The 56,569-nt window shown below is 70.4% G+C and carries 49 protein-coding genes and 1 tRNA gene (1 of these 50 cut by a window edge); 26 read left to right on the top strand and 24 right to left on the bottom strand.

What is annotated here, in order from left to right; translation table 11 throughout:
- Positions 1-442 carry the 5' portion of a DUF1236 domain-containing protein gene (locus A33M_RS01435; protein ID WP_008382646.1) on the bottom strand. The gene continues 152 nt to the left of window position 1, outside the view, so only the first 442 of its 594 coding nucleotides appear in the window; it begins with the start codon at positions 440-442; its stop codon lies off the left edge, out of view.
- 413 nt (positions 443-855) lie between these two features.
- Positions 856-1,782 (bottom strand): ketopantoate reductase family protein, encoded by a 927-nt coding sequence (locus A33M_RS01430; protein ID WP_008382645.1) that lies wholly within the window; start codon positions 1,780-1,782, stop codon positions 856-858.
- A gap of 384 nt (positions 1,783-2,166) precedes the next feature.
- On the opposite strand from A33M_RS01430, the gene A33M_RS01425 reads away from it, so the two are divergent.
- Both A33M_RS01425 and A33M_RS01420 read left to right on the top strand, forming a co-directional pair.
- A complete protein-coding gene (locus A33M_RS01425) occupies positions 2,167-2,592 on the top strand; it encodes an Hsp20 family protein (protein ID WP_040618837.1) in 426 nt (141 codons plus the stop codon).
- Between the two features lie 92 nt (positions 2,593-2,684).
- The gene (locus A33M_RS01420; RefSeq protein ID WP_008382643.1) at positions 2,685-2,951 is read left to right on the top strand and encodes a DUF1150 family protein; all 267 of its coding nucleotides are present in this window, start codon (positions 2,685-2,687) and stop codon (positions 2,949-2,951) included.
- 174 nt (positions 2,952-3,125) lie between these two features.
- Here the strand turns inward: A33M_RS01420 and A33M_RS01415 are convergent, their stop codons facing one another.
- Together A33M_RS01415 and ptsN are read right to left on the bottom strand one after the other, a co-directional pair.
- Entirely contained in the window at positions 3,126-3,662 is a 537-nt protein-coding gene (locus A33M_RS01415) for a GNAT family N-acetyltransferase (protein WP_202801754.1), read from the bottom strand.
- A 49-nt stretch (positions 3,663-3,711) separates the two neighbouring features.
- Positions 3,712-4,170, bottom strand: a complete 459-nt coding sequence (gene ptsN / locus A33M_RS01410; RefSeq protein ID WP_040618836.1) for a PTS IIA-like nitrogen regulatory protein PtsN — start codon at positions 4,168-4,170, stop codon at positions 3,712-3,714.
- Positions 4,171-4,396: 226 nt separating this feature from the next.
- Here ptsN and A33M_RS01405 point away from each other — a divergent pair, with 226 nt between their 5' ends.
- On the top strand, positions 4,397-5,296 hold the full coding sequence (locus tag A33M_RS01405; protein WP_202801753.1) for a polysaccharide deacetylase family protein: 900 nt from the start codon (positions 4,397-4,399) through the stop codon (positions 5,294-5,296).
- A gap of 434 nt (positions 5,297-5,730) precedes the next feature.
- Here A33M_RS01405 and A33M_RS01400 read toward each other — a convergent pair whose 3' ends face one another.
- Positions 5,731-6,462 (bottom strand): CBS domain-containing protein, encoded by a 732-nt coding sequence (locus A33M_RS01400; RefSeq protein WP_008382637.1) that lies wholly within the window; start codon positions 6,460-6,462, stop codon positions 5,731-5,733.
- A 339-nt stretch (positions 6,463-6,801) separates the two neighbouring features.
- On the opposite strand from A33M_RS01400, the gene rquA (A33M_RS01395) reads away from it, so the two are divergent.
- Together rquA (A33M_RS01395) and rquA (A33M_RS01390) are read left to right on the top strand one after the other, a co-directional pair.
- Positions 6,802-7,539: a rhodoquinone biosynthesis methyltransferase RquA gene (gene rquA, locus A33M_RS01395; RefSeq protein WP_008382636.1), complete on the top strand. Its 738-nt coding sequence runs from the start codon at positions 6,802-6,804 to the stop codon at positions 7,537-7,539.
- A gap of 203 nt (positions 7,540-7,742) precedes the next feature.
- The gene (rquA, locus tag A33M_RS01390) at positions 7,743-8,438 is read left to right on the top strand and encodes a rhodoquinone biosynthesis methyltransferase RquA (RefSeq protein WP_008382635.1); all 696 of its coding nucleotides are present in this window, start codon (positions 7,743-7,745) and stop codon (positions 8,436-8,438) included.
- A 117-nt stretch (positions 8,439-8,555) separates the two neighbouring features.
- Here the strand turns inward: rquA (A33M_RS01390) and A33M_RS01385 are convergent, their stop codons facing one another.
- Complete coding sequence (locus A33M_RS01385) at positions 8,556-10,370, bottom strand: gamma-glutamyltransferase family protein (RefSeq protein WP_040618834.1); 1,815 nt, start codon at positions 10,368-10,370, stop codon at positions 8,556-8,558.
- A 435-nt stretch (positions 10,371-10,805) separates the two neighbouring features.
- Between A33M_RS01385 and A33M_RS01380 the strand changes: the two genes are divergently transcribed.
- The 6 genes from A33M_RS01380 (at position 10,806) to A33M_RS01355 (ending at position 16,254) form a co-directional block, all read left to right on the top strand.
- A complete protein-coding gene (locus A33M_RS01380) occupies positions 10,806-12,887 on the top strand; it encodes a carbon starvation CstA family protein (protein ID WP_008382632.1) in 2,082 nt (693 codons plus the stop codon).
- Positions 12,880-13,143: a YbdD/YjiX family protein gene (locus A33M_RS01375; RefSeq protein WP_008382631.1), complete on the top strand. Its 264-nt coding sequence runs from the start codon at positions 12,880-12,882 to the stop codon at positions 13,141-13,143. The genes A33M_RS01380 and A33M_RS01375 overlap by 8 nt, the downstream gene beginning before the upstream one ends.
- Positions 13,144-13,371: 228 nt before the next feature.
- Positions 13,372-13,737 carry a type II toxin-antitoxin system RelE/ParE family toxin gene (locus tag A33M_RS01370; protein ID WP_008382630.1) on the top strand — a complete coding sequence of 122 codons (366 nt, stop codon included), beginning with the start codon at positions 13,372-13,374 and terminating at the stop codon, positions 13,735-13,737.
- A gap of 36 nt (positions 13,738-13,773) precedes the next feature.
- A complete protein-coding gene (locus tag A33M_RS01365) occupies positions 13,774-14,130 on the top strand; it encodes an XRE family transcriptional regulator (protein ID WP_008382629.1) in 357 nt (118 codons plus the stop codon).
- A gap of 208 nt (positions 14,131-14,338) precedes the next feature.
- Positions 14,339-15,760: a metalloprotease TldD gene (gene tldD / locus A33M_RS01360; RefSeq protein WP_008382628.1), complete on the top strand. Its 1,422-nt coding sequence runs from the start codon at positions 14,339-14,341 to the stop codon at positions 15,758-15,760.
- 104 nt (positions 15,761-15,864) lie between these two features.
- Positions 15,865-16,254 carry a DUF4431 domain-containing protein gene (locus A33M_RS01355; RefSeq protein ID WP_008382627.1) on the top strand — a complete coding sequence of 130 codons (390 nt, stop codon included), beginning with the start codon at positions 15,865-15,867 and terminating at the stop codon, positions 16,252-16,254.
- A 135-nt stretch (positions 16,255-16,389) separates the two neighbouring features.
- Here A33M_RS01355 and A33M_RS01350 read toward each other — a convergent pair whose 3' ends face one another.
- Complete coding sequence (locus tag A33M_RS01350; protein WP_008382625.1) at positions 16,390-16,620, bottom strand: hypothetical protein; 231 nt, start codon at positions 16,618-16,620, stop codon at positions 16,390-16,392.
- A gap of 234 nt (positions 16,621-16,854) precedes the next feature.
- On the opposite strand from A33M_RS01350, the gene A33M_RS01345 reads away from it, so the two are divergent.
- The gene (locus A33M_RS01345; RefSeq protein WP_040618833.1) at positions 16,855-17,769 is read left to right on the top strand and encodes a DMT family transporter; all 915 of its coding nucleotides are present in this window, start codon (positions 16,855-16,857) and stop codon (positions 17,767-17,769) included.
- A gap of 75 nt (positions 17,770-17,844) precedes the next feature.
- On the opposite strand, the gene A33M_RS01340 is transcribed toward A33M_RS01345, so the two are convergent.
- The 5 genes from A33M_RS01340 to A33M_RS01320 form a co-directional block, all read right to left on the bottom strand.
- The gene (locus A33M_RS01340) at positions 17,845-18,723 is read right to left on the bottom strand and encodes a 3-hydroxybutyryl-CoA dehydrogenase (protein WP_008382623.1); all 879 of its coding nucleotides are present in this window, start codon (positions 18,721-18,723) and stop codon (positions 17,845-17,847) included.
- A 148-nt stretch (positions 18,724-18,871) separates the two neighbouring features.
- Positions 18,872-19,819, bottom strand: a complete 948-nt coding sequence (locus A33M_RS01335; RefSeq protein WP_008382622.1) for an electron transfer flavoprotein subunit alpha/FixB family protein — start codon at positions 19,817-19,819, stop codon at positions 18,872-18,874.
- A gap of 1 nt (position 19,820) precedes the next feature.
- Complete coding sequence (locus A33M_RS01330; RefSeq protein WP_008382621.1) at positions 19,821-20,570, bottom strand: electron transfer flavoprotein subunit beta/FixA family protein; 750 nt, start codon at positions 20,568-20,570, stop codon at positions 19,821-19,823.
- 167 nt (positions 20,571-20,737) lie between these two features.
- Entirely contained in the window at positions 20,738-21,337 is a 600-nt protein-coding gene (locus A33M_RS01325) for a cob(I)yrinic acid a,c-diamide adenosyltransferase (RefSeq protein ID WP_008382620.1), read from the bottom strand.
- Positions 21,338-21,505: 168 nt separating this feature from the next.
- Positions 21,506-21,700, bottom strand: coding sequence for a twin transmembrane helix small protein (locus A33M_RS01320; protein ID WP_008382619.1), 195 nt, complete (start codon positions 21,698-21,700; stop codon positions 21,506-21,508).
- Positions 21,701-22,053: 353 nt separating this feature from the next.
- On the opposite strand from A33M_RS01320, the gene A33M_RS01315 reads away from it, so the two are divergent.
- On the top strand, positions 22,054-25,206 hold the full coding sequence (locus tag A33M_RS01315) for a bifunctional diguanylate cyclase/phosphodiesterase (protein ID WP_008382618.1): 3,153 nt from the start codon (positions 22,054-22,056) through the stop codon (positions 25,204-25,206).
- Positions 25,207-25,296: 90 nt separating this feature from the next.
- Here the strand turns inward: A33M_RS01315 and A33M_RS01310 are convergent, their stop codons facing one another.
- Both A33M_RS01310 and A33M_RS01305 read right to left on the bottom strand, forming a co-directional pair.
- A complete protein-coding gene (locus A33M_RS01310) occupies positions 25,297-25,506 on the bottom strand; it encodes a hypothetical protein (RefSeq protein WP_008382616.1) in 210 nt (69 codons plus the stop codon).
- Between the two features lie 277 nt (positions 25,507-25,783).
- A complete protein-coding gene (locus A33M_RS01305) occupies positions 25,784-27,454 on the bottom strand; it encodes an acyl-CoA dehydrogenase family protein (RefSeq protein WP_008382613.1) in 1,671 nt (556 codons plus the stop codon).
- A 208-nt stretch (positions 27,455-27,662) separates the two neighbouring features.
- Between A33M_RS01305 and A33M_RS01300 the strand changes: the two genes are divergently transcribed.
- From A33M_RS01300 to A33M_RS01285, 3 genes are all read left to right on the top strand, one after another.
- Positions 27,663-28,682 carry a YihY/virulence factor BrkB family protein gene (locus tag A33M_RS01300; RefSeq protein WP_008382612.1) on the top strand — a complete coding sequence of 340 codons (1,020 nt, stop codon included), beginning with the start codon at positions 27,663-27,665 and terminating at the stop codon, positions 28,680-28,682.
- A gap of 539 nt (positions 28,683-29,221) precedes the next feature.
- A complete protein-coding gene (locus A33M_RS24535) occupies positions 29,222-31,819 on the top strand; it encodes a cell wall hydrolase (RefSeq protein WP_008382611.1) in 2,598 nt (865 codons plus the stop codon).
- 287 nt (positions 31,820-32,106) lie between these two features.
- The gene (locus A33M_RS01285) at positions 32,107-33,888 is read left to right on the top strand and encodes a B12-binding domain-containing radical SAM protein (protein ID WP_008382610.1); all 1,782 of its coding nucleotides are present in this window, start codon (positions 32,107-32,109) and stop codon (positions 33,886-33,888) included.
- 44 nt (positions 33,889-33,932) lie between these two features.
- On the opposite strand, the gene A33M_RS01280 is transcribed toward A33M_RS01285, so the two are convergent.
- Complete coding sequence (locus A33M_RS01280) at positions 33,933-34,841, bottom strand: LysR family transcriptional regulator (protein WP_008382609.1); 909 nt, start codon at positions 34,839-34,841, stop codon at positions 33,933-33,935.
- Positions 34,842-35,419: 578 nt separating this feature from the next.
- On the opposite strand from A33M_RS01280, the gene A33M_RS01275 reads away from it, so the two are divergent.
- From A33M_RS01275 to A33M_RS01265, 3 genes are all read left to right on the top strand, one after another.
- Positions 35,420-36,682 (top strand): MFS transporter, encoded by a 1,263-nt coding sequence (locus A33M_RS01275; protein WP_008382606.1) that lies wholly within the window; start codon positions 35,420-35,422, stop codon positions 36,680-36,682.
- 101 nt (positions 36,683-36,783) lie between these two features.
- Positions 36,784-37,773, top strand: a complete 990-nt coding sequence (gene acuI / locus A33M_RS01270; protein ID WP_008382604.1) for an acrylyl-CoA reductase (NADPH) — start codon at positions 36,784-36,786, stop codon at positions 37,771-37,773.
- 105 nt (positions 37,774-37,878) lie between these two features.
- Positions 37,879-38,418, top strand: coding sequence for a hypothetical protein (locus A33M_RS01265; RefSeq protein WP_008382603.1), 540 nt, complete (start codon positions 37,879-37,881; stop codon positions 38,416-38,418).
- A 51-nt stretch (positions 38,419-38,469) separates the two neighbouring features.
- Here the strand turns inward: A33M_RS01265 and A33M_RS01260 are convergent, their stop codons facing one another.
- The 5 genes from A33M_RS01260 to A33M_RS01240 all read right to left on the bottom strand — a co-directional run bounded on the left by A33M_RS01260 (position 38,470) and on the right by A33M_RS01240 (position 42,055).
- Complete coding sequence (locus A33M_RS01260; RefSeq protein WP_008382602.1) at positions 38,470-38,976, bottom strand: tyrosine phosphatase family protein; 507 nt, start codon at positions 38,974-38,976, stop codon at positions 38,470-38,472.
- Positions 38,977-39,076: 100 nt separating this feature from the next.
- Entirely contained in the window at positions 39,077-39,646 is a 570-nt protein-coding gene (locus A33M_RS01255; RefSeq protein ID WP_052026803.1) for a YfbR-like 5'-deoxynucleotidase, read from the bottom strand.
- 98 nt (positions 39,647-39,744) lie between these two features.
- Positions 39,745-40,413: a DNA-3-methyladenine glycosylase I gene (locus A33M_RS01250; RefSeq protein WP_008382600.1), complete on the bottom strand. Its 669-nt coding sequence runs from the start codon at positions 40,411-40,413 to the stop codon at positions 39,745-39,747.
- Positions 40,410-41,282 carry a CAF17-like 4Fe-4S cluster assembly/insertion protein YgfZ gene (ygfZ, locus tag A33M_RS01245; protein WP_008382599.1) on the bottom strand — a complete coding sequence of 291 codons (873 nt, stop codon included), beginning with the start codon at positions 41,280-41,282 and terminating at the stop codon, positions 40,410-40,412. Before ygfZ ends, A33M_RS01250 begins: the two co-directional genes overlap by 4 nt.
- Before the next feature lie 77 nt (positions 41,283-41,359).
- Positions 41,360-42,055, bottom strand: a complete 696-nt coding sequence (locus A33M_RS01240) for a 2-phosphosulfolactate phosphatase (protein ID WP_008382598.1) — start codon at positions 42,053-42,055, stop codon at positions 41,360-41,362.
- A gap of 196 nt (positions 42,056-42,251) precedes the next feature.
- On the opposite strand from A33M_RS01240, the gene A33M_RS01235 reads away from it, so the two are divergent.
- A complete protein-coding gene (locus tag A33M_RS01235; protein WP_008382596.1) occupies positions 42,252-43,283 on the top strand; it encodes a bile acid:sodium symporter family protein in 1,032 nt (343 codons plus the stop codon).
- Between the two features lie 27 nt (positions 43,284-43,310).
- Here the strand turns inward: A33M_RS01235 and A33M_RS01230 are convergent, their stop codons facing one another.
- Both A33M_RS01230 and A33M_RS01225 read right to left on the bottom strand, forming a co-directional pair.
- Positions 43,311-44,579, bottom strand: a complete 1,269-nt coding sequence (locus A33M_RS01230; protein WP_008382594.1) for a cation:proton antiporter — start codon at positions 44,577-44,579, stop codon at positions 43,311-43,313.
- Positions 44,580-44,810: 231 nt separating this feature from the next.
- Positions 44,811-45,575, bottom strand: a complete 765-nt coding sequence (locus tag A33M_RS01225) for a Crp/Fnr family transcriptional regulator (RefSeq protein ID WP_008382593.1) — start codon at positions 45,573-45,575, stop codon at positions 44,811-44,813.
- A gap of 278 nt (positions 45,576-45,853) precedes the next feature.
- Here A33M_RS01225 and A33M_RS01220 point away from each other — a divergent pair, with 278 nt between their 5' ends.
- Positions 45,854-48,448 carry an HWE histidine kinase domain-containing protein gene (locus A33M_RS01220; protein WP_008382591.1) on the top strand — a complete coding sequence of 865 codons (2,595 nt, stop codon included), beginning with the start codon at positions 45,854-45,856 and terminating at the stop codon, positions 48,446-48,448.
- Here A33M_RS01220 and A33M_RS01215 read toward each other — a convergent pair.
- Both A33M_RS01215 and A33M_RS01210 read right to left on the bottom strand, forming a co-directional pair.
- Positions 48,426-49,868 carry an FAD-binding oxidoreductase gene (locus A33M_RS01215; protein ID WP_008382590.1) on the bottom strand — a complete coding sequence of 481 codons (1,443 nt, stop codon included), beginning with the start codon at positions 49,866-49,868 and terminating at the stop codon, positions 48,426-48,428. The genes A33M_RS01220 and A33M_RS01215 overlap by 23 nt on opposite strands.
- A 113-nt stretch (positions 49,869-49,981) precedes the next feature.
- On the bottom strand, positions 49,982-50,998 hold the full coding sequence (locus A33M_RS01210; protein ID WP_040618831.1) for an L-threonylcarbamoyladenylate synthase: 1,017 nt from the start codon (positions 50,996-50,998) through the stop codon (positions 49,982-49,984).
- A 135-nt stretch (positions 50,999-51,133) separates the two neighbouring features.
- Between A33M_RS01210 and A33M_RS01205 the strand changes: the two genes are divergently transcribed.
- The 5 genes from A33M_RS01205 (at position 51,134) to A33M_RS01185 (ending at position 56,453) form a co-directional block, all read left to right on the top strand.
- Positions 51,134-51,210: transfer RNA gene (locus tag A33M_RS01205), tRNA-Pro, on the top strand.
- A gap of 59 nt (positions 51,211-51,269) precedes the next feature.
- Entirely contained in the window at positions 51,270-52,763 is a 1,494-nt protein-coding gene (locus A33M_RS21995) for a glycosyltransferase family 4 protein (protein WP_008382588.1), read from the top strand.
- Positions 52,764-52,931: 168 nt separating this feature from the next.
- On the top strand, positions 52,932-53,495 hold the full coding sequence (locus tag A33M_RS01195) for an NADPH-dependent FMN reductase (RefSeq protein ID WP_008382586.1): 564 nt from the start codon (positions 52,932-52,934) through the stop codon (positions 53,493-53,495).
- A gap of 163 nt (positions 53,496-53,658) precedes the next feature.
- A complete protein-coding gene (locus A33M_RS01190) occupies positions 53,659-56,076 on the top strand; it encodes an ATP-binding protein (RefSeq protein WP_008382585.1) in 2,418 nt (805 codons plus the stop codon).
- On the top strand, positions 56,073-56,453 hold the full coding sequence (locus A33M_RS01185) for a response regulator (protein ID WP_008382584.1): 381 nt from the start codon (positions 56,073-56,075) through the stop codon (positions 56,451-56,453). Before A33M_RS01190 ends, A33M_RS01185 begins: the two co-directional genes overlap by 4 nt.
- The last annotated feature ends 116 nt before the right edge of the window (positions 56,454-56,569 follow it).

Below are 56,569 nucleotides of genomic sequence, written 5' to 3'. Positions count from 1 at the left end.
AGATCTGTCGCGGCACCGTCGCGCCGATCGCCACCGTGAAGGGCACGCTGGCGGCCCGGACCTCCGGCCGCGCGATCACGTAGTCGCGAATCGCTTTGCGCTGCTCGGGCGCGAGCGAGATGCGGTCGGAGGCGGTGGCGGAGATCGCCTCGTTGCGGCCGACGGTGATCGGGTCGGGCGCCGCGCCGATCCGGGCGGACGGCGGCTTCTGCGTGCGGCCGGCCTCGCTCGTCCCTTCCTGCTGGCCGAAGCGCGGGCCGGTGGCGTCGGTGGTCGACTGCTGCGCGTCGAACTGCCCGAACACCATCCAGGCGAGCAGGCCCACGCCGACCACCACCGCGGCGACCGCGCCGCCCATCATCAATCGCCGCGTGCCCTGGCGATCCTCCGCCGGGCGGTCCTGCCTCGGAGGCTCCGCCCCGCCGCCGCGCGAGGTGTCCATGACGGTTCTCCGCTCGCCGTTTTTCCCGTGACGGCAACGCGGTGGCGCGGCAGAGGTTGCCGCCGAAAGCCGAGGCGTCGGCGGTCGAATGCCCGGGGTCGGCGACGAGACACAGGAACGAAGCCGCGCACGCCCGCATTGGCGAGCAGGGGGCCGGAACGCCGAGCCGTCCGTGCCCCCGAGGCGGTCCGGCCGAACGAACGCCTCCGCCTCCGCCGGCCGCCGCGCGCCTCTCCCTCGCGCCACCGGCCTCGTTCGCGAGGAGCCGCGGACGAGCCGATGGAGACCGCGAGCGGAGAGGCGATGCGGGGGGCACTCGTGCGGCACTCGTGCCGGGCATCGTACCTTCGGTTTCTCGCCGCCGCAGCCTTCCGGCCCGGACCTCCGAGCCGCGATCCGAGGGGGCGAGCCCCTCAGGCGAGGCGGCCGGCGGTGTGCAGGATCAGCACGTCGCGGATCGCCTTGTTGAGCGGCGTCGGCACGCCGACCGCGGCGCCGAGATCGACCACCCCGCCCGACAGCCACGGCAGCTCGAGCCGCCGCCCCGCCGCGAGGTCGTGATACATCGAGGCGACCATTTCCGCGGGCAGCGTGTCGACGAAGGCGAGCCGGTCGGCGGCGAAATCCTCGGCGATCGACACGCCGCTCGCGCGCGCCACCGCCACCACCTCCTCCATCACGCCGAGCAGCAGCGCGCGGGTGTGCGGATTGGTGCGCACCGGCCCGATGGTGCAGCGGGTGGCGCAGGTGGTCGCCGAAAGGCCGACCAGGAAGACGAACTTCTGCCAGATCTCGCGGGTGATGTCGGGGCTGATCTCGGCGGCGACCCCGCCGGCCTTGCAGGCCTCGAGAAAGGCCTCGGCGCGCGGCGACACCCGCCCGTCGAACTCGCCGAAGGCGAGCCGCTGCATCTGCCCGACCTGGGTGATGGTCCCGGGCCGCGGCACCGCCGCGGAAATTTGCGCGATCGCCCCCATCACGGGCGCCTCGCCGAGGATCGGCCGCAGCATGTCGTCCTTCTGCACGCCGTTCTGCAGCGACAGCACCGCCGTGTCCGGCCCGACGATCGGCAGGATCGCGCGGGCGGCGGCTTCCGTGTCCCACAGCTTGACGGTGAACAGCACGACGTCGACCGGCCCGCCGATCGAGGCCGGGTCGTCGGTCGCGGTCACCCGCGGCAGCGCGAACGACTCGATCGTGCTCTCGACCGTGAGCCCGTTCGCCTTCATGGCGTCGAGATGCGCGCCGCGGGCGACGAACACGACGTCGGCGCCGCCCTTGGCGAGCCTCGCCCCGTAATAGCCCCCGAGCCCGCCGGCTCCCATCACCGCGATCCGCATGCGCTTCTCTCCGACTTTCCGACGCTTCCGACACCGGCACGACCGTCACGACGCGGCGGTCGAAAATGCCTCTACTCCACCGCCCGGCCGGGCGACAGGGGGCGTGCCGCTCGCCGCGCATGCGGCGGCGCGGTCGCGAGCCCTCGGGCCTGCCGCCGCCGGCGCCGGGAGGCGTCCGGCAGCGGCGCCGCCGAGCGGCGCGAAACCCTTGGCCGCAACCGCTAATCCGCCGCAGGCAGGGGGCGGCCCGGCGTTCTTGAACGCTTAAAACTTTTGCCCATATCTTGGAGGTCCGGGCCGCGGTGGGCCGATCGTACCACCGGCCCGGGCTGGAGCGCCGCAAGGGCTCCAAAACCCCCAAAGTCGCTGACCAAGGACTTTGACATGACGCGTGTGTCCTCGCTTTCCAGCCCCTTCCTGCTCGGATTCGACGAGATCGAGCGGGCGCTCGACCGGGTCACCAAGGCCGCGGACGGCTATCCGCCGTACAATATCGAGCGGATCGGCGGGGCGGAGGGTCAGGCCGAACGGCTGCGCATCACGCTCGCCGTCGCCGGCTTCACCCGCGAGCAGCTGGACGTCACGGTGGAGGAGAACCAGCTCTTCATCCGCGGCCGCCAGCAAGAGGACAAGGCACGCCAGTATCTGCATCGCGGCATCGCCGCACGGCAGTTCCAGCGCACGTTCCTGCTGGCTGACGGGATGGAGGTATTGGGCGCCGACCTGAAGAACGGACTGCTGTCGGTCGACCTCGCACGCCCGGAACCCGAGCGCGTGGTCCGGTCGATCGCCATCTCCGAGCAGGAGTGACCCGCAGGAGTGATCCGAAAGGCACGCTGCTCGTCCGTCCGAGGGTCCCGCAAAGGACTCGGCACAGCAACAAGAACGAGGAGTCGAGGGCCATGACCAACGAAGCCACCACCACCCGCAACCCCGGCATCTCTCTCGAGGCGCTGGCCCATCTCGGCGACGGCCGCATCGCCTATGTGAAGGCGATCCGCTCCGAGGATCTGCCGTCCCTGTTTCCGCAAGCGCCCCAGGTGGCGCCGGGCATGCAGCTGTTCGCCCTGCACGCCGCCGACGGCACGCCGATCATGATCACCGACAGCCGCGAGGCGGCGGTCGCCAATGCCTGGAGCCAGGAGCTCGAGGCGGTCAGCGTGCACTGACCGACCGGTCGGCCGACCGGTCGGCGGGGCGGGCGACCCCCGGCCCCGTCGACCGACCCGTCCATCGCCGGGCCGCCCGATGGGACGATCCCACCACCACCGTGCCCGGCCCGTGCGCCGGGCATCGTGCTTTTTTATTTCCCGAAACGCTCGCCGCGGCGGGTCCCCGTCGGATCACCGGCACGGCAGATCGCGCCGCATGAAGACGCGGGAGCCCTCGTCGAGCCCCCGCGCGACGTGCTGCGCGCGAATCTCGCGCAGCGACGGCGACAGATCGGCATCCTCCAGCGCGGCGAAGCCGAGCCGGCGATAATAGGGGGCGTTCCACGGCACGTCCCGAAAGGTCGACAGCAGCAGCGCCGACCAGCCCCGCTCGCCCGCGAGCGCGGCGACCCGCGCGATCAACGCGGCGCCGATGCGACGCCCGGCATGGGCGGGCAGCACGTCGATCTCCTCGATATAGGCCCCGGCATCGACCGGCCGCACCATCACGAAGCCGATCGCGGTGTCGGCGTCCCGATCGGTCGCGACCAGCAGTCGTCCGGCCGCGATCCGATCGGCCAGCACCGCCGCGGCGGTCGCCGCGTGCCCGGCGACGGCGGCGAACGGGGTGGCGAGGAAGCGGGTCGCGGCCAGCCTCTCGATCTCCCGGAGCCGGTCGATCTCGGCGGCGACACCCTGGCGAATCGGCACGGCGGGGGGATGGCTCACGTCGACCGGCCGGCGAGGCCGCCGGTCGTGGCGCGCGCGACGGCCGACCTCATGCCATCGGCGGCGGCAGCGCCAGCACCGCATAGAGCGCCTCGCGGTCGTGCGAGTCGCGCAGCATGCGGGTGATCTCCGGCTCGCGCAGCATGCGGGCGATGCGGGCGAGCGCCTTCAGATGGTCGGCGCCGGCGCTCTCGGGGGCGAGCAGCAGGAAGACGAGGTCGACCGGCTGGCCGTCGAGCGCCTCGAAGTCGATCGGCCGGTCGAGCCTGGCGAACAGGCCGAACAGCTTGTCGAGCTTGGGCAGCTTGCCGTGCGGGATGGCGATGCCGCTGCCGATCGCGGTCGAGCCGAGCCGCTCGCGCTGCATCAACACCTCGAGGATCTCGCGCTCGGTGCGGCCGGTCAGCTCGGCGGCCCGCTCGGCGAGCTCCTGCAGCGCCTGCTTCTTGGTGTTGACCTTGAGCGCCGGAATGACCGCTTGCGGCGCAATCAGATCATTCAACGGCATGGATCGGTCCGATACGGGGGAAAGGGGGCTCGGCGCTCGCCCTGGGGCGCCATGGCGGCGCGGACGATAAGGAGCCCTCCCGGGCACGTCAATAGCCCCGCCCCCCGCGCGAAAACGGCGCCGTTCGCCCCACCAGGGGGCGCCTCTGCCCTGCGGCCGGCGTGCGTTGACTTTGCCGGACCGGAGCGGAACGGTGAGACGCGGACAACAGAGAAGAGGGTCGAGAATGACATCTCCCATGCTGCCACGCGAGCGATGCGACTATTCCGCGATCGTCGATCGTCCCGCGCTGAAGCTGCCCGGAGGCGCCCGCATCGTCGTCTGGTCCATCGTCAATTACGAGGTCTGGGACATCTCCCGCCCGATGCCCCGCCAGGCCCTGCCGGCCCCGACCGGGGTGCAGCTGCTGCCCGACGTGCCGCACTGGAGCTGGCACGAATACGGCATGCGGGTCGGGGCGTGGCGATTCTTCTCGCTCTACGAGCGGCTCGGCATCCGCCCGACGCTCGCCGCCAACGGACGCCTGTGCGAGGCCTATCCGCGGGTCGCCGAGGAGGCGAAGCGGCTCGGCTGGGAGTTCATGGGCCACGCCTACGATCAGATGCCCATGCACAAGTGGGAAAACCAGGCCGAGATGATCGCCCGCACCCAGGAGGTGCTCGGCCGCTTCGCCGGCAAGCCGCCGGTCGGCTGGCTCGGCCCGGGCCTCACCGAGACGCTGGAGACGCCCGACCTCCTGAAGGCGGCCGGCGTGAAGTACATCGCCGACTGGGTGCACGACGACGAGCCGACCACCATCCGCACCACCCACGGGCCGCTGGTGACGCTGCCCTACACCGTGGAGCTCAACGACATCACGCTGATGGCGATCCAGCACCACGAGAGCAAGCAGTTCCTCGAGCGCGCGATCGACCAGTTCGACCGGCTTTACGAGGAGGGCAAGGACCGCGCGAAATTCATGGCGATCGCGATCCATCCCTACATCAGCGGGCAGCCGCACCGGATCAAGTATCTCGAGCAGATCTACGCGTACGTGAACCGGTTCGAGGGGGTGCTGCACTGGAACGGCGAGCAGATCCTCGACTGGTACGAAGGCCTGCAGGCTCCCGCCGCCGCCGCCGAGTGAGTCCTGCGGCAGGAAACTACGACCTCATCCCGAGGGTCGCCGAAGGCGACGTCTCGAAGGATGAGGCCCGCACCGTGGCCTCGTCCTTCGAGACGCACTCCTGCGGAGTGCTCCTTCAGGACGAGGTCGGACTCTGTCGCCGTGGTATGAGTGCCGCTGCAAACGACGCCCGGCCTCGCAGCGAGATCGTGAACCTTCGCCCCGGCCTGCGCGGCCGGGGCTTTTCTCTTCCCGTCCGGCCATCCGGCATGCATTCCGGCAACGCAGCCATGCGCCGCGCGAGCGGCGCCTAGTCGCCACACTGCGCCGCGCGAGCGGCGCCTAGTCGCCACACTGCGCCGCGCGAGCGGCGCCTGGTCGCCACACTGCGCCGCGCGAGCGGGCCCTTCCGATACAGGACTGCGCGATGAAACAGAGCCCGGGCGAGCCCGCGGTCACGACCCGCTGCGCGGCCCGTGCTCGGTGTTGTCGCTGATGACGAGGCCGGACATCGGCTCGATCCACGACAGGTGGCTCACCACGTCCTTCACGCCGGGCACGTTCTCGGCGCACACCTTCATCGCCGCCGCCTGCTTCGATTCGGTGATGCTGCCCCACAGCTCCACCACGCCGTCCTTGACCACCACGTCGACCAGGGCGACCGGCGCCCATGGCTGGCCGGCCAGCTCGTCGAGCACACGCTGGCGGATGTCGGCGTCGCTGGCCGCCGCCGGCGGCATGTCCCGGCTGACGCTGGCGAGCGCGTGCAGAAGATTCGCGCGGCTGACGATGCCGACCACCTCGCGGCCGCGCACCACCGGCACCCGCTTGACCCGCCGCCGCTCCATGATCGAGACGATCGCGTCGAGCGTGGTGTCCTCGGTCACGGTGACCGGGTCGCGCGTCATCACCTCCTCCACCTTGCGCCCGTGCGAGCGCACATAATCCTTGGCGAGGCTGTTCGGGCCGATCAGGATCTCGAGCCAGCGCGGCCGCTTGCGGCAGGTTCCGGTCTCGGCGCGGCGCAGGAAGTCGCCTTCGGTGACGATGCCCACCAAGTCGCCCTCGCCGTCCACCACCGGCAGGCCGCTGATGCGGTTGTCGAGCATTTGTCGAACCGCCTCCTCGACGGTCGCCTCGGGGCGGATCGACACGACCCGGCTCGTCATCACATCGCAGGCTTTCATCGCAGGTCCTCCTCTCCGTCCGGATCCCGGCTGCTTCGGCGCGACGGAGGCGAGGCGCCCGAGCGGCGGAGCCCTGCCCGCGCCACCGGCGCCGGCCTCTCCCATCGACACGCCCCCATGAATACTCCCCCTCTAATCAAGTGGGGACGAATTGTGACGGGCGCGCCTCTCGCGGAGGAATATTCCCCCGATTTCCGCTGGCCGGGCGGCCGATCCGGACGGTACGATCGTCGATATTGCGCGACAACGGGACCGTGAAGCGAGGATGTCGCGCCGCGATCGCGTGTGCTATGCGACATGGCTTCGATGGCCCGGCCGGGCGTACCAGGAGAGCACGACATGGATAGAGCGGTTGCGGCGTCGAACGGTCCACGGGGCGAGCTCGGCGAGCTCGGGCTCGGGGCGCCGCCGGTGCCGAGCTATCTCGATGTCCACTACTGGTGGGCCTATGTGCACCCGAACGCCATCAAGGTGTTCGAGCGGCAATGGCTCGCCAACCTGATTCTCTGGGGCAATTACGGCCGGCTGCGCGACGCCGCGCTCGACGCGCTGGGCGACCGGCTGCCCGGCCGCACGCTGCAGATCGCCTGCGCCTATGGCGACCTGACACCGCACCTCGCCGACCGGGTCGCGGCCGGCGACGGCAGCCTCGACATCGTCGACGTGCTGCCGGTGCAGCTCGCCAATCTGCGCCGCAAGCTCGCGCCGGACGCTCCGGCCCGCCTGCTCGAGATGGATTCGGCGGCGCTCGAGCTGCCGGACGACACGTACGACCGCGTCGTGCTGTTCTTCCTGCTGCACGAGCAGCCGACCGAGTGGCGTCGCCGCACCATCGCCGAGGCCTTGCGGGTGGTGAAGCCCGGCGGCCGCGTGGTCATCGTCGACTATGCGCGCCCGCGCTGGTGGAACCCGCTGCGCTGGACTTTTCAGCCGCTGCTGGCCGTGCTCGAACCGTTCGCGCTCGATCTGTGGCGCGACGACATCACCACCTGGATCCCGGAGACCACGAGCGCCCGCCCGGTGGCGCGCGGCTCGTATTTCGGCGGCCTTTATCAAAAGCTCGTTCTCGCCTGTTGAGCGGCGATCCGCCATTTTTGCCCGTCGGCCCTGCGGGAACCGACTCTTGCTTTTTATCAAGGTGTTGCGTCGGGGCGGATGCGATGGTCGAGGTGAGGGGACAGGATTTTCTGGGGGACTCCCCGCCCGTTTCGAGGTTACCGAAGATGCCGACTGCTGCAGTACGTACGCCGGCCCCGGCGCGAACCGAGGCCGGTTCGCCGGTGGATAGCGCCAAGGCCCCCACCCTCTCGATTCCGCGTTATCTCCAGCGGCATTATTGGTGGGCCTACATCCACCCGAACGCGATCCGCTTTTTCGATCACGACCCGATCATCAACTTCATCCTGTGGGGCAATTACGCGAAGCTGCGCAATGCCGCGCTCGACGAGCTGGGCGAGACGCTGCCGGGCCAGACGCTGCAGGTGGCGTGCGCCTATGGCGACCTGACGCCGCATCTCGCCGAGCGGGCCGCCGCCGGCGGTGGCCGGCTCGACGTGATCGACATCGTGCCGGCGCAGCTGCGCAACACCCGCCGCAAGCTGAAGGCCGACGCGCCGGTGCGCCTCCTCAACATGGACGCCTCCGACCTCAATTTGGCCGACGAGAGCTACGACCGGGCGATCGTCTATCTGCTGTTCCACGAGCAGCCGGACGAGTATCGCGAGCGCACGCTCGCCGAGATCTTCCGGGTGGTGAAGCCGGGCGGCACGGTGGTGATCATCGACTTCGCGCAGCCCGAGTGGTGGCACCCGTGGCGCTACTGGTTCAAGCCGCTGCTCGCCGTGCTCGAGCCGTTCGCGCTCGACCTGTGGAAGAAGCCACTGACCAGCTGGATGCCGGCCCCGTGGTCCGAGCGCGAATGGCCGCGCCGGCAGTATTTCGGCGGCTACTTCCAGAAGCTCGTGATCACGCGCTGACGCGCGCCGCCGACACGACCGGCGCCGAAACACAACGGCGCCGACGCGACGGGCATCGAGACGTCCCGGCGGCCGAGCCGCCGAGACGATCAGAGAACACCGAAATTTTGCCGCGGGTCACCGACCGGCGGCGTAGCCCTGCATGCCGCGCGGATTGGCCGCGGCGCGCCGCCGCACGCCGTCGCGCGAAGCCGCAGTGAGCCGCCCCTCCGACCACGCACCGCCGACCTCCACCACGTGGCCGCGCTTCTCCAGCTCGGCACGGGTCGCCTCCGGCAAGCGCTCCTCGACGACGAGAACGCCGGGACGCGCGGTGCGCGGCCAGAACGACCCCGGAAAATGCTCGCTGTGCCAGGCCGGAGCGTCGATCGCCTCCTGCAAATTCAGGCCGGCATGGACGTGCCGCAGGAAGAGCTGGGTCGACCACTGGTCCTGCTGGTCGCCGCCCGGCGTGCCCCAGGCGAGATAGGGCTCGCCGTCGCGCAGCGCCATGGTCGGCGACAGCGTCGTGCGCGGCCGCTTGCCCGGCGCCAGCGCCGCCGGGTGCCCTTCCTCCAGCCAGAACATTTGCGCCCGCGTTCCCAGGCAAAAGCCGAGGTCCGGGATGGTCGGCGACGACTGCAGCCAGCCGCCCGACGGCGTCGCCGAGACCATGTTGCCGTCGCGGTCGACGATGTCGAAATGCACGGTGTCGCCACGCACCTCGCCGGGCACGGGATCACTCCCCCGCGTGCCGATCCGCCCGACCGTCGGCTCGCCGGCGCCCGCCGTGCCGCCCGCACGCGCCTGCCGCACCTTCACCGCCGCGCCGAACCCGTCGATCGTGCCGGGCCGCTGCTCGAGCGAGGCCTCGGCGCCGACCAGCTTGCGGCGCGCGTCGTTGTAGGCGTCCGACAGCAGCACGTCGGTCGGCACCTTCGCGACCTCCGGATCGCCGTAAAACGCCTCCCGGTCGGCATAAGCGAGCTTTGCGCACTCGACCTGGAGATGGACGAAGTCGGGCCCCGCCGGATCGAGACCATCGAGCGAGAAGCCCTTCAGGAGCGCGAGCTGCTGCAGCATCACCGGGCCTTGTGACCAAAAACCCGCCTTGCACACCGTGTAGCGGCCGTAGTCGTAGGTGACCGGCGCCTCGATGCGGGCCCGGAAGGTCGCCATGTCGTGGCCGGACAAGAGGCCGCGATGGCGCTCGCCGGAGGTGTCCATCACCTTGGTGGTGCGGCAGAAGCGATCGATCGCCGCGGCCACGAAGCCCTGCGACCAGATCTTTTTCGCCCGCGCGATCTCGGCGTCGCGGCCGCCGCCGCCCGCCTCGGCCTCCTTCAGGAGCCGGCCATAGGTGTCGGCGAGCACCGGATTGGCGAACAGCGTGCCGGTCGCCGGCACCTCGTTGCCCGGCAGCCACAGCGCCGCCGAGGTCGGCCAGTGCTGACGAAACAGCGGCGCCACCGAGGCGATGGTCGCGTTTGCCCGCTCGACCAGCGGATGGCCGTTGCGGGCGTAGGAGATCGCCGGCTCCAGCACGTCGCGAAGCCGCATCGTGCCGTACTGCCCGAGCAGCATCATGTAGGCCTCGAAGGTGCCCGGCACGCAGGCCGCCAGGAGCCCGGTGCCCGGCACCATGTCGAGGCCGATCCCGCGATAATAGGCGATGGTCGCCGCCGACGGCGCCGGGCCCTGCCCGCAGATCACCTCGGTCTTGCCGCGCCGCACGTCGTGCAGAAGGATCGGCACGTCGCCGCCCGGCCCGTTGAGATGCGGCTCGACCACCTGCAGCACGAAGGCGGTGGCGACCGCCGCGTCGAAGGCGTTGCCGCCCTTCTCGAGCGTCGCCATGCCGACCGCGGTGGCGATCCAGTGGGTCGAGGCGACGACCCCGAAGGTGCCCTCGATCTCGGGCCGGGTGGTGAAGGGACGGGGGTGCGTGCTCATGGCCGGTTCCGGGCATTTCGGGGGAATGGCGGCACGGCCGGAGGCGGTACCGCGCGACGGCGCGCACTTGACCACAGCTGCGCCGCCCCGCCAATGGCCCGCCCCGAGCGGCCCACGAGGGCCGCCGATGGCGCGCCGGCCGGGCCCGGGTCGGGCTACCACGAAACGGGAGGAAACCGGGGTTTCACGAACACAACCTCGTGATCCTCAGCCGGTGAGAAAAGCTATTCCGATCCCTCCGAATCGTTGCATCATTGCACGATACAACCCTGACAATATTCTTTTCCGCGAATAATTTAGTAAGGATTCGTCCGACTTCAGGCCGGTTGTCTTTCTTGATAGGCAGCCCGGTCGATCTTTTGTTGCGTTTCTTCACACCGACGGTTGCGGACCGATCCGCGCTCGGGCATCCCGTCCGAGGCCAGGAGGACATCCATGACGACACTCGTGCGCAGCAACCCCAGAGGGCACTGGGCCCTGTGGGCTCTGATCGTGGTGCTCGGCACCGTCTCGCTCGGGATCGTCGCGTTGCACCGGGGCGAGAGCATCAACGCCGCCTGGCTGGTGGTCGCCGCGGTCTGCACCTATCTCGTCGCCTACCGCTTCTACGCGCAGTTCATCGCCGACCGCGTGCTCGGCGTCGAGCCCGAGCGCAAAACCCCGGCGCACCGTCACAATGACGGGCTCGATTACGTGCCGACCAACAAGTACGTGCTGTTCGGCCACCATTTCGCGGCGATCGCCGGCGCGGGCCCCTTGGTCGGCCCGGTGCTGGCGGCACAGATGGGGTATCTCCCCGGCACGCTGTGGATCCTCGCGGGCGTCGTCTTTGCCGGCGCCGTGCAGGACATGACCGTCCTGTTCTTCTCGACGCGGCGTGACGGCCGCTCGCTCGGCGACATCATCCGCGCCGAGATGGGTCCGGTCGCCGGCGGCATCGCGCTGGTCGGCGTGCTGCTCATCATGATCATCCTGCTCGCCGTGCTGGCGCTGGTGGTCGTGAAGGCGCTGGTCGGCAGCCCGTGGGGCACCTTCGCCGTCGTCTGCACCATCCCGATCGCGATGCTGATGGGCATTTACACGCGATTCATCCGGGTCGGGCGGATCGCCGAGATGTCGATCATCGGCTTCGTCCTCCTGATGGCCGCGCTACTGTTCGGCCGCACGGTGTCGCAGACGCCCGAGCTCGCCCAGTGGTTCACCTGGAACGGCAAGCAGCTGGCGATCGCGATCATCGGCTACGGCTTCGTCGCCTCGGTGCTGCCGGTGTGGCTGCTGCTCGCGCCGCGCGACTATCTCTCGACCTTCCTGAAGGTCGGCACCATCTGCCTGCTCGCGATCGGCATCCTGATCGTCCAGCCGGACCTGAAAATGCCGGCGATCACCAAGTTCGTCGACGGCACCGGGCCGGTGTGGGCCGGCAGCCTCTTCCCGTTCCTGTTCATCACCATCGCCTGCGGCTCGGTGTCGGGCTTCCACGCGCTGATCTCGTCGGGCACCACCCCGAAGATGATCGAGAACGAGAGCCAGATCCGGCTGATCGGCTATGGCGGCATGCTGATGGAGTCGTTCGTCGCCATCATGGCGCTGATCGCCGCCACCGTGATCGAGCCCGGCGTCTATTTCGCGATGAACAGCCCGGCCGGCCTGATCGGCACCTCGGTCGAGCAGGCCTCGCAGGTGATCGGCACCTGGGGCTTCGTGGTGACGCCCGACATGCTGACCCAGATGGCCTCCGACGTCGGCGAGCACACCGTGCTGTCGCGCGCCGGCGGCGCCCCGACGCTCGCGGTCGGCATGGCCCACATCCTGTCCGGCCTGATCGGCGGCAAGGCCTTGATGGGCCTGTGGTACCACTTCGCGATCCTGTTCGAGGCGCTGTTCATCCTCACCACCGTCGATGCCGGCACGCGGGTGGCGCGCTTCATGATCCAGGACATGGTCGGCAGCGTGATCACGCCGTTCCGCAACACCGAGAGCTGGGTCAACAACCTGATCGGCTCGGCGCTCGCGGTGATGTGCTGGGGCTACTTCCTGTACCAGGGCGTGATCGATCCGCTCGGCGGCATCAACACGCTGTGGCCGCTGTTCGGCATCTCCAACCAGATGCTGGCGGCGATCGCGCTGACCATGTGCACGGTCGTGCTGTTCAAGATGAAGCGCGAGCGCTACGCCTGGGTCACCATGGTGCCGACCGCGTGGCTGCTGATCTGCACGCTCACCGCCGGATTGGAGAAGATCTTCCATCCGAACCCGAAGATCGGCTTCCTGGCGCACGCCCAGATGTTCGGCGACGCGCTGGCGCAGAACAAGATCCTGGCGCCGGCCAAGACCCTCGAGGAGATGAGCCGGGTGGTGTTCAACGACTATGTGGACATGGCGCTCGCCGCCGCCTTCGTCGCGGTGGTGCTGGCCATGCTGGTGTTCGGCATCGCCTCGATCCGCAAGGCGCTCGGCACCATCCGCATCACCGCCACCGAGGTCGGCGACCTCGGCGGGAGGACGGTCCGTGCCTGAGGCCGGCCGGCAGCTCGATCGCAACGACCCCGCCGGCGCGAGCGCGCCGGCGGCCGAGCAGGGCACGCTCGGCATCATGGGGTGGGCGGTGCGCACCGCCCGCCTGATGGTCGGCGTGCCCGACTACGACACCTATGTCGCGCACCGCCGGGAAACCCATCCCGGCGAGCCGATCATGACCTACGAAGAATTCTTCCGCGAGCGCCAGGACGCCCGCTACGGGTTCGGCAAGGGCGGCCGCTTCCGCTGCTGCTGACCACTCGTGGTCCCACTGGTGGTTCCGCTCGCGGGCCCACTCGTGGGCTCACGCTCGGGCTCACGCGCGACGAGGAGAGACCTGGCGGCCCCGGCGACGGGGCCGTTTTTTTTCGTGCGGAGAGCGCAGCGTCCATTCGCACGCGGCTTCGAGACATCGCACGGCTTGCGCGCCTCTCTCGCCTGCCCGAGCATCGCGCATTGACGCGATATAGCTCCGAGGCTATACATGGCATGGACGGTCGTCTTCGACGATGTCTTCGATCGCGAATTCGAGACGCTGGCCGATGGTGTCCAGGATGCGCTGCTGGCTTCGGCCAAGTTGCTCGCGGAGTACGGTCCGCGGCTCGGGCGGCCGCATGTGGACACCCTGGCGGGCTCGACCTACGCGAACATGAAGGAGCTCCGCTTCGAAGCGGACGGCGGCGTCTGGCGGATCGCTTTCGCGTTCGACCCCCGACGCCATGCGATCCTTCTCGTCGCCGGCGACAAAGCGGGGGTCGGTGGCAGGCGTTTCTATCGAGCCCTGATCGCCAAGGCCGACCGGCGTTATGCCGCCCATCTCGCGCGGCTCGCCGGAACCGGACGAGGATGAGCCGGGACACAGGGAACTCGGAAAGGGATTCGGACCATGGCCCGCACGCTCGACGATGTTCTCGCCTCGCTACCCAAAACCCGGCAGCGGCGGGTCGACTCCCGCTTCCGCGAACTGAAGGACGAGGTCGAGAGCTTGCAGGAGCTGCGGCGCGTCACCGGCAAGGTGCAGGCGGACATCGCCGCCGCACTCGAGATCACCCAGCCCTCGGTGTCGAAGATCGAAAAGCAGACCGACATGTATCTGTCGACGCTGCGGAGCTTCGTCGAAGCGATCGGCGGCGAGCTGGAGCTGGTGGTCCGGCTTCCGTCCCGCCCGCCGATCCGGCTGCGGTCGCTCGGCGAGATCGCCCCGACGGCTCGGACGACAGCCGCCCCTCGGACCAAGAGGTAGAGAGACGATTGCAGGAGGGCGCAGCACCCCGCATCGGCACGCCTTTGCGTCCTGCCCTCGCGCCGAGTGCCTTCGCCGGTTCTTCGGCCGTTCGGGTATCATGGCGAGGTCCTCACTCCGGCCCCACCCGCGGCCGCCGATCCCCCTCGCGGGCACGGCCGAGAGCCACTATGTTCGACGCACACCCGCACGCAACGAAAGAGCCGCCATGCCCGCCACGACCTCCCTCATCGACCGTGCCGGTCTCGACCGCGCGACCATCGGCACCTTGATCGGCCGCGGGCTCGACGGCGCCGACGACGGCGAGCTCTATCTCGAGTACCGGCAGTCCGAGATGCTCCTGTTCGACAACGGGCGGCTCAAGCAGGCGACCTACGACACCAACCAGGGCTTCGGGCTGCGCGCCGTGAAGGACGAGGCGGTCGGCTACGCCCATTCGTCCGACCTCTCGGAACAGGCGATCGCGCGCGCGGCCGATGCGGTGCGCGCCGTCAAGGGCGGCTATTCCGGCACGCTGGCGGGCGCCCCCGCCCGCACCAATGTCCGCCTCTACACCGACCAGAACCCGCTCGCCGGCCTCGCCTTCGGCGACAAGGTGAAGCTTCTCGAGGCGATCGACGCCTACACGCGCGCAAAAGACCCGCGGGTGCGCCAGGTCACCGCCAGTCTCGCCGCCTCCTGGCAGGTGGTCGAGATCGTCCGGCCGGACGGCGCGAGCTTCCGCGACATCCGTCCGCTGGTGCGCGTCAATGTGTCCGTCGTGGTCGGCGAGGGCGACCGCCAGGAGACCGGCAGCCACGGCTATGGCGGTCGCTCGACGGTCGAGCAGTTCGTCGCGGTCGAGGCGTGGCAGGGCGCGGCCGAGGACGCGGTGCGGCAGGCGCTGGTCAATCTCGAATCGGTGCCGGCGCCGGCCGGCGAGATGGACGTCGTGCTCGGCCCCGGCTGGCCCGGCGTGATGCTGCACGAGGCGGTCGGCCACGGCCTAGAGGGCGACTTCAACCGCAAGAAGACCTCCGCCTTCGCCGGGCTGATGGGCCAGAAGGTCGCCGCCGACGGCGTCACCGTGGTCGACGACGGCACGCTCGGCGCGCGCCGCGGCTCGATCACGATCGACGACGAGGGCACGCCGTCGAACCGCACCGTGCTGATCGAGAACGGCGTCCTGGTCGGCTACATGCAGGACCGGCAGAACGCCCGGCTGATGGGGATGAGCCCGACCGGCAACGGGCGGCGCGAAAGCTATGCCCACGTGCCGATGCCGCGGATGACCAACACCTGCATGCTGGCCGGCACCCGCGAGCCGGAGGAGATCGTGTCCTCGGTGAAGAAGGGGCTCTATCTCGTCAGCTTCGGCGGCGGGCAGGTCGACATCACCTCGGGCAAGTACGTCTTCCAGTGCACCGAGGCCTATCTCGTCGAGGACGGAAAAGTCGGCGCGCCGGTGAAGGGGGCGATGCTGATCGGCAACGGGCCGACCGACCTCCACCGGATCTCGATGATCGGCAACGACCTCGCGCTCGATCAGGGGGTCGGCACCTGCGGCAAGAACGGCCAGGGCGTGCCGGTCGGGGTGGGCCAGCCGACGCTGCGGATGGACCGCATCACCGTCGGCGGGACCGGCGCCTGACGCCGGCGGCGCTGCTGCCGCCGGGGGCGACCTTGCGGGATATTGGCGACCTCTGCACGTGTTGGTATCATAGTCGCGGAACACGAGACAGCGGAGGCAACGCCATGCGCGCGACGCAGCTACTTCCCCTCGCCGCCGTCCTGTCTCTCGCTGCCGCGCATCCCGCGCGCGCCGCCGACTGCCTCGACTCGCAAAGTGCCGCGCGGATCGCGGGCAAGCTCGTCAACGAGATGTTCCACGATGCGGCCGGGCGGCCGGAGCGCGCCTGGATCCTGGTGCTGGACGAGCCGGCCTGCCTGACCGGCCCGGACGAGTTCGACCGGGTCGAGAAGGCCGAGACTTTGCACGTCGCCCCGGCCGAGCAGGATCTGGCGCCGCGCTTCGAGCGGCTGATGGGCAAGATCGTGGTGGTCGAGGGCACGCCGTTCGGCGCCCACACCGCGCATCACCACGCGCCGATCGTGATGATGGTGTCGTCGATCGCGCCGCGCTGAGGCCGGGCGGCCGTCCGAACGGCGACGGAGTCGGGCCTCGTCCAGAGGAGCACTCCGCAGGAGTGCGTCTCGAAGGACGAGGTCATCGTTTCGCTCTGTTGGTATTCTTCGCCTCGCACCGCTGGCCTGCGAGGATCACACCCTCACGTCGACCAGCTTTCCGCGGCCGTCGGTCGGCACCCGGCTCTCGGGGGGCGGCTCGGCGCCGCCGCTCTCCACCGCCCGCTCGATCACGTCGGTGAGGGTGCGGTCCTCGTAGGAGGCGGCCGCCTGCGGCAACTGCGCCTGCAGGCGCTGGGCCGTGTCCGACTGGGCGCGACGCACCGCGTCGAGCCAGGCCACCGTCAGTCCGGTCGTAAGCTCCATGGCGGATCTCCGCGCTGGTGCAGCCGTCTCTCCGATTTCGCGGCCGCAATGCTCGAGACTTCCCTGACGAAACGCGCCGCCGCGGCGTTCGGCCACCGTTTCCTCCGCCGTCTTGCGCGCAAGGTGAATCCTTCGTCACCATCGCCCGGCGCGGCCCGGCGGAATACGCACCGCCCGCCAGAACCGTGCGTCACGCCCGGCGACGCGCCGCCGCAAACCCCGTATGAAGAGCCGATGCGCGCAACTCCCCTGACCATGTCGCCGCTCGACTGGGTGATGCTGATCGCCCTGTCGACGCTGTGGGGCGGCTCCTACTTCTTCGCCAAGATCGCCGTCGCCGAGGTGCCGCCGCTGACCATCGCGTTGGTGCGGGTGGCGATCGCCGCGCCGATCCTGCTCGCCTTGTGCGGCGCGACGGTGCGGCGCGGCCTGCCGCGCCACTGGCTGGCGTTCCTGGTGATGGGCCTGCTCAGCAACGCCGCGCCCTATGCGCTGATCGCCTGGAGCCAAACCCGCATCGGCAGCGGCATCGCGGCGATCCTCAACACCACGACGCCGCTGTTCGCGATCGTGCTCGCCCACCTGTTCACCCACGACGACCGCATCACCCCGGCCCGCACCGTCGGCCTGCTGCTCGGCATCGCCGGCGTCGCGGTGATGGTCGGCCCGACCGCGGTCGAGGGGCTCGGCGGCGAGATTTTGGCGGAGACGGCGTGCCTCGCGGCGTCGGCCTGCTACGCGCTCGGCGCCGTCTACACGCGCCGCTACCGCACGATCGCGCCGGACGGCATCGCCGGCGGGCAGACGCTGGCGGCGAGCCTGCTGCTCGCCGGCCCGGCGCTGCTGATCGACCGGCCGTGGACGCTGCCGGTGCCGTCGCTCGGCGCCACTGCGGCGGTGCTCGCGCTCGGCGCGGTGTCCACCGCGCTCGCTTATGTGATGTATTTCCGCATCCTGGCGCGGGCCGGCGCCACCAACGCGCTCTTGGTGACCTTCCTCGCGCCGGTGAGCGCGGTGCTGCTCGGCGCCGTGCTGCTCGGCGAGCGGCTCGAATCCTACCAGATCGCCGGAATGCTCGGCATCGCCGCCGGGCTGGTCGCGATCGACGGCCGGCTGGTCCGGCGTCTCTTCAGAGGCGGCACGCGCTGAGCGGCCGCGCCCGCGGGCTCGCCCGAGAGGGATCGCAGGGACGGCACGCAGGCGCCGTCCGTCGACAGCGCGAAATCAGCGGGTCGGGATCGGCTTCTCGCCGCGATAGTCGTAAAAGCCGCGCTGGGTTTTCCGCCCGAGCCAACCGGCCTCGACGTATTTCACCAATAGCGGGCACGGCCGGTACTTGGTGTCGGCGAGCCCCTCGTGCAGCACCTGCATCACCGACAGGCAGGTGTCGAGGCCGATGAAGTCGGCGAGCTGCAGCGGGCCCATCGGATGGTTGGCGCCGAGCCGCATCGCGGTGTCGATCGCCTCGACGGTGCCGACCCCCTCGTACAGCGTGTAGATCGCCTCGTTGATCATCGGCATCAGCACGCGGTTGACGATGAAGGCCGGAAAGTCCTCCGAGGTCGCCACCGTCTTGCCGAGCCGGTTGCAGAAATTGCGCGCCGAATCGAACGTGGTGTCGTCGGTGGCGATGCCGCGGATCAGCTCGACCAGCTCCATCAGCGGCACCGGATTCATGAAATGAATCCCGATGAAGCGCTCGGGCCGGTCGGTGGCGGCGGCGAGCCGCGTGATCGAGATCGAGGAGGTGTTGGAGCCGATCAGCGCGTCCGGCCGCAGCATCGGGCAGAGCTGGACGTAGATCTTGCGCTTGACGTCCTCCTTCTCGGTGGCCGCCTCGATCACCAGGTCGCAGTCGCCGAAGCCGTCATAGGCGGTCGCCGGGACGATGCGGGAGAGCGCGGCCTGGCGCTGGTCCTCGGAGATGCGGTTGCGCCGCACCTGCCGGGCCATGTTGCCGTTGATGGTGGCGAGCCCCGCCTTGATCCGGTCCTCGGTGACGTCGTTGAGCACGACGTCGAAACCCGACAGCGCGCAGACATGGGCGATGCCGCTGCCCATCTGCCCGGCCCCGATCACGCCGACCTTGTTGATGCTCGTCATGTGTCCCATCCGAGGGCGTCGCCCCGGCGTCCCCGCACGCCGCGCGCGGGGAGCCGGAGACCGGCCCGATTCTTATATCGCCAGTCTCGTTCCCCCGCCACGGCCGTGACGGGTCGTCGCCGATGCCGGCCGGCCGGTCGACACGCCGCTACTTGCCGGCCTTGGCGAGCTCGTCGGTCAGCTCCGGCAACACCTTGAAGATGTCGCCGACCAGGCCGTAGTCGGCGACCTGGAAGATCGGTGCCTCCTCGTCCTTGTTGATGGCGACGATCACCTTGGAGTCCTTCATTCCGGCGAGATGCTGGATCGCTCCCGAGATGCCGCAGGCGACGTAGAGCTCGGGCGCCACCACCTTGCCGGTCTGGCCGACCTGCCAGTCGTTGGGGGCGTAGCCGGCATCGACCGCCGCACGCGAGGCACCGACCGCGGCGCCGAGCTTGTCGGCCACCGGCTCGATGTACTTGGCGAAATTCTCGCGGCTCTGCACCGCCCGGCCGCCCGACACGACGATCCGCGCCGAGGTCAGCTCGGGCCGCTCGGAGACGGCGAGCTCCTCGCCGACGAAGCGCGACAGGCCGGGATCGGCGGCAGCCGTCACCGGCTCGATCGGCGCAGCCGCTCCGCCCTCGCCGGTCGCCTGGAACGACGAGATGCGCACGGTGATCACCTTCTTGGCGTCGCGCGACTTCACCGTCTGGACGGCGCTGCCGGCATAGATCAGCCGCTGGAAGGTGTCGGGCGCGACCACCTCGATGATCTCCGAGATCTGCATGACGTCGAGCAGCGCGGCGACCCGCGGCATGACGTTCTTGCCGGTGGTGGTGGCCGGCGCGACCAGCGCGTCGTAGCCGGGCGCGAGCGCGACCAGCAGCGCCGCGGTCGGCTCGGCGAGGAGATGCTGATAGATCGGCTCCTCGGTGACCAAGACCTTGGCGACGCCGTCGAGCTTCGCCGCGGTGGCGGCGGCGGTCCCCGCATGGGTGCCGGCGACCAGCACGTGAACCTCCGCACCGAGCGCGCGCGCGGCGGTCAAGGCCTTGGCGGTGGCGTCCTTGAGGACCCCGTCGACGTGTTCCGCAACCAGAAGGGTCGCCATCTCACAGCACTCCGGCTTCGTCTTTCAGCTTCGCGACCAGCTCGGCGACCGAGCCCACCTTGACGCCCGCCTTGCGCGTCGCCGGCTCGACGGTCTTCAGCACCTCGAGGCGCGGCGCGATCTCGACCCCGTAATCGGCCGGGCTCTTCTCGGCGATCGGCTTCTTCTTGGCCTTCATGATGTTGGGCAGCGAGGCGTAGCGCGGCTCGTTGAGGCGCAGGTCGGTGGTGACGATCGCCGGGCCCTTCAGCGCGACGGTCTGGAAGCCGCCGTCGACCTCGCGGGTGACCACTTCCCCCTCGTCCGACATCTCGAGCTTGGAGGCGAAGGTGCCCTGCGGCCAGCCGAGCAATGCCGCCAGCATCTGGCCGGTCTGGTTGCAGTCGTCGTCGATCGCCTGCTTGCCCATGATGACCAGGCCGGGCTTCTCCTCGTCGACGACTTTCGCCAGGATCTTGGCGACCGCCAGCGGCTCGACCACGCCGTCGGCCTTCACCAGGAGGCCGCGGTCGGCCCCCATGGCGAGCGCGGTGCGGATGGTCTCGGCGGCCTGCGCCGGACCGATCGACACGGCGACGATCTCGGTCGCCTTGCCGGCTTCCTTGAGACGAATGGCCTCCTCGACGGCGATCTCGTCGAAGGGATTCATCGACATCTTGACGTTGGCGAGCTCGACTCCGGAGCCGTCCGACTTGACGCGGACTTTGACGTTGTAGTCGACCACCCGCTTGACGGTGACAAGAACCTTCATGGTGTTCACTCCCCACGGCAGCGCGGCAAACTATGGCCCGGTACCGGCACTGTCAACGCGAGCGGAACTGCAGTGCAGCACGAAAGGAAGGCACCCGCTCCGGGTCGTGCGGCCGCGCCGGGGCGCGGCGGCACAGTCGAGAACAGTCGAGAATAGTCGAGCGAAGATCAGCGGTTCTGGCCGGGCGCCCACAACACGTCGCCGCCGCCCCGCGCATTGGCCCAGCGTGCCGCGACGAACAGAAAGTCCGACAACCGGTTGACGTATTGCAGCGCCACGGAGGACACCTCCTCGTCCGGCTGCTCGGCCAGCTCCGCCATCAGCCGCTCGGCCCGCCGGCACACCGTGCGGGCGAGGTGGAGATGGGCGGCGGCCGCCGTCCCGCCCGGCAGCACGAACGAGCGCAGCGGCGAGAGGTCGGCGTTCAGCGTGTCGATCTCCCGCTCCAGGCGCTCGACCTGGGCGGGCGTCAAGGTCAGCCGGGCGCCGTCCGGCCCCTTGCCCTTGGCGGTCGCCGGCACGCACAGCTCGGCGCCGAGGTCGAACAGGTCGTTCTGGATGCGCGCCAGCATGGCGTCGAGGTCGCCGGTGTCCTCCTCGCCGGCCGGGCCGGTGTGCAGGCGGGCGAGGCCGAGCGCCGCATTGGTCTCGTCGACCGTGCCGTAGGCGGCGATGCGGCGATCGTGCTTCTTGCGGCGCTCGCCGGTGCCGAGCGCGGTGGTGCCGTCGTCGCCGGAGCGGGTGTAGATGCGGGTGAGAACGACCATGAGCCTTCCGGATTTTTCGGGGGTTTTGCCGACACCGAGATTAATGCCTGGAAGGATCGCCGCAAGCGGGCGTGTCGGCGCGAAACGTCGGATCCGGCCGATCGGCCTGCGGCCCGCCGGAAAGCGGCCCGACCCGGCCCGGCCCGCCTGCTCCCGGCGCCTCCGGCGTCAGCCGCCCATCGCCCAAATGGTCAGCATGATGACCACGATGGCGAGGAGTTGCAGGATCACCCGCCAGCGCATCAGCGTCTGCGAGCGCGACGGCGGCCCGCCGCGCAGCATGTTGGCGAGGCCGAGCACGAGCACCACGGCGACGGCAGCGATCGCCAAGGGAACGACATACACGCCGAGCGTCTGAGCCATGCACTTCCTTATCATCGGTGGCAGCCGCCTGTCAGCCCGCCACCACCGGCCGCCGCCGCGAGCGGCCGGCGGCCACCACCGACGGCCGCGGCGGTGAACGGCGCCGCCCGCCGGAGTGCGCACCGAAAGGGTATCGCGCCCCTCCCCGGCCGCCCGGCATGCTCGTCCCGAGCCGGGGATCATTGCGCGAAAAAATCCCGCAAGCCATTCGATCGATGCAAGTTTCGCGTGTTCGTTCGAAGCGCGCGAACACCTCGTAAAGCCTAATACGCATTTACGAGAGCGCAGCTGCCGAAATTAAGGAGACCGTGACCGTGGTGCCCCGATGGTACTCCAATGGGAGTGGCTCGGGCATGACCAACGAGAGATCACGGCCGGCCGGCCTGTTCGCAGGCATCCGCATCCGGCTGCTCGGCTTGATCCTGGTGGCCCTGACGCCGTTGATCGGCACCCTCGCGGCGGCGCTGCTGCACGAGCGCGGCGAAGCGATCGACAGCGCCGGGCGGCGGGTCGAGACGCTCGCGCGGCGCACCGCCGGGCGCTATCGGGAGATCGTGGTCGAGGCCCGCACGGTGCTCGAGATGGCGGCGCTCGCCCCCGAGGTGACCGGCGGCTCGCCGCAGACGTGCGCCCGCTTCCTCGACCGCGCCGGCGAGAACCGCCCATGGGCCGACGGCTTCTGGGTGATCGACCCGTCCGGCCGGGTGGTGTGCACCACCACCCCCGGCGGCCTCGACGTCGACCTGTCGGACCGCCCCTACGTCACCCGCGCGATCGCCGAGCACCGCTTCGTGGTCAGCGATTTCCTCGTCAACCGGGTGACCGGCGTGCCGGTGAACGTCGCCGTGCTGCCGCTGCTCGGTCCCGAGGACACCGTCACCGGGCTGGTCGCCGTCACCCTGAAGATGAGCTGGTTCAATCGGCTGGTCGAGGACCTCGGGGCCGACGGCAAGGTCACCTTCTGGCTGACCGACGCCGCCGGCATCCTGATGGCCCGCTTTCCCGAGCGCGCCGAGCGCATCGGCCGGTTCAACGGCGACAGCGAGCTGCTGCAGGAGATGCTGCGGCGGACCGATGGCTGGGCCGACACCGCGACGCTCGACGGGCCGCGCCGCATCTACGGCTTCGTCCAGATCCCGGAGACCGGTGCCCGGGTGGCGGTCGGCCTCGACCGGGCGGAGGTGCTGGCGCCGGTCGAGACGCGGATCGTGCGCGGCATGCTGGTGATCGCCGCGGCGCTGTTCTTGGCGGTCGTCACCGGCATCGCGATGGCGCGGCGGATCGTGTGGCCGCTGGAGGTGCTCACCGCCGGCGCCGAGGCGGCGCGGCGCTCGCGCGCCGTCTCGCTGCCGCGGGTCGAGGGGTACGCCGAGATCGAGTCCTTGTCGCGCTCGCTCGATGCCCTGCTCGACGAGCGCGGGAAGCGCGAGGAGGCGCTGTCGGCCGCCCGCGCCGCCGCCGAAAAGGCCACCGCCGAGGCCCATGTCGCCCACGCCCGCCTGCTCGACGCCCTGGAGACGGTGCCGGTCGGGCTCGCCTTCTTCGACGCCGAGGACCGCTTCGTCCTGTGGAACCGGCGCTACGACGAGATCTACGAGGGAAGCCCGGAGGCGGTGTTTCCGGGCTACACCTTCGAGGAGCGGCTGCGCGCCCGGGTGAAGGCCGACCTTATCCCGTCCGCGCGCGGGCGCGAGGAGGAGTGGATCGCCGAGCGTCTCGCGCGCTTCCACGCCGAGGCGAGCCACCACGAGCAGCAGCTCGCCGACGGCCGCTGGGTGCGCATCGAGGAGCGCCGCACCGCCGACGGCGGCTCGATGGGCATCCGGGTCGACATCACCGAATCGAAGCGGCGGGAGGAGTCGTTCCGGCTGCTGTTCGACGCCAACCCGGTGCCGATGTGGGTGTTCGACCGCGAGACCCTGCGCTTCCTCGCCATCAACGACGCCGCGGTCGAGCATTACGGCTACGACCGCGAGACGTTCCTGACGATGAGCGTGCTCGACATCCGCGACCCGGTCGACCACCAGGAGGCGAGCAAGGTGGCGCGCTCCGACGAGCCCGCCCGCGGCGACCGCGTGTGGCGCCACCGCCGGGCCGACGGCAACGAGGTGCTGATCACCGCCTATACCCGGCTGCTCGACTATCAGGGCCACCCGGCCAAGCTCGCCGCGCTGATCGACATCACCGAGAAGTGGCACGACGAGGCGCGCATCCGCCACCTCGCCCATTACGACGCGCTCACCGACCTCGCCAACCGCACGCTGTTCCGCGCCCGGCTGCAGCGGGCGCTCGACCGCTCGCGCGACCCGGACGAGGGGACCGCGCTGATCTGCATCGACCTCGACGGCTTCAAGGACGTCAACGACACGCTCGGCCACCCGATCGGCGACCAGCTCCTCAAGCTGGTGGCCCGCCGGGTGAGCGGCTGCGTGCGCGAGGAGGACACCCCGGCCCGGCTCGGCGGCGACGAGTTCGCGGTGATCCAGGACGGCATCCGCTCGCGCGAGGACGCGAGCGCGCTCGCCAGCCGCCTGGTCGCCGTCATCAGCGCCCCCTACATGGTCGAGGGGCACGAGATCACGGTGACGCCGAGCGTCGGCATCGCCACCACCTTCGACGGCTCGTGCGACCTCGACGACCTGCTCAACCACGCCGACATGGCGCTTTATCGCGCGAAATCACGCGGACGCAGCGGCCACTGCTTCTTCGCCCCCGAGATGGACGCCGAGCTGAAGGCGCGCCACGCGCTGGAGACGCATCTGCGGGCGGCGTTCGAGCGGCGCGACTTCGCCGTGCACTACCAGCCCTGGGTCGACCTCGCCGACGACAGCGTGTCGGGCTTCGAGGCGCTGCTGCGCTGGCACCATCCCGAGCACGGGCCGGTGTCGCCGGCCGAGTTCGTGCCGCTCGCCGAAAAGATCGGGCTGATCGTGCCGCTCGGCGAATGGGTGCTGATGCAGGCCTGCGCCGACGCGGTGACCTGGCCGGAGCGGGTGAAGATCGCCATCAACCTGTCGCCCGTGCAGTTCCGCACCGGCGACATCGTCGAGACGGTGCGCGCGGCGCTGGCGACGAGCGGGCTTTCGGCGGCACGGCTGGAGCTCGAGATCACCGAGACCGTGCTGCTCGAGGACAACGCCTCCAACCTCGCCACGCTGCACGCGCTGCGCGACCTCGGCGTCAAGGTCGCGATGGACGATTTCGGGACCGGCTATTCCTCGCTCGGCTATCTGCGCCGCTTCCCGTTCGACAAGATCAAGATCGACCGCTCGTTCGTCAGCGAGCTGCCGGGCAGCCACGACTGCCTCACCATCACCCGCGGCATCACCGAGCTCGCCGCCGGCCTGCGCATGACGACCATCGCCGAGGGCATCGAGACGCCCGGCCAGCGCGAGGTGCTGCGCTCGCTCGGCTGCGACGAAGGCCAGGGCTTCCTGTTCGGGCGGGCGGTGCCGGCGAGCGAGGTGGCCGCCATTCTCGCGGCGACGGAATCGGCCGCGGCGTGACGGCCCGGCCTGCTTGCCGGGCCGGGACGCCGGCAACCCGAGCCCGGGAACCGACGATCCTGTGAGCCGGCGAGCCGGCGCGGCCGGCCGCTACAGCGTCACCTGCTCGTGGCCGCATTCCTTGCACTTGTAGCGCACGCGGGTCTCGCCCTTCTCGGCCGAGACGCGGTTCTTGGCGCCGCACTTGCCGCACGTGGCCTCGATCCGGGTCGCCCCGTGCTTGATGGTGACGCTCTTGCGCTCCAGCGCCTCCCGGACCAGGCGCTCGGCTTCCTCGCGCATTTCCTGCTTCGACGCCATCTCGTCCCTTCTTCGTGCTGGTTCCCGGCCGCGGTTGTCCCGCGGCCCCCACCGATGAGGGCGCGCTCTTAGCACGAGTCGGTGGCGGAAGCGCGACCCGGATTTCTGCGCCCGGCACGCCGCAGCCCCCCGGCCGGCGCCGGCCGGAGCGGCGGCGCCCCCTCTCCCCGTGGCGCGAAAAAGCTCGTACCGACGGCGGGAGACCACGGCCTCGTCCGTCGAGCCCACTCCTTCGGAGTGCCCCTCCGGACGAGGTCGAACGCGGGCGCCTTCGGCATCAGTTCCGCTTGTCGAGCAGCCGGCGGGCGATGACTTGCGCCTGGATCTCGGCCGCCCCCTCGAAGATGTTGAGGATGCGGGCGTCGCAGAGCAGCCGCGAGACGCGGTATTCGAGCGCAAAACCGTTGCCGCCGTGGATCTGCACGGCGTTGTCGGCCGACGCCCAGGCGACGCGGGCGGCCAAGAGCTTCGCCATGCCGGCCTCGAGGTCGCAGCGCTTGCCGGCGTCCTTCTCCTTGGCGGCGAAATAGGTGATCTGGCGGGCGATCATGATCTCGGCCGCCATCATCGCGATCTTGTCGGCGACGCGCGGGAAGACGACGATCGGCTGGCCGAACTGCACCCGCGTCTCGGCGTAGGCGAGCGCCTCCTCCATCGCCGCCTGGGCGACACCGATCGCGCGCGCGGCGGTCTGGATGCGGGCCGCCTCGAAGGTTTGCATCAGCTGCTTGAAGCCCTGCCCCTCGACGCCGCCGAGAAGGTTTGCCGCCGGCACCTCGAAATCGTCGAAGGCGATCTCGTACTCCTTCATGCCACGATAGCCGAGCACCTCGATCTCGGTGCCGGACATGCCGTTCGCCGGGAACGGGTTGGCGTCGTCGCCCCGCGGCTTCTCGGCGAGCAGCATCGAGAGGCCCTGATAGCCGGCGTCCTTGGGGTTGGTGCGCACGAGCAGCGTCATCAGGTCGGCACGCACCGGATGGGTGATCCAGGTCTTGTTGCCGGAGACCTTGTAGACGTCGCCCTCGCGCACCGCGCGGGTGCGCAGCGAGGCGAGGTCGGAGCCGGTGTTGGGCTCGGTGAACACCGCCGTCGGCAGGATCTCGCCCGAGGCGATCTTGGGCAGCCAGTGGCTCTTCTGCTCGTCGGTGCCGCCGCCCAGAATCAGCTCGGCGGCGATCTCCGAGCGGGTGCCGAGCGACCCGACCCCGATATATCCGCGCGAAAGCTCCTCGGAGACGACGCACATCGACTCCTTGCCGAGCCCCATGCCGCCGTACTCCTCCGGCAGCGTCAGGCCGAACACGCCGAGCTCGGCCATCTGGCGGATGGTCTCCATCGGGATGTAGCTGTTCGCCCGGTGCCAGCCGTGCGCGTGCGGCACCACCTCCTGGTCGGCGAACTTGCGCATCTCGTCGCGGATCTGCTCGTAGGTGTCCTCGAGGCCGCAATCGCCGACGGTGGCGCCATGGTGCTCGCGCATCAGCGCGACGAGGCGCGCGCGGTTCTCCGGCGTGTTGCCGCAGCCCGCCAGCGCGTCGAGCGAGGGCGACAGCTTCTTCAGCACCTCGGCGGTGTCGAGGCCGAGATCGGCGGGCCGGACGAACTCGTTCTGGCTCATCGGGATGCCGCCGGCCACCTGGGCGAGGTACTCGCCGAGGCCGATGCGCACCACCAAATCCTCGATCTCGCCGAGCTTGCCGGCCTCGGTCATGCGGGCGGTGTAGGCGGCGAGCTGTCGCACCGCCTCGGCATAGGTGGCGAGCCAGGCGAGGCCGTGGGTGGCACGCTGCTCGCGGTCCTGCCCGCGCGCGCCCGAGCCGCCGCCGAGCCGGCCGCGGACCGATTCGATCGCGCTCGCCAGCACGACGTCGAGCGCGTCGGCAGCGGTTTGGGCGAGGGTTTCGAGACGAGGCGCGGAATCCGAGCGGGGGGCGGCCAAGGACATGCGAATCTCCGAGAAAACACAGTGACATCCGGCACGCCGCGAGGTCTCGCCCCACGCCGCCCGGATGATCCAAAATCGACCTGACGTCCCATGATTGCATCTTTTCGCATCTGCGTGGAGAGGGAAATCTCGCTTGCCGAACGGCACCGCACGGCCCAATTGGAGCCGGTGAGACCCCCCGCCGAGGCGAGAAACGGGTTCCCGCTCCATGCCGCACCGCCTCGCCTTCGCCGCCCGGGTCGCCGCCGACGCCTTCCTCGCCTTCAACCGCGACGACGGCTGGGCGGTCGCCAGCCACATCGCGCTGTCGGCGCTGATGTCGCTGTTTCCGTTCCTGATCTTCGTCACCGCGCTGACCGGCTTCCTGGGCACCAAGGATTTGTCCGACCAGGTGGCGCTCTTGCTGCTCGAGGCGTGGCCGCGCGAGGTGTCGGGGCCGATCTCGAGCGAGATCGAGAGCGTCCTCACCACCGCGCACGGTGGCATCCTGACGATCGGCGCGGCGCTCGCGGTGTACTTCTCGTCGAGCGGCGTCGAGAGCCTGCGGATCGGCCTCAACCGCTCCTACGAGGTGGTCGAGAGCCGGCCGTGGTGGATGCTGCGCATCGAGTCGATCGGCTACGTGCTGCTCGGCGCGATCGGCATGATCGCGCTCGCCTTCTTCATCGTGCTGGCGCCTTTGACCTACAACGCGCTGGTGGTGTGGTTTCCCGAGCTGCGGCAGTTCGCCTTCTCGCTCACCCTCGCCCGCTTCACCATCGCCACCATCGTGCTGGTGGTCGCGCTGGTGATGATCCACAAATGGCTGCCGGCCGGCCGGCGGCGGCTGCGCGACGTGCTGCCGGGCGCGGCGGCGACGCTCGCCCTGTGGATCGTGCTCGGCGTCGCCTTCGGCCGCTATCTCGCGAGCTTCGCCAGCGCCTATGTGACCATGTATGCCGGGCTCGCCTCGGCGATGATCGCGCTCGTCTTCCTGTACTGGACCGCGGCGATGTTCCTGTTCGGCGCCTCGCTCAACCAGGCGATCATCAAGCGGCGCAAGGCGGAAGCCGAGAGGATCGCCCGGGCCGAGCGAGCCACCCGCGAGGCGGCCGAGCGGGAGGCCCGCACGCACGAGGCCGCATCCGCGACGGAGCCCGCGAGGACGCCGGCGACGGCCGAATCCGGCGGCCCTGCGACCCACGGTGGAGCCCTGCGCGACCCCTCCGGCGGCCGGGCGGAATCCTGATCGTCATCTGGACGAGTACGTAACGCACATCTCGGCATGCGCCGAGAAGTGCCTCTGCCACGGGCGTTTCCCGTCGCCGGGCACACGCGGCGCGATGGCCCGACGCGCCACTCGCCCGCGCCGCCAAGATGCCGCCTTGTTTCTGGTTAGTGATCTGCGCCATCGACTTGCTACCGATCACACGGGGGTGTGGGGGTGCCAGGGCGCGATGGCGGCGACGGGCCGAGCGATCGGTCGCGTCGCGCCATCCGCGACCGGGCAGCGGGGTTCCTGGACGGGGTTCCTGGACGGGATCCCCGGACGGGGCTTCCAGCAAGCAGCAACGCCATTTCGAACCGACGTCGCGTACGCGCGGCGGCACCGAACGCGCGTCGAGCGCGAGCGCCTCGACGTGCGCGGCTCGTCTCGTTCAGTCGACGTTAACCGTGCCGTCGCAGCATGGTTGACCTGTTGCAAAGGCGCCCACCGACATACGACCGGTCTTTTCGGAAAACCCGAACGGACGCGGGACGGAGGGCGCGGGGGAGGGGGACGGCTCAGTGGGATCGCGGCTGCGGTCATTGCGCGAGAAGGCGCTGGCGGCGACGGCTCCGTTCGGCTTCGCCATGCTCACCTTCACCGTCATTCCGGTGCCGATCGGCTACCAGGATCTCGCCTCGCTGATCGCCGAGCGCTCGTCGGTCGGCGATCATTGGCGCGAGCCCGGGCCGCGCTCGCCGTCGGCGCTCGGCCTGCTGCACACCGCGACCTTCACCTTCCCGACCCCGGTCGGCACCGACATTCCCGAGCCCACCGGCTTCAAGCTGGCGAGCCTCGACGTCGCGAGCCTCGACATCGGCGAGACCACCGGCTCGACCGCCACGCGGGCGCTGTTCGACCTGTCGACGCGGGCGCCCGAGCTCGACCGCGACCTCGTCAACCGCACCCGCAAGGGCAACCGGCTGGTGCCGCGCGCCGTCGCCGAGGCGCGCGCAAAGCAGGCGCTGGAGGCCGAGCGCGCGCTCGCCGAGGAGATGACCGCGCCGCAGGGGCAGGCGCCGGTCGGCCCCGACACGGCTGCCGCCGAGACACCGGCCGCCGAGACACCGGCCGCCGAGACACCGGCCGCAAAAGCCCCGGCCACCGGCGAAGCGCCCGCCCAGATGGCGGCGCTCGCGCCGGCACCGGCGCCGGCCCCCGAAGCGGCCGCCCCGGCCGTCGCCCCGGCCGTCGCCCCGGCCGTCGCCCCGGCCGTCGCCCCGGCCGTCGCCCCCATGGCCGCACCGGAGACACCGCCACAGGCGGCAGTCGCTCCGGCCGCGAGCGCCACCGCCGAATCTCCGGCCGCCCAGTCGCCGGCCGCCCGATCTCCGGCCACCGTGCCGCAAAAGGCCGAGCGGCAGATCGGCTGGCCGCGCGTGCTGCCCGAGCAGCAAGCCGCCGCCGCCGAGGCGGCCCGGCAGGCCGCCGAGGCCGCGACCCCGGCGCCCGCGAAAAAGGCCGAGATCACCGTGCCGGCGCCGCCGCCGGAAGCATTCTCCATGGGCTCGATGGCCTGGCTCGGCGCGCCGGAGCCGAGCGCCCCGCCGGTGCCGACGAGCCTGTCGCCCGAGCCGACCGCCACCAACGCGCCGTCGCTCGCCAACATTCCGCCGCAGCCGGGGTCCGCGCCGGCGGCCAGTTCGAAGCCCGTCATCGTGGCGAAAGCCGAGACGGCCAAGCTCGAGACCGGCAAGCTCGAGGCCGGCAAGACCGAAGCGACCGCCCAAAAGCCCGCGACCGCGGCAGCGGTGTCGCCGAACGCGTCCGAGGCGGCGAGCGAAAGCACCGAGGCCGACGACGCGCCGGTGATGATCGCGGACGCCGCGGCGCCGGCCGAGAAGGCCGCAGCGACACCCGCCGAGCCGACCCCGGTGAAGGCCGCCGAGGCGGTCATCGCCAAGAGTGCCGAGACGGCCACGAAAACCCCGGCCGAAGCGACGACGACGGAAAAAACCGTTGCCGCCCCCGCCCCTGCCGAGACCGCGAAAAATGCCCTGGCGGTGACGACGGCCGCGCCGTCCGAAACACCGACCGAGATTTCGGTGGCCACCGAGGCGCCGGCGAAGGCGCCCGTGGCAGGCGATGCCGTCTCTCCCGCCGGCGCTTCTCCGGCTGCAGCGTCGGCGAAGGCGGCCGCGCCGACGAAGGCGGTCGCCGAGGCGACGGCTCCGTCCGCACCGGTCGAGACCAGCCCGGCCGAGACCGCACCGGCCCAGGCCGCGTCCGCCGAAACCCCGACGGCAATGCGGCCGATCGTGCTGGCGAGCGCATCGCCCGACCTGCCGATCCCGGTGGCGATCACGCCGAAGGCGGAGCTGGCCGGTCCGTCCGCTTCCGCCGATCCGGCCGCATCCGGCGAGCCGGCCGCCGAGGCCGACGCGCAAAAGAACCCGGCGCTCACCACCTCCCGCCTCTATTTCGGCGCCGAGCCGTTGTCCGGCACCGATGCGCTGCAGCCCTGGTCGCCCGGTCCGGTGGCGATGGGCGAGCCCTCGTCCGATCTCTCGGCGACGCCTGCCGTCCCGCGTGCAAAGCCGCGCCTCGCCTCGCTCGACCCGGAGACCGGCGGCGAGACCGTCGCCCACAAGGGCGTGGTGATGCCCGGCATTTTGCTCAGTCCGGCGCAGCGCCTCGGCCTCGCCGGCGACGAGCGCGCCAAGGCGGAGAAGTGCCTCGCCGATGCGATCTATTTCGAGGCGCGCGGCGAGTCCGAGCGCGGCCAGATCGCGGTCGCCCAGGTGGTGATGAACCGCGTCTTCTCGCGCTACTATCCGAACGACGTGTGCGGCGTGGTCTATCAGAACGCCGAGCGCCATCTCGCCTGCCAGTTTACCTTCGCCTGTGACGGGCACAAGGAGGTGATCAACGAGCCGGACGCCTGGGCGCGCGCGCAAAAACTCGCCACCGAGACGCTCGACGGCCGCCACTGGCTGAACGACGTGGGCAAGGCGACCCATTATCACGCCTATTGGGTGCATCCGTGGTGGGTGCGGACGATGCACAAGCTCGACCGCATCGGCGTGCACACCTTTTATCGGCCGCGCCGCTGGGGCGACGGCGCCGACGAGCCCTCCTGGGGCTCCGCCGCGATCATCGCGCCCGCCGAGAAGCTCTGACGCCGGCGGCGGGAAACTATCACCTCATCCCGAGGGCAGGCTCCGCCGGCGTCTCGAAGGATGAGGCCCAGGTTCGACCTACGTCCGTGCCCTCGTCCTTCGAGACGCACTCCTGCGGAGTGCTCCTCCGGACGAGGCCGAACCCTGTCGCCATCGGTCCAAACCTCCTCCACATCGCGTTTTTCGGGCAGGCCGGCGCGCGCCGGTGCGTTGTGGCTTGCATTTTCTCGCGTTATCCGCCTTGAGTACAAATACCGACGACCACTCCAGAACGGGGGGCTGCCGATATGGCGGGGGACGCGAAGCGCCGGTTCCAGCTCGTGCTGATCAAGCCGTCGCACTACGACGACGACGGCTACGTCATTCAGTGGCGCCGCTCGGCGATCCCGGCGAACTCGCTCGCCTGCGTCTATTCGCTCGCCCGCGAGGCGGCGGCGCGTGAGGTGCTCGGCGCCGACGTCGAGATCGACATCACCGCGATCGACGAGACCAACACGCGTGTGCGGCCGGACGAGATCGCCGGGCTGATCGCCCGCCATGGCGGGTTCGGCATGGTCGGCATGGTCGGCGTGCAGTCGAACCAGTTTCCACGCACCATGGACATCGTGCGGCCGCTGCGCGCCGCCGGCGTGCCGGTGGTGATCGGCGGCTTCCACGTCTCCGGCCTGCTCGCGATGCTCCCGGAGATGCCGGCCGACCTGAAGGAGGCGCTGGCGCTCGGCTGCTCGCTGTTCGCCGGCGAGGCGGAGGGCCGCTTCGAGGCGGTGCTGCGCGACGCCGCCGCGCGCGACCTGAAGCCGATCTACGATCACATGAACGACCTGCCGGATATCGAGGCGGCGCCGGTGCCGTATCTGCCGCGCGAGGTGGTGACGCGGGTCTACGACAATCACGCGAGCTTCGATGCCGGCCGCGGATGCCCGTTCCAGTGCTCGTTCTGCACCATCATCAACGTGCAGGGCCGAAAATCGCGGCGCCGCTCGCCGGACGACATCGAGGCTTTGATCAAGCGCCACTGGGCCGACGGCATCCGCCGCTTCTTCATCACCGACGACAATTTCGCGCGCAACAAGGACTGGGAGCCGATCTTCGACCGGATCATAAAGATCCGCGAGCAGGACGGCATCGACGTGCGCCTGATCATCCAGGTCGACACGCTGTGTCACAAGATCGAGGGGTTCGTCGAGAAGGCGCGGCGCGCCGGCGTGACGCGCGTGTTCATCGGGCTCGAGAACATCAATCCGGCGAACCTGAAGGCCGCCAACAAGCGGCAGAACAAGATCACCGAGTACCGAAAAATGCTGCTCGCGTGGAAGCATGCGGGCGTGATCACCTATGCCGGCTACATTCTGGGCTTCCCCGGCGACACGCCGGCCTCGATCCGCGAGGACATCGAGATTCTCAAGCGCGAGCTGCCGCTCGACATTCTCGAGTTCTTCTGCCTGACGCCGCTGCCGGGCTCGGAGGATCACAAGACGCTGTGGAAGGCCGGAACGGTCATGGACCCCGACATGAACAAGTACGACCTCGAGCACGTCGTGACGGCACACCCGCGGATGACGCAGGCGGAGTGGGAGGCGATCTATCGCGCCGCCTGGGCCGCTTATTATACGGACGAGCACAAGCTGACCATCATGCGGCGCGCGGCGGCGGCCGGCATGGGCTTGTCACGATTGCAGGCGGTGCTGTTCGCCTTCTCGGTGGCGTTCCCGGTGGAGAAGCTGCACCCGCTGCAGTTCGGCGCGTTCCGGCTGAAATACCGGAAGGACCGGCGGCCGGGGCTGCCGATCGAGCCGGTGTGGTCGTTCTATCCGAAGCTTTTGTGGGAGTTCGCGACGAAGCACGTCGCGCTGGCGAAACATTGGCTGGCGATCGACGCGATGCGCCGCCGCGTCAAGACGGAGCAGGCCGAACGGCCCTACACCGACATCGCGATGACGCCGGTGACCGACGACGAGACCGAGACGCTGGAGCTGTTCGCCAAGGGCACCGGCAGCCGCGAGCGGCCCGCGAAAGCGCCGGCACCGGCAAAGGCGCCGGCCGGGGTGGAGCAGCCCGCCGACGCGTGAGGGCGGACGCGCGAGGCGAGGCGGCAGCGTCGGCCGCCGCCCGCTCAGGCCGGCTCCGCGGTCGCCAAGTTTTCGGTGAGAAACGCCCGCGCCGAGCCGGCGATCGCCTCGACCGCCGCCTCGAACGGACCGAGCGGGCCGGCCGTCAGCATCCAGGCGTCGAGGCCCGGCGAGAAATCCTCCACCGTCACCACCCGCACCGCGTCGCGCCACGGCGAGGCGGCGAGAATCCCTTCCGGGATCAGCCCGATGCCGAGCCCGCGGGCGATCAGCGCGAGCTGCAGGCTCGCCCCCCAAGTCTCCGCCATCACCTCCACCGCCGCGCCGTGGACGGCGAGCGCGCGGTCGAGCTGGGCGCGGAAGCCGCAGCCGTCCGGATTGATCACGAAGGTTTGGCCGGCGAGCGCGGCGACGCCGACCCGGTCTTCCAGCGGGCTGTCCTTGGGCACCACCACCAATACCCGCTCGGTGCCGAGCTTTTTTGCATGCGGGCCGTCGAGCGGACGGTCGTTCTTGGCCATCACCACCGCGGCATCGAGCTGGCCGTCGGCGAGCTGGCGGCGCAGCGCGCCGCTGCATTCCGTGGTGAGCCGCAGCGCGACCGCCGGGCAGCGGGTACGCACCGCCTCGATCGCCGGGGCGAGCACCGCTTCCGACAGCGCGAGCGTGAGGCCCACCCGCAGCGGGCCGGCGGCGGTCGCGCTTCTGCTGTCGCGGGCGAGCGCATCGGCGGCGCGCAGCACGGCGACGCAGCGCCGATAGGCGGCCTCGCCCGCCCGTGTCGCCTTGGCCGGCTTGGAATCACGGTCGAGCAGGGTGACCCCCAACACCTCCTCGAGCCGCTGGATGCGGCGGGAGACGGCCGGCTGGGTGAGCGCGAGGCGACGCGCGGCGTGGCCGATCGAGCCGCTGTCGATCACCGCGACGAAGGCGCGGACGTCCTCGAGGTTCATGGGGCGCGCCCCCGCTCGGGTGGCGAGGCGGGGATGCACCGCGCCGGCGCTCCCTCTCCCCGCTGGCGGGGCGGGAGATCCGCATGTGAACTCGAGCGCATGCGTCCGTCATGCGCGGGCTCGACCCGCGCATCCATCAAAATCGAGAAAGTCATTTTGTATTCGTCTCGATGGATCGCCGGGTCGAGCCCGGCGATGACGGCCGAGACCCTGGTGACTTTCGCCGTTCTCATTGGAACACCCCGACCTTTGGCGATCCATCCACGCACGCGGTCGTGCCAGCGGGCCGAGGTGAAGAGAGCCTAGGCCGAGCGGCACGGCTTCGCACCCTCTCCCCTTGCGGGAGAGGGTGGCGAGGACGGAGCGAGGCGACGTCCGAGCCCGGCGAGGGGTGCATTCGGCCAACACCCGAACACTGCGGGCAAAAACACCGTCGGCCGCGAATCATTCCGATCGCGCATCTTCATCATCAGGATGTTTCATTTTTTTCATGATAGGTGATCTGCTATGAACGATCAACGCGCCCTGCCCCCGTAAAACTCCCGATGGGCGCGACGAGGCACCGAGGAGGTTTGTCCATGACCGCGACCACCGGACCGGGCGGGGCCGCCCTGCCCTGGCGCACGCCGCTCGTGATCGTGATCTGTGGCTGCGCGATCGCCGTTCTGGCGTTCGGCCCGCGCTCGGCGCTCGGCCTCTTCCTCACCCCGATGTCGACCGAGAACGGCTGGGGCCGCGACGTGTTCGGCTTCGCCTTCGCGATCCAGAACCTTTTGTGGGGCATCGGCCAGCCGTTCGCCGGCGCGGTCGCCGACCGGTTCGGCATCGTGCGGGTGATGACGGTCGGCGCGCTCCTCTATGCCGCCGGCCTCGCGCTGATGGCCTATTCCACCTCGGCGGTTCAGCTCGATCTCACCGCCGGCCTCCTGATCGGGCTCGGCCTGTCGGGCTCCTCGTTCAATCTGGTGATCTCGGCGTTCGGCAAGCTGTTGCCGGCGGAATGGCGGTCGCTGTCGTTCGGCGCCGGCACGGCGGCCGGCTCGTTCGGCCAGTTCCTGTTCTCGCCGCTCGCGGTCGCGCTCGACGGCGCGCTCGGCTGGCAGACCACGCTCGTGCTGTTCGGCGCGGTGATGCTGCTCGTGGTGCCGCTGTCGGTCGCGCTGGCGAGCCCGCGCAGCGACCCCTCGGTCGCGACGCCGCTCACGCCCGCCCCCGACCTCGCACCCGCGCAGTCGCTGAGATCGGCGATGGCGGAGGCGTTCGGCCATCGCTCCTACGTGCTCCTGGTGCTCGGCTTCTTCACCTGCGGTTTTCAGCTCGCCTTCATCACCGTGCACATGCCGGCCTATCTGATGGACCGCGGGCTGTCGGCCGAGGTCGGCGGCTGGACGCTGGCGGTGATCGGGCTGTTCAACATCTTCGGCTCGCTCGCCTCCGGCTGGGCGGCCGGGCGGATGCCGAAGCGCTGGCTTCTGGTCGCCAATTATTTCACCCGGGCGGTCGCCATCGCGGTGTTCGTCTCGATGCCGGCCTCGCCCACCGCCACCCTCGCCTTCGGCGCGGTGATGGGCCTGTTGTGGCTCTCCACCGTGCCGCCGACCTCGGGCCTGGTGCTTCTGATGTTCGGCACGCGCTGGTTCGCGACGCTGTTCGGCTTCGCCTTCTTCAGCCACCAGGTCGGCGGATTTCTCGGCGTGTGGATCGGCGGCATCGCCTTCGAGCGCACCGGCTCCTACGACGTCGTGTGGTGGCTGTCGGTGCTGTTCGGCGTGCTGTCCGCACTCATCAATGTGCCGATCGTGGAAAAGCCGGTCGCCCGGGTCGCCGAGGCGCGGGCCTGACGCCTCCGCCCCTCCCGTCCGCCACCCTTGTGCCGGCCGCCGCGCGCTGCTTAAGCTTCGCGCGACGGGCGGAGCCGGGATCTCCGCCGGAGGGGGCAGATATGGCGAGCTTCAAGGCGATCGTGATCCGCAAGGGCGAGGACGGACAGACCGCGGCGCTGTCGGACTTCGACGAGAGCGAGCTGATGGAGGGCGACGTCACGCTGCGCGTCGAATGGTCGACCCTCAACTACAAGGACGGTCTCGCCGTCACCGGCAAGGCGCCGGTGGTGCGCCGCTTCCCGATGATCGCCGGCATCGACGCCGCCGGCACGGTGGAGACCTCGACCCATCCGGACTGGGCGCCCGGCGACAAGGTGATCCTCAACGGCTGGGGCTGCGGCGAGACGCATCTCGGCGCGTTCGCCGAGAAGGCGCGGGTGAAGGGCGACTGGCTGGTGCCGCTGCCCGCCGGCATGCAGGCGCGCGACGCGATGGCGATCGGCACCGCCGGCTACACCGCGATGCTGACCGTGCTGGCGCTGGAGCGCCACGGGGTGACGCCGGAGCGCGGCCCGGTGGTGGTGACGGGGGCGGCCGGCGGCGTCGGGTCGGTGGCGATCTCGATCCTGGCAAAGCTCGGCTACACGGTGATCGCCTCGACCGGGCGGGCGAGCGAGGAGGCGGGCTATCTGAAGGAGCTCGGCGCCAGCGAGATCGTCGAGCGGCAGGAGCTGACCGGGCCGGTGCGCCCGCTCGCCAAGGAGCGCTGGGCGGCCGGTATCGACACGGTCGGCTCGACCACCCTCGCCAATGTCCTGTCGATGACCCGCTATGGCGGGGCGGTCGCCTGCTGCGGGCTGGCCGGCGGCATGGACTTGCCGGCGAGCGTCGCGCCGTTCATTCTCCGCGGGGTTGCGCTGCTCGGGGTCGATTCTGTGATGTGCCCGCAACACCTGCGCCGGGAAGCGTGGGCGAGGCTCGATCGCGACCTCGATCGGCAAAAATTGGCCAAGATGACCGAAGAGATTGAACTCGCTGACGTAATCGAGGCGGGCCGGCGGATCGTCGAGGGACGGGTGCGGGGCCGAATCGTGGTCAAGATCGGGTAAACGCGTTCAGACTTTAGCGACGAACTCGGGGGCAAGATCGCGCCGAGTATGGTCGAGCCCGCCAGAAGCGGCTATGACCGGAAGCCATCCGATACGGGGTCCGAGATGCGTGTCCGCCTTCTGTCCATCATGCCGCTTCTGCTCGCGGTGACCGGGCTCGGCCCGGCCGCGGCGGACCCGCTCGAGCCCGACGCGGCGCGTCGGTTCGTGGCCGGCAAGCTGTTCTCGTACCAGTGCTTCGAGGGCACCCAAGGGATGGGCCGGATCTTCTCGGACGGCTCGGTGGTCGGCACCATGCAGCCGCCCGGTCGCGCGCCGCGCTTCGTCGCGCTGCCGGCCGGCACGGTGCAGGTCAGCTCGACCTCGATCTGTGCCTCGGTGCGCGGGCTGCTGTTCCGGCCGTGCTTCGTGGTGGACCAGACCAGCTCCCGCAGCTTCCGCGGCTCGCTGTCGGGCCTCGGCTTCGCCTATTGCGACTTCGTTCGCCGCAACCCGCGCAGCCGCGTGACCCGCAGCGGCGACGAGCGCGAGCGTGGCGGCGAGCACCGCGACGCCAAGCAGCCGCTCGGCCTGCGCCCGACGAAAGTCGAGGCGACCGGCGAGCGCCCGCCGCTGCGCTCGGCGGTGATGCGCACCGAGGACTGACGGGCGACCGGTTCCGCCGGCGGCGGCGCCGTCTCGTCAGGCGAGCACGAGTCACGCCAGGCCGAGCCGGAACGGCAGCGCCGAGACGCACGGCGTGTGCGGCGCGATCGCCTCCACGGCGGCGATCATCCGGCCCTCGCGCCCGAGCAAGCGGTCGGCGAGCGAGACGATCAGCGCATTCGGAAACGCGGTCGGCGAGGCGTCGCGCAGCGCGCGGGCGATCGTGTGCTCGTCGCGCTCGGGCGCCAGCGTGCAGGCGGTGACGAAGGCCGCCGCGGTCGAGCGGCTGATGCCGGCATAGCAGTGCACGACGATCGGCGCCGCCCGGTCCCAGGCGCGCACGAACGAGATCAGCCGCTCGACATGGTGCTCCTGCGGGCAGATGCGGCCGTCGCACGGCGCGCAGATGTCGTGCATCTCGAGATGCAGGTGGTGCTCGGGCAGGATCTCGGCCGGGCGCTGCACCAGCGCCTCGTCGCCGAGCAGGGTGACGACCGAGCGGGCGCCGGTGGCGCGCACCGTCTCCGGCAAGCGTTCCAGCGAGCAGACGTGAATCATGGCGTGTCTCCGTGGCCTTCCGGCTTCTCGTTCGGACCCACGGGATAGCGCAGCGATATGGCAGCTTCGTGCAAGTGCCTCGCACGGGCACCCGGCCCGGTCAGGACGCCGCGTCGAGCTTCGCAAACCGCTCGAGAAAGCGCCGCTCGGCCTGCGAGGCCGGCCACGGCTCGAGAAAATCCTTCTCCACCCGCGCCGGCAGGCCGGGCGGTGTGCCGAAGAATTTTCTGGCCTCCGTCTCGCCGAAGCCGGCGAGGCGGGTGGCCTCCAGAAAGGCCGCGCCGCGGTCGGCGTCCTTGACGATCCGCACCGCCTCCTCCGGCAGCTCGGCCGGCAGGCCGAAGCGCAGATGGATCGCGGTGAGAAGCCGCTTCTCCACCGCCTTGTAGGCGCCGCCCATCACCGCCTTGAACGGCGAGATCATGTCGCCGATCACGTATTCGGGGGCGTCGTGCAGCATCGCCGCGAGCCCGAGCCGCCGGTCGACCGCCCCGCAGCGCCGCCGCGCGATCTCCTCCACCAAGAGCGTGTGCTGGGCGACGGAGAAGATGTGCTCGCCGCGCGTCTGGCCGTTCCAGCGGGCGACCCGGGCGAGCCCGTGGGCGATGTCCTCGACCTCGACGTCGAGCGGCGACGGGTCGAGCAGATCGAGCCTGCGCCCCGACAGCATGCGCTGCCAGGCGCGCGCCTCGGGCGGCACGGATTCGGAACGGGTACGGGGCTTGTTCGGCGCCGTCTCGGCGGGTTCGGTTTTCGCGGGCACGGAACTCAGGCTTTTCGCTTGCGACGGAGGGGGCTCTCCCCCGGGCTGGCCACCGGGGTCGCCGAGGGCGGGCGCGGCGACAGCTCGGCATGGCGATAGCACGAGACGAGATGGTCGTTCACCATCCCGACCGCCTGCATGAACGCATAGACGATGGTCGGCCCGCAGAACTTGAAGCCGCGGCTCGCCAAGTCCTTCGACATCGCGCGCGACAGCGGCGTCTCGGCCGGCACCTCGGCGCCGCTGGAGAAATGGTTGATTTTCGGGCGGCCGTCGACGAAGTCCCAAAGCAGCGCGGAAAAGCCGGGGCCGCTTTCCATCACCGAAAGCCACGCCTGCGCCGACTTCACCGCCCCCTCGATCTTTGCGCGGTTGCGCACGATCCCGGCGTCGTTCATCAGCGCCGCGACTTTTGCCGCGTCGTAGCGCGCGATTTTTTCCGGCGCGAAGCCGTCGAACGCCTCGCGAAAATGCTCGCGCTTGCGCAGAATCGTGATCCAGGCGAGCCCGGCCTGAAAGCCGTCGAGCACCAGCTTTTCGTAGAGCGCGCGGTCGTCGTGCTCGGGCACGCCCCATTCCGTGTCGTGATAGGCGAGATAGAGCGGGTCCTGGGTCGGCCACGGGCAGCGGTGGCGTTCCTCGTGCGGCGTGGCGTGGGGCGGAGCGACGCTCATCGGGCGGCCAAAACCTCGCCGGGCCACGGAAAGCTCGCCCAGGCCGGCTTTTGCGGGGCCAGCGTGGCGTCGCCGGCGACGAGCGGCGTGCCGGCGGCGAGCGCATCGGCCACCCGGTCGAGCCGCAGCAGCGCGAGCCCCTGCCCACCCGCCGACCCGCCCATCGTGCCGACCGACAGCTCGCCCGCCGTCACCGGCGTGCCGGGATCGGGCGCTTCGCCGCCAACGAGCGCCACCGGCACCACACGGGTGCGCGTGGTGCCGCGGTGCTGCATGCGCGACACCACCTCCTGGCCGACATAGCACCCCTTCTTGAAGTCGACGCCGGCGAGCTGGTCCATGTCGGCCTCGTGCGGAAAGGTGTCGCCATAGGCGAAATCGAGCCCGCCCCGCGGCACGCCCAGCTCGATCCGCAGCGCCTCGTAGGCCGCGACGTCGCCCGTGTCGGCCGCCGCCTCGTCCGCCGAGACGATCGCCCGAGACCCGAGCCCCGGCAACCGCGGGTCGGGGAACACGATGCCTTCGATCGCCGCCGGATCCGGCGTGCCGTCCCAGATCGCCAGCACCGCCAGCGCCTCCGAGCGGTCCTCGACCGTCACTTTTGCGCGCAGCTTGTAAATCTTCAGCTTCGCGCACAGCGCCGCCACGGTGTCGCGCGGCACGTCGAGGAGGAAGCCGCCCTCGCCCGGCGCATCGACCACCAGCATGTCGGTGACGATCTTTCCTTGCGGCGTCAGCAGCGCGGCAAAGCGTGGCGTCGCCGGCTCCATGCCGGCGATGTCGGTGGTGAGAAGGCCGTGGAGGAAGGCGCGCGCGTCGTCACCGGAAACTTTCACGACACCGCGGTCGGGGAGGCGTGCAGTCTGCATGGGGGTCTCGATCCTGTCGGACCCGAAGGTAGGTCGTGCCGCGCCGCCCCTCAAGTGGTGCTCTCGCCTCGCCGCCTTCAGCCGGGCCGCACCGGGCGGGCGACCGGCCGGCCGTCCTCCAGCGCCACCCGGATCGCGAAGTCGAAGCGGTCGACGTCGAGGCAGATGTCGAGATCGTTCGGATGCAGATACGGCTTTGCCGGATCGGCGAAATCCGGAATCTGGCCGCCGCCGAGGATCACCCCGCGCAGCGCGTCCGCATTACCCGCCCGGCCTTCCAGGAGGTTGCGCAGATGGATCGCGCACAGCTCGTCCTCGTCGGCGCGCACCACCGCGTTCCGTCCCATCGCCGCGAGCGTCACCCTTGCCGGCGCCTCGGCGAGCACCGCACGGGTGGTGGCGGATGCGGTGACGAGAGCCCCGGCGAACAGCCGGTCGGCGTTTCCGAGCGCCGCCGCCACCCCTCGAGTGCCCGACGAGGTGCGCTGGATCACCGTCGTTCCGGCGAGATCGGCGAGCGAGGCCTCGTAGGGCGAGTTGCCGAGCTCGAAACCCTCCACCTTCACGCCGTCGATCTCGCCCATGCACAGCGCGCCGATGCCTGCGGCGCGCAGCGCGAACGCCTCTTCCACCCGGTCGACCATCACGATCTTGTCGGCGCCCTTCGACAGCACCACCGCGGCGGTGGTGAAGGCGCGAAACACGTCGATCACCACCACCGTGCCGGCGGCGCGCTGCGCGCCCTCCAGCAAGCTCTCGATCACGATCTCCATGGCGGCGTCCCCTCTCGTTCCGACCCGGCCACGGTATCATGCCCCGGCGGCGGCGCAGCGGGCGCTGCGGGCGAGGCCCTCCCGGACCCGCCGCATGGCTCCGATGCAAAGAACGGTTTCGCATTGCCCCTCCGATCGGGCATTGTCGCGCCACGATCCTGCACGCTCCCGTCCTGCACGCTCTGGAACACCCCCGATGCCTCGCTTTCGCTTCCGCCCCGACACCTACACCCTCCTCCTGGTCGGCATGGTGGTGCTCGCCACGCTGCTGCCGGTGGAGGGCAAGGCGGCGGTCGGGTTCGGCTGGGCCACCAAGGCGGCCATCGCCCTCCTGTTCTTCCTGCACGGCGCGCGCCTGTCGCGGGCCGCGGTGGTGGCCGGGGCGACCCACTGGCGGCTGCACCTTTTGATCTTCGCCGGCACCTTCGTGCTGTTTCCGGCGCTCGGCGTCGGCATCTACTCGCTGCCGGCCTGGATTCTGCCGCCCGCGCTCGGCGTCGGCATGCTGTTTCTGTGCTGCCTACCCTCCACCGTGCAGTCGTCGATCGCCTTCACCTCGATCGCCGGCGGCAACGTGCCGGCGGCCGTGTGCAGCGCCTCGGTGTCGAACATGGTCGGCGTGTTTCTGACGCCGCTGCTCGCGGGGCTGCTGCTCTCGGTGTCGGGCAGCGATGGCATCCGGCTCGATTCGATCGAGGCGATCGTGCTGCAGCTCCTGGTGCCGTTCGTGATCGGCCAGATTCTCCAGCCCTGGATCGGCGACTTCGTGCGCGGTCACAAGAAGCTGGTGATGGTGGTCGACCGCGGCTCGATCCTGATGGTGGTCTACGGCGCCTTCAGCGAGGCGGTGATCCACGGCCTGTGGCACACGCTGCCGCTCGACGGCCTGGCGGTGATGATCGGCATCAACATGGCGCTGCTGGCGGTGGTGATGGTGACGATGACGGTCGCCTCGCGAAAGCTCGGCTTCTCGCGCGAGGACGAGATCGCCATCGTGTTCTGCGGCTCCAAGAAGAGCCTCGCCAGCGGCATCCCGATCGCCAACGCGCTGTTCGCCGGGCCGCAGCTCGGCATGATCGTGCTGCCGGTGATGTTCTTCCACCAGATCCAGCTGATGGTGTGCGCCGTGCTCGCGCGCCACTATGCCGAGACGGCGCCGCAGCCGACGCCCGCGCCGATCCCCTCGCAGGAGCAGGCCGCCGCCGAGGAGCGCCGCGCCGCGGAGTGACTCTTTTCCCGTAGCGTGCGCGGCGGCTCACTCGCCGCGCACGACCTTGCGGGCGAGGCGCTGCAGCGTGAGGCCCTGCACCACGATGCTGAACACCACCACCGCATAAGTGAGCGTCAGCAGCACGCCCTTCTCGGGGATTTCCGGCAGCGACAGCGCCAGCGCGATCGAGATGCCGCCACGCAACGCGCCCCAGGTCAGCACCGGAATGGTGCCGCGCAGGAACGGCTGCCACGCGTGCAGCGTCAGCACCGGGATCGACACCGCGACGAGCCGCGAGACCAGCACCAGCGGCACCGCCACCGCGGCGAGCAGCCCGTAGTCGGGATCGAAGCGCAGCACCAGCACCTCGAGGCCGATCAGCAGGAACAGGAGCGAGTTCAGAATCTCGTCGATCAGCGTCCAGAAGCCGAACAAATATTTTTGGGTCTCCTCGCTCATCGCGTCGCGCGGCCCGCGATTGCCGAGCAGGATGCCGGCGACCACCACCGCGATCGGCCCGCTCGTGTGCAGCTTCGCGGCGAGCGCATAAGTGCCGGTGACCAGCGCCAGCGTGATCAGCACCTCGATGGCGTACTCGTCGAGCGCACGGGTCGCGCGATAGGCGACATAGCCGGTGACCAGCCCGAGCAGCGCGCCGCCGCCCGCCTCCAGGAAAAAGAGCTCGGCGACATGGGTGAGCGAGGCGCCGCCCTCCCCGCCGCCCTCGCCTCCCCCGGCGCCGGCGGCGATCGCCACCAGCACGGTGAACACCACGACGCCGACGCCGTCGTTGAACAGCGACTCGCCCGTCATGTCGGTCTCGAGCCGCTCCGGCACCCGCACCGCCTTCAGCGCCGACAGCACCGCGACCGGATCGGTCGGGCTGATCAGCGCGCCGAACACCAGCGCCCAGGCGAGCGGCAGCGGCGAGCCGAGCCAGGCCGACAGGAGCCACAGGCCGACACCGACCGCGGCGGTCGAGATCACCACGCCGATCGTCGCCATCGTGCCGACCACCAGCGCACGCCGCCGCAGCGACGCGAGGTCGACGTGCAGCGCGCCGGCGAACAGCAGGAAGGCCAGCATGCCGTCGAGCACGGCCTCCTTGAAGTCCACCTTCTGCAACAGCGAGACCAGCTGGTCGTACAGCACGACGTGGGTCACCGCCTCGACGCCGATCAGCGTCAGCGAGGCGGCGAGCCCGATCACCAGGAGGCCGATCGTGTGCGGCAGCCGCAGCACGACGTGATTGAGCCAGCCGAAGGCGGCGGTGAGGACGAGCAGGACGGCGACGAGATCGAAGACGGAGGGCATCGGCGAGGTCTGTCGGGCACGAGACGAAGGAGGCCGCCCGAGCGGGTCGCGCGGCGATGCCCGTCCAGCACAGCACGGGCGGGCGCCGGGGACAACGCCGCCGCGCCGGTTCGGATCGCCTCGCGGATCGCCTGTCGTATCGCGTCGCGGATCGCCTGTCGTATCGCGTCGCGGATCGCGTCGTCGCCGAGCGGCCGCCAGCTCGCCTCGGCGCGGCGGCGCGCCGCCGGCTCAGGCCTCCTCGGCCTCGCCGACCTGCGGATAAACGCCCGCCAGCACCGTCTCGAAATGGCCCTTCACGGCGTCGTTGCACTGGCAGGAGCGCGCCTTCAACGCCGCGAGATTGCGCACCACCAGCGCGCCGCGGCGCGTCTCGAGAATGCCTTCCGCCTTGAACACCTGCAGCATGCGGCTGGTGTAGCTGCGGCCGACGCCGAGCATGGTAGCGAGCTGCTCGTGGGTGAGCGGCACGGTCTGGTCGCCGGTGCGCTCCATCGCCGAGAGAATCCATTTGGCGCTGCGCTGCTCGATCGAGTGGATCGCGTTGCAGGCGGTCGACTGAAAGACCTGCGCCAGCAGGCAGTCGGCATAGCGCGCGAACAGGCCGGCGAGCGAGGGCGAGCGCGCCTTGGCGGCCTCGAGATGGGCGACCCGCAGCCGCACGAACGGCCCGGCATATTTGACGACGATGCGGCAATAGGCCGGCAGATGGCCGTGGCTGACGATGCCGCCGACCGCGCCCTCGCGGCCGACCAGGATGGTCTCGACGTCGCGCCCGTCCTCGTTGCCGACGAGGAAGGCGACCAGGCTCGCCCCGCAGGGGAAATGCACCGTCTCGACATGGTCGCCCGGCCGGTAGAGCAGCGTGTTGGCGACGCTGTCGACCGTCTCGAGATGCGGCGCGATCAGCGCGTAATCGCTTTCGCGTAAAACCTTCAACAGGTTGTTGGTCGGCCGACCGACCGAGACCGTCGCCCCGCCGTTCCGCGTCAACATCGAATTCGTCCCGCCTCGTGTGCCCGGCGCCCGAACTGTGCACAAGTGCACAGACCGATGGAATGCGCGATGCTACGTACGATGGATCGGCTGAGCCCGCGCGGGAGGGGACCCCGGGAGGAAGCAGCCGCCGCCAGACCCGAGGTCCGGGTCGCCTCACGGCAATGACGGTCGTTCCCCCGACACCGGAGTCGCTCGTGCCCCAACCGCTCCACCGCCTCGCGCGCGGTGCACGTCGCGAGGCCATGCGTCCGCGCCGGCCGACGACCCGGATAGCCATGCCCGACGACAACAGCCTTCCCGTCGATCTCGAAACGTGCGACCGCGAGCCGATCCATCTGCTCGGCGCGGTGCAGCCGTTCGGCTTCCTGCTCGCCGTCTCGCTCACCGATTGGCGCATCGTGCGCGCCTCGCGCAACGTCGCCGACCGGCTCGGCCGAACCGTCTCGGATCTCGTCGGCCGGCCGCTCGACACGGTGCTGCTGCCGGAGGCGGTGCACACGGTGCGCGGCCATCTGCAGACGGCGATGGCCGGCGACAGCAATGCGCGCGTCTTCGGCGTGCGGATCACCGGCGACGGGCTGCGGTGCGACCTCGCGGTGCATCTGGTCGACGGCACCGTGGTGATCGAGTGCGAGGCGTCGCAGGACGAGCCGGAGGTCAACGCCGCGGCGGTGGTGAAGGACATGATCGGCCGCATGCAGCGCGCCGGTGACCTGCCGGGCTTCTACCGGACGGCGGCGCGAGAGGTGCGGTCGCTCACCGGCTTCGACCGGGTGATGATCTATCGCTTCGATCACGACGGCTCCGGCGAGGTGATCGCCGAATCGGCGCAGGTCGGCCTCGAATCCTATCTCGGGCTGCATTATCCGGCCTCCGACATTCCCCGCCAGGCGCGCATCCTCTACGAGCGCAACTGGTTGCGCATCATCCCCGACATCGACGCGCCCCCCTCGCCGATCGAGCCGGTCGACGCGCCGGCGCTCGACCTGTCGATGAGCACGCTGCGCAGCGTCTCGGAGATCCATCTCGAATATCTGCGCAACATGGGCGTCGTCGCCTCGATGTCGGTGTCGATCCTGCGCGACGGGCACCTGTGGGGACTGATCGCCTGCCACCACTATTCGCCGCACGTGGTGCCGTTCGGCCGGCGCACCGCGGCCGAGCTGTTCGGCCAGGTCTTCTCGCTGATGCTGGAGACCCGCGAGCGCAAGGCGGAAACCACCGCCGAGACGCGCGCGCAGGACCTCCATCAGCGGCTGCTCACCGCGATGGCGCGCGAGGCGACCCGGTTCGACGGCATCGTCGCCCATCTCGACGAGATCGCCGATCTGCTCGCCTGCGACGGGATCGGCGTGTGGACCGAGGGCCGCGCGACGCTCGCCGGCGACACGCCGAACGCCACCGAGTTCCGCGCGCTGGTCGCCCATCTCGATTCGCTCGACATCGCCCGCGTGCACGCCCAGCCCGAGATCGCCGCGGAGTATCCGCCGGCCCGCGCCTTCGCCGCCCGCGCCGCCGGCATGCTGGTGGTGCCGCTGTCGCGCCCGGCGCGCGACTACATCGTGTATTTCCGCCGCGAGGCGACCCGCAGCGTCGCCTGGGCCGGCGACCCGCACAAGATCGTCACGGTCGGGCCGCTCGGGCCGCGCCTCACGCCGCGCAAGAGCTTCGAATTGTGGAAGGAGACGGTGCGCGGCCAGTCCAAGCCGTGGCTGCCGATGGAGCAGCGCATCGCCGAGACGCTGCGGGTGAGCCTGCTCGAGGTGATCCTGCGGCTGTCCGGCATCACCGAGACCGAGCGCCGCCAGGCCGACGAGCGGCGCGAGCTCCTGGTCGCCGAGCTGAACCACCGGGTGCGCAACATCTTCGGGCTGATCCGCGGGATCATCACCCAGAGCCGCGATTCCACCACCACGATCGACGACTTCACCGCCGCGGTGAGCGGCCGCATCCAGGCGCTCGCCCGCGCGCACGACCAGATCACCGCGTCGAGCAGGAGCCCCGCCTCGCTACGCGGCCTGATCGCGACCGAGACGGAGGCCTATTCGAGCGGCATGGCCGAGCGCGTCGTCATCGCCGGGCCGGACGCGCTGATCGCGCCGGAGGCGTTCACCACCGTCGCGCTGGTGATCCACGAGATGATCACCAACTCGGTCAAGTACGGCGCGCTCGCGGTGGCGCTCGGCCGCATCGTGATCACCACCGTCTTCACGCCGGACGGCCGACTGATGATGTCGTGGCACGAGCACGGCGGACCGCGGGTCGCGCCGCCGACCCGGCGCGGCTTCGGCAGCACGGTGATCGAGCAGTCGATCCGCTACGATCTCGGCGGCAAGGCGGAGGTGATCTTCGATCCGGCCGGGCTGCGGGCGATCTTCGAGATCCCGGCGAACAGCGTGCGGATCGACGCCGATGCCGCCGACGATCCGGCCCACGGGGCGAACCACGTGCCGGCGGCACGAACGGAGCGACGGATGCCGAAGGACGTGCTGCTGGTCGAGGACACGATGATCATCGCGCTCGACACCGAGGACATGATGACGGCGCTCGGCGTGGACACCGTGCGGCTCGCCCGCAGCCCGGCCGACGCGCTGGCGGCGATCGAGGCGCGCGCGCCCGACTTCGTGCTGCTCGACGTCGATCTCGGCAGCGAGACCAGCTTCGGGGTCGCCGAGCGGCTCACCGCGAAAGGCATCGAGTTCGCCTTCGCGACCGGCTACAGCGAGACCGCGGCGTTTCCGCCCGCCTTCGCCGAAGCGCCGAAGCTGCGCAAGCCCTACACGATCGACACGCTCGGGGCGCTGCTGGAACGGATCATGGCGACGCCGGACGCCGCCGGCGAGACGATCACAGAACCCTGCCCGGATTGAGGATGCCGTTGGGGTCGAGCGCGTGCTTCACGGTGCGCATCAGCTCGAGCGCCACCGGGTCCTTCACCCGCGCCAGCATCGCGCGCTTCATCACGCCGATACCGTGCTCGGCCGAGATCGAGCCGCCGAATTTCTGCACCAGCCCGTGCACCACCTCGCCCATCGCATCCCAGCCGGCGAGATAGGCGTCGGTGTCGGCGCCGACCGGCTGGCTGACGTTGAAATGCACGTTGCCGTCGCCGAGATGGCCGAACGGCACCGGCCGGCAGCCCGGCACGAGCGCCTGCACCGCCACGCTGGCCGCCGCGATGAAGGCCGGCACCGCGGCGACCGGCACCGACACGTCGTGCTTGATCGAGCCGCCCTCGAATTTTTGAGCCTCCGACACGAAGTCGCGCAGCCGCCAGAAGGCGGCGCGATGCTCGAGCGATTCGGCGAGCGCCGCGTCGGCGACCAGCCGCCGCTCCATGCCGCGCTCCAAGACGTCCTCCATCGCGGCGCGCAGATTTTCGCGGGTGCCGGAGGACAATTCGAGCAGCACAGACCAGGGATGCGGCGTCGTCAGCGGATCACGGATGTTCTCCCCGTGCGCGACCGAGAACTCGACCGCGATGCGCGCCATCAGCTCGAAGCTCGTCACCGTGCCACCGCAGCGCTCCTGCACCAGATCGAAGAAGGCGAGCGCGTCCTCGGCCGAGGCGAGGCCGACGAACGCGGTCTCGATCGCGCGCGGCGCCGGAAACAGCTTCAGCACCGCCGCGGTGATCACGCCGAGCGTGCCTTCCGCGCCCATGAACAGATGCTTCAGATCGTAGCCGGTGTTGTTCTTCTTCAGCGTGTCGAGGCCGTGCCAGATACGCCCGTCGGCCAGCACCACCTCGAGCCCGAGCACGAGGTCGCGGGCGACACCGTAGGCGAGCGCGGCGGTGCCGCCGGCATTGGTGGAGAGATTGCCGCCGATGGTGCAGCTCCCTTCCGACGCGAGCGAGAGCGGAAACAGCCGGTCGACCTCGGCCGCCGCCTTCTGCGCATTGGCGAGCACCACGCCGGCCTCACAAATCATCGTGCCGGAGGTCGGGTCGACCGCGCGGATGCGATCGAGCCGGCCGAGCGACAGCACCACCTCGCCTTTCTCGGCGATCTGCCCGCCGACCAGCCCGGTATTGCCGCCCTGCGGCACCACCGCCACCCGTTCCGCGTTCGCCAGCGCGAGGATGTGCGACACCTCGTCGACCGAGCCCGGCCGCAGCACCAGCGGCGTGCGCCCGTGATAGCGGCCACGCGGCTCGACGAGATAGGGCGCCTGGTCGGCAGGATCGGTCAAGGCGTGGCGCGCACCGACGATCGCCGCGAAGCGGTCGACGAGGTGTTTCGGCAGCGTCGGAACGACGGAGGACGTGTCTTCGGCGGGGGAGGTCATCGGCGGGATTTTAGGAGGGAGAGAGTTTTTGGGAAGCGGAAGGGGCGACGCCCGGGCGCCAGGAGACGTCTTTCACTCGGTCCCGCGACAGTGACAGCGGGCCCCCGGCGCTTTTACTCGGATTCCGGGTCGCGTCGAGGGCGCGGGGCGGCGGCGCGGGCGAGACGGTCCTCGATCGCGGCGCCGAGCCCGTGATGCGGGATCGCCGCCACCGCGATCACCGGCGCGCCAGTCGCGTCGAGCGCCCGCAGATGGGCGAACAGATTCGCCGCCGCTTCAGCGAGATTTCCGCGCTCGGAGAGGTTCAGAACCTTTGCCGCACGCTCGGCCCCCGCCGGCAAGCGGCTTCCGAAGGCGAGCAAGACTTCGCCGGGCAAAACCTCGGTGGCGTCGAGCCGCAATTTTGCACGCGGCGCATAATGGGAGGCCAGCATCCCCGGCGCGCGCGGGGCATCCGGCGCGGCGGTGCCGACCGGCGCGGCGGCGACCAGCGGCACCCCGAGCACCCGCTCGAGCGCTTCGCGCGGCAGCCCGCCCGGCCGCAGCAGGCGGGGCATGTCGCCGAAGCAGGCGACGATCGCCGATTCGACGCCGACCTCGGCCGGGCCGCCGTCGACGATCAGGTCGATCCGCCCGGCGAGATCCTCGCGAACATGGGCGGCGGTGGTCGGCGACACGCGGCCCGAGCGATTCGCCGACGGCGCCACCACCGGCCGGCCGGTGGCGGCCAGCAGGTCGTGCGCCACCGCATGGCTCGGCACCCGAATCGCCAGCGTGTCGAGCCCGGCGGTGGCGATGTCGGCGACCGGGCAGTTTTCCGCCTTGGGCACGACGAGGGTCATCGGCCCCGGCCAAAAAGCCTCGGCGAGCGCATCGGCGGCGGCATCGAAGCGCCCCAGCGCGCGCGCCGCGGCGACGTCCGGGACGTGCGCTATCAAGGGGTTGAAGCGTGGCCGCCCCTTGGCGGCATAGAGCCGCGCCACTGCCGCGCCATCGGTCGCGTCGGTGCCGAGCCCGTAGACCGTCTCGGTCGGGAACGCCACCAGGCCGCCCGCGCGCAGCACGCCGGCCGCTTCCGCGATCGCCGCCTCCCCCGCGTCGACGACACGGGTCGAAATCACCGTGGTCACCTCGTCTCCTTCTCTCGTCCCCGCCCGCCCGTTCTCGGCGCTCTCCACATATCCGTCGGGATATCTCGCCGCTACCCGCTGGCAGCGCTTGCGGGCGCCGATTCGCTTGGCTATAAGACCCACCTCGCGGCGGGACGGAGTGTAGCGCAGTCTGGTAGCGCACCTCGTTCGGGACGAGGGGGTCGCAGGTTCAAATCCTGCCACTCCGACCATTCCGCCACGTGCTCGGCCGAGGGCTCCGGTCCCGGCGCCCGTGCAAGTCGATGCGTGCGTGCAAGTCGATGCGCGCGAGCGCAAGGCCACGATGAGGCCCGAAGGCATTCCCCGCATTTTGCTCGATCTGTCGTGGACGGCCCGCTGGTCCGGCCCGCCGGTCGGCATTCTGCGCGTCGAGCGCGAGCTCGCCCGCTACGCGTTTGCCCGCCCCGGCACGGTCGGCGTCTTTTTCGATCCGGCGAGCCGGCGCTATCTCGCGCTGCCCGACGCCACCACGCAAAAATTCCTCGCCGGCGACGCGGTGCTCGACACGCTGGGGATCCGTGATCCCGGCCGGGCGGGCAAGCGCAAGAGCGAGGCGATCCCGGCACCGCTGCGGCCGGCCGCGCGCTGGCTCCTGCAGACCCGGCACATGGCGCTGCAAGCGCTGGAGCGCCGGCGGCTCGATGCCGCGACGCCCGCCGCGGCGGAGGCGATCGACCGGCTCCAGCGGCGGCTGATGTCGGCCAAATACCGGCGCTTCATGGTGAAGCCGGACGGCAGCCGGCGCGATTTCCTGCCACTCGACCGCTTGGCGGCAAAACCCGTCGCGTTTCGCCCCGACGACGTTCTGGTGTGTGCCGGCGCCGGCTGGTCGCACACCGACATCGACGCGATCGTCGCGCAGAAGCGGGCGACGCCGTTCCGCCTCGTGATCCTCTGCTACGACATCATCCCGATCCTGTTTCCGCAGTTCTACAAGCCGCACGACGTCGCCGGCTTCACCCGCTACTTCGACAAAGCCCTGCCGGCCGCCGATCTGGTGGTGACGAACTCGCACCGGGTCGAGGCGGACGTGCAGGCTCATTGCCGCGACAAGGGCTTGCCGCTCGCGGCGACCGCGGTGGTGCCGCTCGGCGCCGACGTGCCGGCATCGGGCACGAGTGCCGGCACGAGTGCCGGCGCCCTGCCACAAAACCTCGAGGCGCAGAAATTCGCGTTGTTCGTCTCGACCATCGAGCCGCGCAAGGGCCATCGACTTCTCTACGAGACGTGGCTGCGGCTGCTGGCCGACGGCGTGCCGCAAAAGACCGGGTTCAAGCTCGTGTTCGTCGGCCGCGCCGGCTGGATGGTCGACGACCTCGTGAAGGCGCTCGACACCGACCCGCGAATCGCCGGCTCGCTGATCCGGCTCGAAGGCCTGTCGGACGCCGCCGTGCGCGCGCTCTATGCCGGCTGCGCCTTCTGCTGCTACCCCTCGCGCTACGAAGGCTATGGGCTGCCGCTGGTCGAGGCGTTCCATTTCGGCAAGGCGGTGGTCGCCTCCACCGGCGGGTCGCTGCCGGAGGTGGCGGGGCCGTTCTCGCCCTGCCTCGATCCCGACGACGCGGACGCCTGGTATCGGACACTGCGGGAATGGATCGAGAACCCGGCCGCCCGCGCGCCCTACGAGGCCCGCATCCGCGAAAACTTCCGCCATCCGAGCTGGGACGAGGCCGCCGCCGACTTTTTCGCCCGCCTCGCGCCGCTCCTTCACGAGACCGCTGCCGGCCCCGCGCCCGTTGCGTGACGGCACGTTCGCTCGCCGTAAAGTCGTTTTCCGTTGCGTGGTTGCAATTTCGCCATTGCACCGGCGGCGGCCGGCGCAGCTTGCGACGGGGACGGCGGTCCCTAAGTACAGGTCGGCAGGACGTCCACCCCCGGACGCCGGAGAACCGTTCCGAAAGCGAGATTTGCCGTGACCCTTCGTCTGCATACCATCATTGCCAGCACCCGCCCCGGCCGCGTCGGCGCGCCGGTCGCCGACTGGTTCCAGGACGCCGCCAAGAAGAACGGCAAGTTCGACGCCCATCTGGTCGATATCGCGAGCTTCGAGTTCCCGGTCTACGACGAGCCGTTCCATCCGCGCATGCAGAAGTACCAGCACGAGCACACCAAGCGCTGGGCCGAGAGCGTCGCGGCCGCCGACGCCTTCGTGTTCGTGACGCCGGAATACAACTTCAACCCGACGCCGGCGCTGGTGAATGCACTGAACTACGTCTACAGCGAGTGGAACTACAAGCCGGCCGGCTTCGTCAGCTATGGCGGCGTGTCGGGCGGGCTGCGCGCGGTCGAGGCCGCGAAGGGCATCCTCACCACGCTCAAGGTGGTGCCGATCGTCGAGGCGGTGGTGATCCCCTTCGTGGCCAACCAGATGAAGGACGGCCTCTTTCAGCCGAACGACATCCAGACCCAGGCGGCCGGCGACCTGCTGAACGAGCTGCATCGCTGGGCGACCGCGCTGAAGCCGATGCGCGGCTGATCGCTCGCCTCCCGTCCCGGCGGCCCCGGCGTGATCCGGGCCGCGCGGCCGCCCCTCCGCCAGGCCCAGGTCCGCGCGGCCCAGGTGAGCCCGGCCGAGGTGCGCCCGGTACCGCTTGCGCTATACTCCGCGCCGCGACGGGACCGGCGGACGGAACGCACTCATGAGGACACGCCTGCGCGGCGGCCTGTTCGGCAAGTATGTCGGCAGCTTCGTCGGCTTCGCGGTGTTCGTGCTGGTGGTGAACGGCGCCCTGGAGATGGCGTTCACCTATCGCGAGACCTCGGCCGGCGTGTTCGAGGTGCTGACCGAGCGCGCCGAGACCACCGCCGCCAGCATCGCCCAGCAGGTCGCCGAGATCGAGCGGCAGATCGCCTGGGCGACGCGCGCGAGCGCCGGGCCCGACCAGCGCCGCAACGACTACAATCTGCTGCTCCAGCAGGTGCCGGCGATCGACGAGCTGATCCAGGTCGGCGGCGACGGCCGCGAGCGCCTGCGCGTCTCCCGCTTCTCCACCGAGACGGCGTCGGGCGCCGACCACACGGCCGACCCGCGCTTCGTCCGCGCGATCGCCGACCGGGTGTGGATCGGGCCGGTCCGGTTCCGCAACGACGTCGACCCCTATATCGCGATCGCGATGGCCCATTCCGGCCGCGACGCCGGCGTCACCATCGCCGAGGTCGACCTGCGCTTCCTGCGCTCGCTCGTGTCGGGCGTCGGGGTGGGCGACACCGGCTACAGCTACGTGCTCGCCGCCGGCGGGCGGCTGCTCGCCGCCTCCGAGCTCTTGAGGGCCTCGCGCGGCACCGAGATGACCGGGCTGTCGCAGGTGCGCACCATCCTGTCGGAGGCCGCCGGCCGCCCGGCCGACGACACCACGACGCTCGCCGCCTTCGGCCGCGACGCCGCCGACCGCACGGTGGTGGCGGCCGCCGCCGCCATCCCGCACACCGGCTGGCTGATGTTCGTCGAGCAGCCGCTCGCCGAGGCGTTCAAGCCGCTCTATGTGCTGCTGCTGCGCACCGCCGGGCTGATCCTCGCCTGCATCGTGCTCGCGGTGCTGACCGGCATTCTGCTGGCGCGGCGGATGGCGGTGCCGATCCGCGCGGTGGCGGAAGGCGCGGCGCGGCTCGGCGCCGGCGAGTTCGGCCACCGCATCGCGGTGAAGACCGGCGACGAGGTGGAGGCGCTGGCCGACGAGTTCAACCGGATGGCGGAGCGGCTGGAGCAGTCCTACAGCCGGCTCGAGCAGACGGTCGCGGAGCGCACCAAGAGCCTCGCCCGCTCGGTGCGCGAATTGAAGGCCCTCGAGGAGATCGGCCGCACTGTCGCCTCCTCGCTGGAGCTCGAGGCGGTGCTGTCGACCATCGTCGATCGCGCGGTCGACCTCGCCCAGGCCGACGCCGGCGCGATCTTCTCCTACGACCGGGCCGCCGCCGTCTTCCGGCTCGGCGAGGCGCACGGCTTCGACGGCGCGCTGGCCGCCGAGATGCGCACGCTGTCGATCCCGCTCGCCGGCACCTTGATGGGCGAGGTGGCGCACAGCGGCCGGCCGCGCACGGTGCCCGATTTCGGCGCCCGCAAGCTGCAGCGGATCGGCACGCTGGCGCAAGAGGCCGGGTTTCGTGCGGCGCTGCTGCTGCCGCTGGTCGGCACCGACGGCATCCTCGGCATGCTGGTGGTGCACCGGCGCGCCGAGGGCGACTTTCCGCAGACCACCGTCGACCTGATGCGCACCTTCGCCGACCAGTCGGTGATCGCCATGCACAACGCCGCCCTCTTTCGCGAGGTGGAGGAGCGCGGCCGGGCGCTGGCGCTCGCCAACCGGCACAAGTCGCAGTTCTTCGCCAATATGAGCCACGAGCTGCGCACGCCGCTCAACGCCGTGCTCGGCTATGCCGAGCTTCTGGTCGACGGGCTCTATGGCGAGATGCCGGACAAGGCGGTCGAGGTGCTGGAGCGCGTGCAGGCGAACGGCCGCCATCTGCTCGGCCTGATCAACGACGTGCTCGACCTCTCCAAGATCGAGGCCGGCCAGCTCGTCTTCGCCCGCGACGACTATGCGCTGCGCACGGTGATCGAGGCGGTGATCGCCTCGTGCGAGTCGCTCGCCCGTGCAAAGGGGCTTGCGCTCGACGCCTCGATTGCCGACGATCTGCCGATCGGAACCGGCGACGAGAGGAGGCTGACCCAGGTGTTTCTCAACATCGTGGGCAACGCCATCAAGTTCACCGAGCACGGCGCGGTGACGATCTCGGCCGGCGCCGCCGACGGCATGTTCGAGGTCGCGGTCGCCGACAGCGGGCCCGGCATCGCGGCCGGGGACCGCGCCCGCATCTTCGAGGAGTTTCAGCAGGTCGACAGCTCCGACACCCGCCGCAAGGGCGGCACCGGGCTGGGGCTCGCGATCGCCCGCCGCATCGTCGCGATGCACGGCGGCACGATCCGGCTCGACTCGACGCTCGGCGCCGGCTCCACCTTCCGCGTGCTCCTGCCGGTGCGCGCGCCCGAGGTCACGACCGCCTCGTCCGCGGACGGCGCGCCGCCGGCCTCGGCGCTCGCCGAGGAAAACGCGTCGTGACCGCGCGCATCCTGGTGGTCGAGGACACCGAGGACAATCGCCGCATTCTGCGCGACTTGTTGAATCACGCCGGCTTCATGCTGATCGAGGCCGACGACGGCGAGCACGGCGTCGCGCTGGCGCTGTCGGAGGAGCCGGACCTGATCTTGATGGACATGCAGCTTCCCGTGCTCGACGGCTATCGCGCGGCGCGCCGCATCAAGGCCGACCCGCGGCTCGCCAAGACGCCGCTGGTCGCCGTCACCTCCTATGCGATGCCGGGCGACGAGGAGAAGGCGCGCGCCGCCGGCTGCGACGCCTATGTGACGAAGCCGTTCAGCCCGCGCGCGCTGCTCGCCACCGTGAAGGCGCTTCTACGCGAGCGGGCGGAGTCGTGATCACGCCGACCACACCATCACCTCTCCCCGCAAGCGGGGAGAGGTCGGACCGCGCAGCGGTCCGGGTGAGGGGGATTTTCCGTTTGCTCCGGCCTGTCCCCCGCGCGCGCCGGCAC

The organism is Rhodovulum sp. PH10, assembly GCF_000293785.1.
Classification (GTDB): domain Bacteria; phylum Pseudomonadota; class Alphaproteobacteria; order Rhizobiales; family Xanthobacteraceae; genus Rhodoplanes.
The sequence above is the reverse complement of the archived record's forward strand: the minus strand, read 5'-3'. Positions and strand labels throughout refer to the sequence as shown.

What these genes read in the sequence shown, in the direction of transcription:
- ygfZ (WP_008382599.1), bottom strand. Translation starts at nt 41,282, where the DNA reads ATGCAGACTGCACGCCTCCCCGACCGCGGTGTCGTGAAAGTTTCCGGT.
- A33M_RS01385 (WP_040618834.1), bottom strand. Translation starts at nt 10,370, where the DNA reads ATGAGCACGCACCCCCGTCCCTTCACCACCCGGCCCGAGATCGAGGGC.
- A33M_RS01285 (WP_008382610.1), top strand. Translation starts at nt 32,107, where the DNA reads ATGGCGGGGGACGCGAAGCGCCGGTTCCAGCTCGTGCTGATCAAGCCG.
- A33M_RS01240 (WP_008382598.1), bottom strand. Translation starts at nt 42,055, where the DNA reads ATGGAGATCGTGATCGAGAGCTTGCTGGAGGGCGCGCAGCGCGCCGCC.
- A33M_RS01335 (WP_008382622.1), bottom strand. Translation starts at nt 19,819, where the DNA reads ATGGCGACCCTTCTGGTTGCGGAACACGTCGACGGGGTCCTCAAGGAC.
- A33M_RS01250 (WP_008382600.1), bottom strand. Translation starts at nt 40,413, where the DNA reads ATGAGCGTCGCTCCGCCCCACGCCACGCCGCACGAGGAACGCCACCGC.
- A33M_RS01260 (WP_008382602.1), bottom strand. Translation starts at nt 38,976, where the DNA reads ATGATTCACGTCTGCTCGCTGGAACGCTTGCCGGAGACGGTGCGCGCC.
- A33M_RS01315 (WP_008382618.1), top strand. Translation starts at nt 22,054, where the DNA reads ATGACCAACGAGAGATCACGGCCGGCCGGCCTGTTCGCAGGCATCCGC.
- A33M_RS01325 (WP_008382620.1), bottom strand. Translation starts at nt 21,337, where the DNA reads ATGGTCGTTCTCACCCGCATCTACACCCGCTCCGGCGACGACGGCACC.
- tldD (WP_008382628.1), top strand. Translation starts at nt 14,339, where the DNA reads ATGCCCGCCACGACCTCCCTCATCGACCGTGCCGGTCTCGACCGCGCG.
- A33M_RS01310 (WP_008382616.1), bottom strand. Translation starts at nt 25,506, where the DNA reads ATGGCGTCGAAGCAGGAAATGCGCGAGGAAGCCGAGCGCCTGGTCCGG.
- A33M_RS01400 (WP_008382637.1), bottom strand. Translation starts at nt 6,462, where the DNA reads ATGAAAGCCTGCGATGTGATGACGAGCCGGGTCGTGTCGATCCGCCCC.
- A33M_RS01340 (WP_008382623.1), bottom strand. Translation starts at nt 18,723, where the DNA reads ATGACGAGCATCAACAAGGTCGGCGTGATCGGGGCCGGGCAGATGGGC.
- A33M_RS01430 (WP_008382645.1), bottom strand. Translation starts at nt 1,782, where the DNA reads ATGCGGATCGCGGTGATGGGAGCCGGCGGGCTCGGGGGCTATTACGGG.
- A33M_RS01420 (WP_008382643.1), top strand. Translation starts at nt 2,685, where the DNA reads ATGACCAACGAAGCCACCACCACCCGCAACCCCGGCATCTCTCTCGAG.
- A33M_RS01255 (WP_052026803.1), bottom strand. Translation starts at nt 39,646, where the DNA reads ATGCTGTCGGGGCGCAGGCTCGATCTGCTCGACCCGTCGCCGCTCGAC.
- A33M_RS01365 (WP_008382629.1), top strand. Translation starts at nt 13,774, where the DNA reads ATGGCCCGCACGCTCGACGATGTTCTCGCCTCGCTACCCAAAACCCGG.
- A33M_RS01370 (WP_008382630.1), top strand. Translation starts at nt 13,372, where the DNA reads ATGGCATGGACGGTCGTCTTCGACGATGTCTTCGATCGCGAATTCGAG.
- A33M_RS01305 (WP_008382613.1), bottom strand. Translation starts at nt 27,454, where the DNA reads ATGTCCTTGGCCGCCCCCCGCTCGGATTCCGCGCCTCGTCTCGAAACC.
- A33M_RS01380 (WP_008382632.1), top strand. Translation starts at nt 10,806, where the DNA reads ATGACGACACTCGTGCGCAGCAACCCCAGAGGGCACTGGGCCCTGTGG.
- rquA (WP_008382636.1), top strand. Translation starts at nt 6,802, where the DNA reads ATGGATAGAGCGGTTGCGGCGTCGAACGGTCCACGGGGCGAGCTCGGC.
- A33M_RS01300 (WP_008382612.1), top strand. Translation starts at nt 27,663, where the DNA reads ATGCCGCACCGCCTCGCCTTCGCCGCCCGGGTCGCCGCCGACGCCTTC.
- A33M_RS01225 (WP_008382593.1), bottom strand. Translation starts at nt 45,575, where the DNA reads ATGTTGACGCGGAACGGCGGGGCGACGGTCTCGGTCGGTCGGCCGACC.
- A33M_RS01405 (WP_202801753.1), top strand. Translation starts at nt 4,397, where the DNA reads ATGACATCTCCCATGCTGCCACGCGAGCGATGCGACTATTCCGCGATC.
- A33M_RS01280 (WP_008382609.1), bottom strand. Translation starts at nt 34,841, where the DNA reads ATGAACCTCGAGGACGTCCGCGCCTTCGTCGCGGTGATCGACAGCGGC.
- A33M_RS01190 (WP_008382585.1), top strand. Translation starts at nt 53,659, where the DNA reads ATGAGGACACGCCTGCGCGGCGGCCTGTTCGGCAAGTATGTCGGCAGC.
- acuI (WP_008382604.1), top strand. Translation starts at nt 36,784, where the DNA reads ATGGCGAGCTTCAAGGCGATCGTGATCCGCAAGGGCGAGGACGGACAG.
- A33M_RS01215 (WP_008382590.1), bottom strand. Translation starts at nt 49,868, where the DNA reads ATGACCTCCCCCGCCGAAGACACGTCCTCCGTCGTTCCGACGCTGCCG.
- A33M_RS01345 (WP_040618833.1), top strand. Translation starts at nt 16,855, where the DNA reads ATGCGCGCAACTCCCCTGACCATGTCGCCGCTCGACTGGGTGATGCTG.
- A33M_RS01220 (WP_008382591.1), top strand. Translation starts at nt 45,854, where the DNA reads ATGCCCGACGACAACAGCCTTCCCGTCGATCTCGAAACGTGCGACCGC.
- ptsN (WP_040618836.1), bottom strand. Translation starts at nt 4,170, where the DNA reads ATGCCGTTGAATGATCTGATTGCGCCGCAAGCGGTCATTCCGGCGCTC.
- A33M_RS01235 (WP_008382596.1), top strand. Translation starts at nt 42,252, where the DNA reads ATGCCTCGCTTTCGCTTCCGCCCCGACACCTACACCCTCCTCCTGGTC.
- A33M_RS01355 (WP_008382627.1), top strand. Translation starts at nt 15,865, where the DNA reads ATGCGCGCGACGCAGCTACTTCCCCTCGCCGCCGTCCTGTCTCTCGCT.
- A33M_RS01275 (WP_008382606.1), top strand. Translation starts at nt 35,420, where the DNA reads ATGACCGCGACCACCGGACCGGGCGGGGCCGCCCTGCCCTGGCGCACG.
- A33M_RS01320 (WP_008382619.1), bottom strand. Translation starts at nt 21,700, where the DNA reads ATGGCTCAGACGCTCGGCGTGTATGTCGTTCCCTTGGCGATCGCTGCC.
- A33M_RS01425 (WP_040618837.1), top strand. Translation starts at nt 2,167, where the DNA reads ATGACGCGTGTGTCCTCGCTTTCCAGCCCCTTCCTGCTCGGATTCGAC.
- A33M_RS01265 (WP_008382603.1), top strand. Translation starts at nt 37,879, where the DNA reads ATGCGTGTCCGCCTTCTGTCCATCATGCCGCTTCTGCTCGCGGTGACC.
- A33M_RS01230 (WP_008382594.1), bottom strand. Translation starts at nt 44,579, where the DNA reads ATGCCCTCCGTCTTCGATCTCGTCGCCGTCCTGCTCGTCCTCACCGCC.
- A33M_RS01350 (WP_008382625.1), bottom strand. Translation starts at nt 16,620, where the DNA reads ATGGAGCTTACGACCGGACTGACGGTGGCCTGGCTCGACGCGGTGCGT.
- A33M_RS01330 (WP_008382621.1), bottom strand. Translation starts at nt 20,570, where the DNA reads ATGAAGGTTCTTGTCACCGTCAAGCGGGTGGTCGACTACAACGTCAAA.